This window comes from Pseudomonas sp. MWU318, assembly GCF_016756945.1.
GTDB classification, from domain to species: Bacteria; Pseudomonadota; Gammaproteobacteria; order Pseudomonadales; family Pseudomonadaceae; genus Aquipseudomonas; species Aquipseudomonas putida_A.
The window spans coordinates 170,737-228,407 of the sequence record NZ_JAESJL010000007.1; the positions used below are offsets into that span (position 1 = coordinate 170,737).

At 59.6% G+C, this 57,671-nt stretch carries 45 protein-coding genes and 1 pseudogene (2 of these 46 only partly in view); 22 read left to right on the forward strand and 24 right to left on the reverse strand.

Annotation, left to right across the window (positions count from 1 at the left end):
- Together JN524_RS17890 and kdgD are read right to left on the reverse strand one after the other, a co-directional pair.
- Positions 1 to 188: the beginning of an aldehyde dehydrogenase family protein gene (locus tag JN524_RS17890; RefSeq protein WP_202370185.1), read on the reverse strand. The gene continues 1,258 nt to the left of window position 1, outside the view; only the first 188 of its 1,446 coding nucleotides appear in the window; it begins with the start codon at positions 186 to 188; the stop codon falls past the left edge of the window.
- Positions 189 to 248: 60 nt separating this feature from the next.
- Complete coding sequence (gene kdgD / locus JN524_RS17895; RefSeq protein WP_202370186.1) at positions 249 to 1,160, reverse strand: 5-dehydro-4-deoxyglucarate dehydratase; 912 nt, start codon at positions 1,158 to 1,160, stop codon at positions 249 to 251.
- Positions 1,161 to 1,397: 237 nt separating this feature from the next.
- On the opposite strand from kdgD, the gene JN524_RS17900 reads away from it, so the two are divergent.
- Together JN524_RS17900 and JN524_RS17905 are read left to right on the forward strand one after the other, a co-directional pair.
- Positions 1,398 to 2,711, forward strand: a complete 1,314-nt coding sequence (locus tag JN524_RS17900; RefSeq protein ID WP_202370187.1) for a phospholipase — start codon at positions 1,398 to 1,400, stop codon at positions 2,709 to 2,711.
- Positions 2,712 to 2,713: 2 nt separating this feature from the next.
- The gene (locus JN524_RS17905) at positions 2,714 to 2,902 is read left to right on the forward strand and encodes a hypothetical protein (RefSeq protein ID WP_202370188.1); all 189 of its coding nucleotides are present in this window, start codon (positions 2,714 to 2,716) and stop codon (positions 2,900 to 2,902) included.
- A gap of 138 nt (positions 2,903 to 3,040) precedes the next feature.
- Here JN524_RS17905 and JN524_RS17910 read toward each other — a convergent pair whose 3' ends face one another.
- The 4 genes from JN524_RS17910 to JN524_RS17925 all read right to left on the reverse strand — a co-directional run bounded on the left by JN524_RS17910 (position 3,041) and on the right by JN524_RS17925 (position 7,608).
- Positions 3,041 to 3,790, reverse strand: coding sequence for a FadR/GntR family transcriptional regulator (locus JN524_RS17910; RefSeq protein WP_178085273.1), 750 nt, complete (start codon positions 3,788 to 3,790; stop codon positions 3,041 to 3,043).
- 178 nt (positions 3,791 to 3,968) lie between these two features.
- On the reverse strand, positions 3,969 to 5,696 hold the full coding sequence (locus JN524_RS17915; RefSeq protein ID WP_202370189.1) for an ABC transporter ATP-binding protein/permease: 1,728 nt from the start codon (positions 5,694 to 5,696) through the stop codon (positions 3,969 to 3,971).
- 96 nt (positions 5,697 to 5,792) lie between these two features.
- Positions 5,793 to 6,353: a response regulator transcription factor gene (locus JN524_RS17920; protein WP_003221630.1), complete on the reverse strand. Its 561-nt coding sequence runs from the start codon at positions 6,351 to 6,353 to the stop codon at positions 5,793 to 5,795.
- On the reverse strand, positions 6,346 to 7,608 hold the full coding sequence (locus JN524_RS17925) for an ATP-binding protein (RefSeq protein WP_202370190.1): 1,263 nt from the start codon (positions 7,606 to 7,608) through the stop codon (positions 6,346 to 6,348). The genes JN524_RS17920 and JN524_RS17925 overlap by 8 nt, the downstream gene beginning before the upstream one ends.
- Positions 7,609 to 7,921: 313 nt before the next feature.
- On the opposite strand from JN524_RS17925, the gene JN524_RS17930 reads away from it, so the two are divergent.
- A complete protein-coding gene (locus tag JN524_RS17930) occupies positions 7,922 to 8,641 on the forward strand; it encodes an SIMPL domain-containing protein (protein WP_202370191.1) in 720 nt (239 codons plus the stop codon).
- A gap of 170 nt (positions 8,642 to 8,811) precedes the next feature.
- On the opposite strand, the gene JN524_RS17935 is transcribed toward JN524_RS17930, so the two are convergent.
- The gene (locus JN524_RS17935; RefSeq protein ID WP_202370192.1) at positions 8,812 to 9,174 is read right to left on the reverse strand and encodes a DUF6124 family protein; all 363 of its coding nucleotides are present in this window, start codon (positions 9,172 to 9,174) and stop codon (positions 8,812 to 8,814) included.
- A 986-nt stretch (positions 9,175 to 10,160) separates the two neighbouring features.
- Here JN524_RS17935 and JN524_RS17940 point away from each other — a divergent pair.
- The 9 genes from JN524_RS17940 (at position 10,161) to JN524_RS17980 (ending at position 22,795) form a co-directional block, all read left to right on the forward strand.
- On the forward strand, positions 10,161 to 11,762 hold the full coding sequence (locus tag JN524_RS17940) for an ABC transporter substrate-binding protein (protein ID WP_202370193.1): 1,602 nt from the start codon (positions 10,161 to 10,163) through the stop codon (positions 11,760 to 11,762).
- Between the two features lie 260 nt (positions 11,763 to 12,022).
- Positions 12,023 to 13,648 (forward strand): ABC transporter substrate-binding protein, encoded by a 1,626-nt coding sequence (locus JN524_RS17945; RefSeq protein WP_027610816.1) that lies wholly within the window; start codon positions 12,023 to 12,025, stop codon positions 13,646 to 13,648.
- Positions 13,649 to 13,952: 304 nt separating this feature from the next.
- Positions 13,953 to 15,551, forward strand: coding sequence for an ABC transporter substrate-binding protein (locus tag JN524_RS17950; RefSeq protein WP_202370194.1), 1,599 nt, complete (start codon positions 13,953 to 13,955; stop codon positions 15,549 to 15,551).
- Between the two features lie 177 nt (positions 15,552 to 15,728).
- The gene (locus JN524_RS17955; protein WP_202370195.1) at positions 15,729 to 17,141 is read left to right on the forward strand and encodes an OprD family porin; all 1,413 of its coding nucleotides are present in this window, start codon (positions 15,729 to 15,731) and stop codon (positions 17,139 to 17,141) included.
- A 78-nt stretch (positions 17,142 to 17,219) separates the two neighbouring features.
- Positions 17,220 to 18,815 (forward strand): ABC transporter substrate-binding protein, encoded by a 1,596-nt coding sequence (locus tag JN524_RS17960; protein WP_202370196.1) that lies wholly within the window; start codon positions 17,220 to 17,222, stop codon positions 18,813 to 18,815.
- 73 nt (positions 18,816 to 18,888) lie between these two features.
- Complete coding sequence (locus tag JN524_RS17965) at positions 18,889 to 19,899, forward strand: ABC transporter permease subunit (RefSeq protein WP_007953665.1); 1,011 nt, start codon at positions 18,889 to 18,891, stop codon at positions 19,897 to 19,899.
- A gap of 10 nt (positions 19,900 to 19,909) precedes the next feature.
- The gene (locus JN524_RS17970) at positions 19,910 to 20,836 is read left to right on the forward strand and encodes an ABC transporter permease subunit (protein WP_007966702.1); all 927 of its coding nucleotides are present in this window, start codon (positions 19,910 to 19,912) and stop codon (positions 20,834 to 20,836) included.
- Between the two features lie 10 nt (positions 20,837 to 20,846).
- Positions 20,847 to 21,815 (forward strand): ABC transporter ATP-binding protein, encoded by a 969-nt coding sequence (locus JN524_RS17975; protein WP_007966704.1) that lies wholly within the window; start codon positions 20,847 to 20,849, stop codon positions 21,813 to 21,815.
- Positions 21,815 to 22,795, forward strand: coding sequence for a peptide ABC transporter ATP-binding protein (locus JN524_RS17980; protein ID WP_202370197.1), 981 nt, complete (start codon positions 21,815 to 21,817; stop codon positions 22,793 to 22,795). Before JN524_RS17975 ends, JN524_RS17980 begins: the two co-directional genes overlap by 1 nt.
- Before the next feature lie 210 nt (positions 22,796 to 23,005).
- Here the strand turns inward: JN524_RS17980 and JN524_RS17985 are convergent, their stop codons facing one another.
- The 3 genes from JN524_RS17985 to JN524_RS17995 all read right to left on the reverse strand — a co-directional run bounded on the left by JN524_RS17985 (position 23,006) and on the right by JN524_RS17995 (position 26,976).
- A complete protein-coding gene (locus JN524_RS17985) occupies positions 23,006 to 23,260 on the reverse strand; it encodes a hypothetical protein (protein WP_047291237.1) in 255 nt (84 codons plus the stop codon).
- A gap of 156 nt (positions 23,261 to 23,416) precedes the next feature.
- Entirely contained in the window at positions 23,417 to 24,646 is a 1,230-nt protein-coding gene (locus tag JN524_RS17990; RefSeq protein WP_202370198.1) for an MFS transporter, read from the reverse strand.
- A 746-nt stretch (positions 24,647 to 25,392) separates the two neighbouring features.
- On the reverse strand, positions 25,393 to 26,976 hold the full coding sequence (locus JN524_RS17995) for a peptide chain release factor 3 (protein ID WP_027610807.1): 1,584 nt from the start codon (positions 26,974 to 26,976) through the stop codon (positions 25,393 to 25,395).
- A 449-nt stretch (positions 26,977 to 27,425) separates the two neighbouring features.
- Here JN524_RS17995 and JN524_RS18000 point away from each other — a divergent pair, with 449 nt between their 5' ends.
- Genes JN524_RS18000 through JN524_RS18015 form a run of 4 tightly spaced genes read left to right on the forward strand, consistent with a single transcriptional unit; the run spans position 27,426 to position 30,850 of the window.
- Complete coding sequence (locus JN524_RS18000; RefSeq protein ID WP_177409065.1) at positions 27,426 to 28,115, forward strand: ABC transporter permease; 690 nt, start codon at positions 27,426 to 27,428, stop codon at positions 28,113 to 28,115.
- A 21-nt stretch (positions 28,116 to 28,136) separates the two neighbouring features.
- On the forward strand, positions 28,137 to 29,030 hold the full coding sequence (locus JN524_RS18005) for a glycine betaine ABC transporter substrate-binding protein (RefSeq protein WP_202370199.1): 894 nt from the start codon (positions 28,137 to 28,139) through the stop codon (positions 29,028 to 29,030).
- Between the two features lie 12 nt (positions 29,031 to 29,042).
- On the forward strand, positions 29,043 to 29,696 hold the full coding sequence (locus tag JN524_RS18010; protein WP_003221593.1) for an ABC transporter permease: 654 nt from the start codon (positions 29,043 to 29,045) through the stop codon (positions 29,694 to 29,696).
- Positions 29,693 to 30,850, forward strand: a complete 1,158-nt coding sequence (locus JN524_RS18015) for an osmoprotectant ABC transporter ATP-binding protein OsmV (RefSeq protein WP_008088750.1) — start codon at positions 29,693 to 29,695, stop codon at positions 30,848 to 30,850. The genes JN524_RS18010 and JN524_RS18015 overlap by 4 nt, the downstream gene beginning before the upstream one ends.
- A 51-nt stretch (positions 30,851 to 30,901) precedes the next feature.
- On the opposite strand, the gene JN524_RS18020 is transcribed toward JN524_RS18015, so the two are convergent.
- Positions 30,902 to 31,726 (reverse strand): hypothetical protein, encoded by an 825-nt coding sequence (locus JN524_RS18020; RefSeq protein WP_237403105.1) that lies wholly within the window; start codon positions 31,724 to 31,726, stop codon positions 30,902 to 30,904.
- 412 nt (positions 31,727 to 32,138) lie between these two features.
- A complete protein-coding gene (locus JN524_RS18025; protein ID WP_202370201.1) occupies positions 32,139 to 32,474 on the reverse strand; it encodes a hypothetical protein in 336 nt (111 codons plus the stop codon).
- 2 nt (positions 32,475 to 32,476) lie between these two features.
- On the opposite strand from JN524_RS18025, the gene JN524_RS18030 reads away from it, so the two are divergent.
- Entirely contained in the window at positions 32,477 to 33,640 is a 1,164-nt protein-coding gene (locus JN524_RS18030; protein ID WP_202370202.1) for a type III PLP-dependent enzyme, read from the forward strand.
- 42 nt (positions 33,641 to 33,682) lie between these two features.
- Here JN524_RS18030 and JN524_RS18035 read toward each other — a convergent pair whose 3' ends face one another.
- From JN524_RS18035 to JN524_RS18050, 4 genes are all read right to left on the reverse strand, one after another.
- Positions 33,683 to 34,552, reverse strand: a complete 870-nt coding sequence (locus JN524_RS18035) for a hypothetical protein (RefSeq protein ID WP_202370203.1) — start codon at positions 34,550 to 34,552, stop codon at positions 33,683 to 33,685.
- A gap of 60 nt (positions 34,553 to 34,612) precedes the next feature.
- On the reverse strand, positions 34,613 to 36,829 hold the full coding sequence (locus tag JN524_RS18040) for an alpha-xenorhabdolysin family binary toxin subunit A (protein WP_202370204.1): 2,217 nt from the start codon (positions 36,827 to 36,829) through the stop codon (positions 34,613 to 34,615).
- 285 nt (positions 36,830 to 37,114) lie between these two features.
- Positions 37,115 to 37,873, reverse strand: coding sequence for a tetratricopeptide repeat protein (locus JN524_RS18045; RefSeq protein WP_202370205.1), 759 nt, complete (start codon positions 37,871 to 37,873; stop codon positions 37,115 to 37,117).
- Complete coding sequence (locus tag JN524_RS18050; protein WP_202370206.1) at positions 37,874 to 38,554, reverse strand: Fe2+-dependent dioxygenase; 681 nt, start codon at positions 38,552 to 38,554, stop codon at positions 37,874 to 37,876.
- A gap of 207 nt (positions 38,555 to 38,761) precedes the next feature.
- Here JN524_RS18050 and JN524_RS18055 point away from each other — a divergent pair, with 207 nt between their 5' ends.
- The 3 genes from JN524_RS18055 (at position 38,762) to JN524_RS18065 (ending at position 44,463) form a co-directional block, all read left to right on the forward strand.
- Positions 38,762 to 41,083, forward strand: a complete 2,322-nt coding sequence (locus JN524_RS18055; protein WP_202370207.1) for a TonB-dependent receptor — start codon at positions 38,762 to 38,764, stop codon at positions 41,081 to 41,083.
- A 212-nt stretch (positions 41,084 to 41,295) separates the two neighbouring features.
- Complete coding sequence (locus JN524_RS18060) at positions 41,296 to 43,824, forward strand: PepSY domain-containing protein (protein ID WP_202370208.1); 2,529 nt, start codon at positions 41,296 to 41,298, stop codon at positions 43,822 to 43,824.
- A gap of 237 nt (positions 43,825 to 44,061) precedes the next feature.
- Positions 44,062 to 44,463 (forward strand): endonuclease domain-containing protein, encoded by a 402-nt coding sequence (locus tag JN524_RS18065; RefSeq protein WP_202370209.1) that lies wholly within the window; start codon positions 44,062 to 44,064, stop codon positions 44,461 to 44,463.
- A 16-nt stretch (positions 44,464 to 44,479) separates the two neighbouring features.
- Here JN524_RS18065 and JN524_RS18070 read toward each other — a convergent pair whose 3' ends face one another.
- From JN524_RS18070 to ptsP, 4 genes are all read right to left on the reverse strand, one after another.
- A complete protein-coding gene (locus tag JN524_RS18070) occupies positions 44,480 to 46,021 on the reverse strand; it encodes an alkaline phosphatase D family protein (RefSeq protein WP_202370210.1) in 1,542 nt (513 codons plus the stop codon).
- A gap of 184 nt (positions 46,022 to 46,205) precedes the next feature.
- Positions 46,206 to 47,939: a PTS fructose-like transporter subunit IIB gene (locus tag JN524_RS18075; RefSeq protein ID WP_202370211.1), complete on the reverse strand. Its 1,734-nt coding sequence runs from the start codon at positions 47,937 to 47,939 to the stop codon at positions 46,206 to 46,208.
- Positions 47,940 to 47,950: 11 nt separating this feature from the next.
- Positions 47,951 to 48,892: a 1-phosphofructokinase gene (pfkB, locus tag JN524_RS18080; protein ID WP_202370212.1), complete on the reverse strand. Its 942-nt coding sequence runs from the start codon at positions 48,890 to 48,892 to the stop codon at positions 47,951 to 47,953.
- A complete protein-coding gene (gene ptsP / locus JN524_RS18085) occupies positions 48,892 to 51,753 on the reverse strand; it encodes a phosphoenolpyruvate--protein phosphotransferase (protein WP_202370213.1) in 2,862 nt (953 codons plus the stop codon). The genes pfkB and ptsP overlap by 1 nt, the downstream gene beginning before the upstream one ends.
- Positions 51,754 to 52,059: 306 nt before the next feature.
- Between ptsP and cra the strand changes: the two genes are divergently transcribed.
- A complete protein-coding gene (gene cra / locus JN524_RS18090) occupies positions 52,060 to 53,055 on the forward strand; it encodes a catabolite repressor/activator (protein ID WP_202370214.1) in 996 nt (331 codons plus the stop codon).
- Positions 53,056 to 53,058: 3 nt separating this feature from the next.
- Entirely contained in the window at positions 53,059 to 53,835 is a 777-nt protein-coding gene (locus JN524_RS18095) for a TatD family hydrolase (RefSeq protein ID WP_202370215.1), read from the forward strand.
- A 102-nt stretch (positions 53,836 to 53,937) separates the two neighbouring features.
- Here the strand turns inward: JN524_RS18095 and JN524_RS18100 are convergent, their stop codons facing one another.
- From JN524_RS18100 to ampE, 4 genes and pseudogenes are all read right to left on the reverse strand, one after another.
- Positions 53,938 to 54,327: a hypothetical protein gene (locus JN524_RS18100; protein ID WP_202370216.1), complete on the reverse strand. Its 390-nt coding sequence runs from the start codon at positions 54,325 to 54,327 to the stop codon at positions 53,938 to 53,940.
- A gap of 274 nt (positions 54,328 to 54,601) precedes the next feature.
- Positions 54,602 to 55,531: a methyl-accepting chemotaxis protein gene (locus JN524_RS27555; protein WP_442962675.1), complete on the reverse strand. Its 930-nt coding sequence runs from the start codon at positions 55,529 to 55,531 to the stop codon at positions 54,602 to 54,604.
- Positions 55,508 to 56,599: pseudogene (locus JN524_RS27560) on the reverse strand (methyl-accepting chemotaxis protein); the annotation flags it as partial. The gene JN524_RS27555 and the pseudogene JN524_RS27560, both read right to left, overlap by 24 nt.
- Before the next feature lie 254 nt (positions 56,600 to 56,853).
- Positions 56,854 to 57,671, reverse strand: the 3' portion of a protein-coding gene (gene ampE, locus JN524_RS18110; protein ID WP_202370218.1) for a regulatory signaling modulator protein AmpE. Its footprint extends 22 nt past the window's final position; the window shows 818 of its 840 coding nt (coding positions 23-840); its start codon lies beyond the right edge, outside the window; its stop codon occupies positions 56,854 to 56,856.

The window sequence follows — 57,671 nt, forward strand, 5'->3', positions numbered from 1 at the left end:
CCCGAAGTCGACCACGCCGGAAACGCGGCGCGGGCCGCATCGATGGCGGCGTTAACCTGAGTCAGGTCAGCCTTGGCGTAATCGCCGATGGTATCGCTCAACTCGGACGGGTTGATGTTCGCCGAGTAGTCGGCACCGGCGACCCATTCACCGTTGATGTAGTTGTCGTAACGCTTGGAATCAGCCACAGAAAATTCTCCTCTCTACGCAAAAGCCGCTGATTGCTCAGCGGCCTTGTGGGTCGGTGTTTATTGCGCGCCTTGCTTGTCGATCAGCGCAGCGAGCATTTCGTACTCTTCGCGGGTCAGGTCGGTCAGCGGTGCGCGCACCGGGCCTGCGTCATAGCCGGCAATTTTTGCCCCGGCCTTGACGATGCTCACGGCATAACCGGCCTTGCGGTTGCGGATGTCGAGGTACGGCAGGAAGAAGTCGTCGATGATCTTGCCGACGGTGGCGTGATCTTCTCGGGCAATCGCGTGGTAGAAGTCCATCGCGGTTTTCGGGATGAAGTTGAACACCGCCGACGAGTAGACCGGCACGCCCAGCGCCTTGTAGGCAGCGGCGTAGACTTCGGCGGTCGGCAGGCCGCCGAGGTAGCTGAAGCGATCACCGAGGCGGCGACGGATCGACACCATCAACTCGATATCGCCCAGACCATCCTTGTAGCCGATCAGGTTCGGGCAGCGCTCGGCCAGACGTTCCAGCAGTGGCGCGTTCAGGCGACAGACGTTGCGGTTGTAGACCACCACGCCGATATTTACCGATTTGCACACCGCTTCAACGTGGGCGGCGACGCCGTCCTGGCTGGCTTCAGTCAGGTAATGCGGCAGCAGCAACAGGCCCTTGGCGCCCAGACGCTCGGCTTCCTGTGCGTATTCGATGGCTTGACGGGTCGAACCGCCGACACCGGCCAGAATCGGCACGCTGGTGGCGCAGGTATCGACTGCAGTCTTGATGATTTCCGAGTATTCGCTGGCTGCCAGGGAGAAGAACTCACCGGTGCCGCCGGCGGCGAACAGTGCCGACGCGCCGTACGGGGCCAGCCATTCCAGACGTTTGATGTAGCCAGCGCGGTTGAAATCGCCCTGGGCATTGAAATCGGTGACCGGGAACGACAGCAGACCGGCGGAGAGGATGGACTTCAGTTCTTGTGGATTCATTTTTCGAACACCCTGGGTAGCAACATTTTTTTGTGAGTTTTATAGTTCAGCCAGCGCTGAAGTTGTAGGTCATCGTACAACTTAAAAGATAACCGTCAACTGCATTTCATCGTCGCCTCACACTTTTTGTCGGACAAGATTCGTTCTTGACGTAGGAAAAATCTGGGCTAGGCTCGTCTTGACTGTATATCCATACAGCTAAAAATAAATCACCGACGACATATCAAGGAGCCAGAAATGTCCGGACTGCACCCGAAACCACAGGAAAGGCCTCAACCGGTCGTCGCCCGTTTCGATGATCTTTTCACCGTAAATGGCATCCACTTCAACGCTGACAATCCGCACCTGCTGCTGCATATTGCCGACGCCCAAAGCGATGTCGAACCGGCCACCGCCCTCCCCGGCAACGCCTTGAGCATTCGACCGCCACTGCGCTTCGAAGGCGCTGAACACACGGCCATCGGCGACAACACCTTGCTGCGCTTAAGCGAAAACGCCGAACCGGTTCGCGCACAAAACCTGTCCTTGCACCTGCCCAACGGCCTTGCGCTGACCTACGGCCAGGTGGTGGCGCTGGCTGGAGATTTCTACGGCGTGGTCGACCGACCGATCAACGAAGGCGCGACCCCGGCCGATCGCCTGAACCGTTTCAATGCCGCCTTCGACTCTCTCGCCGTGCTGCCGGCCTCCCGCGCTGAGGCCACACAGATTCTCGCGGTCATGCAAAAAGAGATCGACGCGGTTAAACAGGCGATCAAGGACGGCAAATCACCGCACGAAGCCTACGACGCGCTCGGAGATACGTTGTCCGAAGAGTGGAACAAGATCACCGGTGGCGGCAGTTTTGTCTCCGCGCTGTTCCCGCTTGGGCGTTATCTGAAACTGGCGGCAAACAACGCCGACCACTTCGGCGAATGGGCCAGACTCGCCTACATCGCCGGCCACACCGCCGCCCTGCAAACCGCCGTCGCGGCCCGCGCCACTCACGATCAACAACAATTGGAACGGGCCTACGCGATGAACGCGTTTGCCGACCACTTCCTCACTGACCTGTTCTCTGCCGGCCACCTGCGGGTACCGCGTAAAGAGATGGCGGCGGTGGTCACGCCGAGCGATCTCGGCTCGCTGGTGACCCGTTTCATGCACGACGAGGACAGCAAATTCGGCCTCAAAGTGCGCAACGCCCATGGCGATCAATGGCGCGCCTACGGCGACAAACGCTACTTCGACGCCAGCGATGCGGACAACCGCACCCAGGTCAATCTGGCGGTGCAGGCCTCGGCGGATGAAGTCTTCGCCGCTTACCTCAGCGGCAACGTGCTCGCCCCTTCGACGTTTGCCGCGCTGCAACGCCTGCCGGATCTGGCGGCGGTGCTGAATCTTGCCAGCAACTTCTCGCCGCTGTTCCGCGTCGAGGGCGGCAAGGTGCTGCGGCGAAAGGACGTAAACAACCTCAACGACACCGCCACCGTCGACGACTGGTGGGGCTGGAGCACGTACCTGCTGCTCAAGGACTACCACCCGACGGGCAACGTCAATCAAGGAGAATGAGCATGACGATCAGATTGAAACTGGAATTGGCGTCGGGGCAGTCGCTGCAAGGTGCGCCTTTAGAGTTGCTGGCGGACGGCAAACCGATTGCGCGGGGGGTTGTGGATCAATCAGGTGAGGTGGCATTTGCTGCCAAGCCGGGGAAAGCGCAATTGGCGGTGCGGGTGGATCGCTCGATATTGCCGCGCTGAACTCTCAGGCCCCATCGCGAGCAGGCTCACTCCTACACAAAGATGTGATGAACACTGAGTGTGTGAACGACATCAATCATTGTAGGAGTGAGCCTGCTCGCGATAGCGCTATATCAGCCCTGGCTCAGGCCTGCTGATTCACCCGCGCTGCGCCTGCGCCTCTTCATGCGCCTGACGCAACCGCTCACGGCTGTTGGTCAGGTGCAGGCGCATGGCCGCGCGCGCCGCATCGGAATCCTGGCGGGCAATTGCGTCATAAATCTCTTCGTGCTCACGGCTCAGGCGGTTCATGTAGTGCTGCTGATCATCGTGGGCCAGGCGCGCCGAATTCAGCCGCGTACGCGGAATGATGCTGGTGCCCAGGTGGGTCATGATGTCGGTGAAATAGCGGTTGCCGGTGGACAGCGCGATTTCCAGATGGAAAGCGAAGTCCGAGGCCACCGCATCGCTGGCGTGGGCCACGCTGTCGTTCAGCGCATCGAGGGCGGCGCGCATGGTTGCCAGTTGTTCGGGGCTGCGGCGTTGCGCGGCGAGGCCGGCGGACTCCACTTCCAGGCTGATGCGCAATTCGAGAATCGCCAGCACGTCACGCAAAGTGACGACGGTCGCCGGGTCGATGCGAAAACCGCTGGGGCTCGGCGTGTCGAGCACGAAGGTGCCGATGCCGTGGCGGGTTTCCACCTGGCCGGCGGCTTGCAAGCGGGAAATAGCCTCGCGCACCACGGTGCGGCTGACGCCATGCTCCTGCATGATCGCCGACTCGGTGGGCAATTTGTCGCCGCGCTTGAGCAGACCGTCGCGGATCTGTTCGGTCAGCACCGTCACCAGCTCCTGGGCCAGGCTGCGGCGCTTGCGCGGGAGGCGTGGGGTGTCGATCGGGTTTTCCATGGTTAACGTCTGGTCTCGAAAATTCGGCTTGGTGAGCATCATAGCTCAGGCGGGTTGTACGATCACTCGTCACAGACTTCCCCTGTAGGAGCTGCCGCAGGCTGCGATCTTTTGATGTTGTTTTTCAAGATCAAAAGATCGCAGCCTGCGGCAGCTCCTACAGGGGGATTTCTGTGGGTCAGGCGGTCACGGCCTGTTCCACCAGATGCCCGCTGTCGATCCGCACGTGCCGTGGATGGAAACGCTTGAGGCTGCTGCGATGGCCGACGCTGACGATACTCAGGCCCGGCAACTGATCGATCAGCGCCTGATACAACGTTGCCTCATCCTCTTCATCCATCGCCGACGTCGCTTCGTCCATGTACAGCCATTGCGGTGCATACAGCATGGCACGAGCGAAGGCCAGGCGTTGCTGCTCACCCGGCGACAGCATGCGCTGCCAGTGATTGGCTTCATCCAGACGCGCGACCAGATGCGGCAACCGGCAGATTTCCAGCACCTCGGCATAACGCTCAGGCGCGTAGGTCTCACTCGGTTGTGGATAACTCAAGGCCTCGCGCAGGGTGCCGATCGGCAGATATGGCTTCTGCGGCAGGAACAGATAACGCGCCGCCGGCAGGCGAATATTACCGTGGCCCGCTGGCCACAAATGTCCCATCGCTCGCAGCAACGTGGACTTGCCGCTGCCGGAACGACCGCTGAGCATCACCCGCTCGCCCGGCTCTACCGTCATGTCGGCATTGGTCAGCAGGTGACGACCATCGGCCAGATCCAGGCCAAGGTTGTGCACTTGCAATTCACTGCCCTGATTCTGCACGTCGATGGCCGGAACGCGCTGCTCGTTATCGGTCATGGCCTGACGGAAGCTCAGCAGACGATCACAGGTAGCACGCCAGGACGCGAGGCTCTGATACGCACTGATAAACCAGCTGAAACTCTCCTGGACGTTGCCGAATGCCGAGCTGATCTGCATCAGCTCACCGAGCTCGATCTTGCCGGCGAGGTAACGCGGCGACGCCACGATAAACGGGAAAATGATCGCAGCCTGGCTGTAACCGGCGGTGAAGAATGTCAGACGCTTGGACACTTTCATGATGTCCCAGAAGTTGTGCCAGACATTGCCGAAGCGGCCGCTCAAGCGGCGATTTTCGTTCGGCTCGCCGTTATACAGCGCGATGCTCTCGGCATTCTCGCGAATCCGCACCATGGAAAAACGCAGGTCGGCTTCGAAGCGTTGTTGTTGGTTGTTCAGGCCGATCAGGCGACGACCGATCAAATGCGTCAGCCAGCTGCCCACCACGGCGTAGACCAGCACGCACCAGAACATGTAGCCGGGAATGGTGATGCCGTAGAACTCGATGCTGCCCGACACGCCCCACAAAATGATCGAGAACGACACCAGGCTGACGATATTGCGCAGCAGCCCGATCCCCAGCTCAAGGGTATTGGAGGTGAAGTTGTTGAGGTCTTCGGAAATCCGCTGGTCCGGGTTATCGGTATAACCGCCCTGCTCCAGCTGGTAGTAATTCTTGTCGGCGAGCCAACGGGAGAAATGCTTTTCGGTGAGCCAGGCCCGCCAGCGAATCGTCAGCATCTGGGTCAGATACAGCCGGTAAACGGCACCGATAATCGCCACGGCCGCAATGCCGCAAAAATACAGAATCAAGCGCCAGAACGCCGCTTCATCCTTCTTTTGCAGGGCGTTGTAAAAATCCTTGTACCAGGTGTTGAACCACACCGAGATGCCCACGCTGAGCAGCGAGAGTGCGATTACCGCAATCAGCAGCGTCCAGGCCTTGCCCTTCTCTTCACTGCGCCAGTAAGGCGTGATGATCGCCCACACCTTGCGAAAAAACTGCCCGCGCACAGCATCGTTGACCGCGGAATATTCAGCGTTCTGATTCATGGAAAAGGCTCGATAAAGAAAAGAACAGACACGCACCGATCATAGTTGATCGGTGCGCGTTATCGCGAGAGCTGGCGATGGCCGTTCAGCGCAGGTTCAGCGACGAACCGGGCGCTTCTGCAGTTTGCGCTGCAGGGTGCGGCGGTGCATGCCCAGGGCGCGGGCAGTGGCGGAGATGTTGCCTTCGTGCTCGGTCAGCACGCGCTGGATGTGCTCCCACTGCAAGCGGTCAACCGACATCGGGTTTTCCGGCACCAGGCTGTCGAGGTCGGCGTGCTCGGAGAGCAGCGCGGCCAGTACGTCGTCGGCGTCGGCCGGTTTGCACAGGTAGTTGCAGGCGCCGCGCTTGATCGCTTCGACCGCGGTGGCAATGCTCGAATAACCGGTGAGGATCACCACGCGCATTTCCGGATCCAGCTCCAGCAGCTTGGGCAGCAGCACCAGGCCGGAGTCGCCGTCCATTTTCAGGTCCAGCGCGGCATAGTCCGGCAGGTCAGCCTGGGCGATGGTCAGGCCTTCTTCGGCGGAACCTGCGGTGCTGACGCGAAAGCCACGGCGGGCCATGGCACGGGCCATCACTCGGGTGAAGGTCGCGTCGTCGTCAACCAGCAGCAAATGCGGCAGTTCTTCGCCTTCGACTTGGATTTCGTCACTCATGTTGGTCTCCTCGGGCGCCGTGGGGCAGGCGCAGCTCGGTGAGCGTGCCGCCTTCCTCATGACTATAGAGTTTCACTGAGCCGCCGGCGCGTGTCACGCTGGCCTTGCTCAAAAACAGGCCCAGGCCGAAACCTTTGCCCTTGGTGGTAAAAAACGGTTTGCCGATCTGCTCGGCAATGGCCAGCGGCACACCGGCGCCGTGGTCACGAATACTGATGGTCACGGTTTCCGCGTCCCAGTCCAGCGTCACCTGGAGATTTTCCGGGCAGGCGTCGGCGGCGTTGTTCAGCAGGTTGAGCAGCGCCTGAGTCAGATCCGGCGGCGGTGCCATGCGCGGGACTGCGCCCTGGCCGAGACGCTGGAAGCGATAACTGGCTTCCGGACGCATCAGGTGCCAGCGGTTCAGCGCTTCGTCGAGCCATTGGGTGACGTCCTGCATCTCCACGGCCATACGACGGTTGGCTTCGGCGGCGCGCACCAGTTGCTGCAGGGTTTCTTTGCACAGTTTGACCTGATCCTGCAGCACCTTCAGATCATCCTGCAACATCGCGTCGGGGTGGTCCTGCTGCATCTCCTTGAGCAACACGCTCATGGTCGCCAGCGGTGTGCCGAGTTCATGCGCGGCGCCGGCCGCCTGGGTGGCGACGGCCAGCAATTGCTGATCGCGCAGGCCTTCTTCGCGACGAATCGCGCGCAATTCTTCCTGACGACGCAGCTCTTCCGCCATGCGCGCAGCGAAAAACGTGATCACCGCAGCGGCCAGCGCGAAGCTCAGCCACATGCCGTAGATCTGCAGGTTCTCGCGGGCCACCGGCAGAGTTTCCAACGGATAGAAACGCGTGAGCATCACGGTGTACAGCGCCAGCGCGATACCCGACAGAATCACCGAATAACGCCACGGCAGCGTCACCGCCGCGATGGTCAGCGGCACCAGATAATAGGAAACGAACGGGTTGGTCGAACCGCCGGAGAAATACAGCAACGCACTGTGGATCACCAGATCGCAGGCCAGCTGCAGGGCGTATTCGAGTTCAGTCACCGGCCATGAAGTACGCAGGCGCACGGCAGTGAACACACACAGCAGAATCGAGCAGCCAAGGGTCATCGCCAGTTGCACCCACGGCAACGGCAGCAGTTGCAGCCAGTAGGCCAGGCCGACGGAACCGGCCTGCGCGGCGAGCACCAGGGTGCGAATGAAGGTCAGCCGCCAGAGGTTCTGGCGAGTGGCGGAAGTCAGTTGTACGGGGGCGAGCATGAGCTCTCCTGATGAGCGCTCCAGGCGGATCGCACGGAGTATAACCAAGCCGCGGCTTTGAGAGGCGAAAGTGCGGCAAATGACCACATGGCGAAAACATTTTCGGCGGCTATAAGGGCGCCTTCGCGAGCAGGCTCGCTCCCACAGAGGAATGCATTTCAAAAGTGGGAGCGAGCCTGCTCGCGAATGGCCGCGCAGCGGCCCGCTGCATCTGTATAGAAGTTGTAACTGGGCGAACCGGATCGCAGAAGCTAGAGTCTGATGGTTTCACGCAGGGACGAACCAACACCTGCGCATTATTCAAGGAGCCTTCATGCACAACTTTCGCCGCAGCGCCGCCCTTATCGCCCTGACCGTCGGCAGCATCGCCAGCCTTCCGGCGCTGGCCGCCGATGAGCTGCACTACAACCAGATCTCCCTGCGCGCCGAAGTCAGCCAGGAAGTGGCCCGCGACCTGATGATCGTGACGCTCTATACCGAAGCGCAAAACACCGACCCGGCCAAACTCGCCGCCGACGTCAGCACCACCATGAACAAGGCACTGGCCCAGGCCAAGCAAGTCAAGGACATCACCCTGCGCCAGGGCAGCCGCAACAGCTACCCGATCTACGACACCAAGGGCCAGAAAATCACCGGCTGGCGTGAACGCGCCGAACTGCGCCTGGAAAGCGCCGACTTCGCCGCCCTGTCCAAACTCACCGGCGAACTGCTGACCGACCTGAAAATGGGCGGCATGGACTTCGCCATCGCCGAGCCGACCCGCAAGGCCAGCGAAGACAAACTGCTCAAGGAAGCCGTCAGCGCCTTCAAGGCCCGCGCGCAACTGGCCACCGATGCCTTGGGCGGCAAGGGCTACAAAATCGTCAACCTGAACCTCAACAGCAACGGCTACCCACAACCGTACATGCGCGCCCCGATGATGATGAAAGCTGCCGGCATGGCGGATTCGGCACCGGTCACGCCGGAAGTAGAAGCCGGCACCAGCCAGGTCAGCCTGACCGCCGATGGCTCGATTGAAGTGCTGATGCAGTGAGTTGATGTGGGCTGAATGCGAAACCGGCGATCAGTGAATGATCGCCGGTTTTTTTGTGCCTGGATTTTGTGGTGAATGTTCCGCCGCCATCGCGAGCAGGCTCACTCCTACAATTTGGAATGCGTTCCCCTGTAGGAGTGAGCCTGCTCGCGATGAACGATAACGCGGTCTCAGGTCTGCGGATCCACCCGATCCAGCGCCCGGTTCACCGCAGGCTCAGCCAGCATGATGATCTGCTGAATCGCCAGCGCCGTATTGCGCTGCGGGCGACTGAGCTGATCGGCGAAATCGCTGGCCATGGTGTTGGCCGAGGCCAGGGACTCACAGGCATGCGCCAGCAGACTTTCCGTATCGATGCCCGGATGGACGAGGAACATCGAACTGGGTGGACGCGGTTTTGTGGCTTCGGGGCTGAGGTAGAAATCGAGGGCACGTTTGATCGCTTCGCGGTTTTTTGCGAGGTCTTCGGCGTGGAGGGCTTCGGTGAGTGGGGTTGTGGGTTCGAGCGGTGGATCTGGGACTGGCTTAGTCATTGGATAACCCTATTTTGCAAATGAATGCCAGCACTTGCCGTTTCTCACGCGGCGAAGTGGGTGGCAGCTATGTGCGAGGTGAGAAACCGGAAAAATAGGAAACCGGCCAGACCGAAGTCTGCCCGCACACAGCCGCCATGAAGCATTTGCAGGCAACAGATAAGCCGCCGGCAATTATGCGGACACATGGACTGAATCACTAATTTTTCCAGGCTCTCACACCCGATCGCTGAGTTTTCAGCGACAGCTCAAGGCTAGAGAGCTGGCGTCCGAGGGACAACCTGAAAACCTTGTGGGAAGGTTCTGGTTATCCCACACACCCTTAAACACAACCCCACTCACTGTAGGAGCTGCCGAAGGCTCGGGCCGCGTTCGGACGATCTTTTGACTTTGACTCTCACAATTAAAAGCAAGATCAAAAGATCGCAGCCTTCGGCAGCTCCTACAGGGGGATCGGGTTTATTCAGTTAGAGACCGGTCGGCTGTCAGGCCGCCATCGCTGGCAAGCCAGCTCCCACAGAAGAGCCAGAGCCGAACGCATGCTTTTCACCACTCAATGGCCGAGTGTCAGCTCGCCGAAAGCTTTTGATCTTGATCCACGGGCGACGTCGGAAGGCTGAGTGGAGGGATTGATCCGGGGGTGGGAGCGCAGCGACCGTTTGGCGCAGCCAAACACAGCGAGAGGAGGTGCAGCGAAGCAAACCGTAGGCGCTGCCCCCGGATCGATCCCGGAGCGAAGGGACCCCGAGCCCCAGCGAGCGGGCCGAACGCAGGAGCAAGCGTTTTTGGTTACTTTTTAGGCGTTTGTAAAAAGTGACCCGCCGTAAGGGCGGAACCATAAGCCGCAGCACCCGAAGAAACGGATATGCCCAAACAGCGCTGGATATACCGAGATAGACGCATCCCCTCAAAAAACGATATTTCCGAACACCCCCGAATCCCCGCTAACCTCAAGGAACAACCACCTCCAGACCCACGGGCCAGACATGCAAAGATCCACCCTCAAACCACTCCTGATCACTTTGGCCCTGACCGCCATAACCCCAATCGCCAACGCAGCAACAACCCTGGTCTACTGCTCCGAAGCCAGCCCCGCCGGCTTCGACCCCAGTCAATACACCAGCGGCACCGACTTCGACGCCTCCGCCGAAACCGTCTTCAACCGCCTCACCCAATTCCAGCGCGGCGGCACCGACATCGAACCCGGCCTGGCGACAAAATGGGACGTCTCCAGCGACGGCCTGCAATACACCTTCCACCTACGGCAAGGCGTGAAATTCCACACAACGGAATACTTCACCCCAACCCGCGATTTCAACGCCGACGACGTACTGTTCACCTTCCAGCGCCTGCTCGACCCGGACAACGCCTTCCGCAAGGCCTACCCCGCCGAGTCCCCGTACTTCACCGACATGGGCCTGAACACCACGATCAAATCGGTCGAAAAGCTCGACGACAACACCGTGCGCTTCAACCTCAACAACGTCGACGCCGCGTTCGTGCAAAACCTCGCCATGAGCTTCGCCTCGGTGCAATCGGCCGAATACGCTGCCCAGCTATTAAAGGAAGGCAAAGCCGCCGACCTCAACCAGAAACCGGTGGGCACCGGCCCGTTCGTGTTCAAGCGCTACCAGAAAGACTCACAAATCCGCTACGCCGCGAACAAGGCCTACTGGAAACCCGAAGACGTAAAAATCGACAACCTGATCTTCTCGATCACCCCCGACGCCGCCGTACGCCTGCAAAAACTCAAGACCGGCGAATGCCAGGTCAGCGGCTATCCACGCCCGGCCGACATCGAAGTGATGGAACAAGACCCGAATCTGCGCGTATTGAAGCAGGCCGGTTTCAACCTCGGCTTCCTCGCCTACAACACCACTCACCCGCCATTGGACCAGCTCAAGGTACGTCAGGCGCTGGACATGGCCATCGACAAACCGGCGATCATCAAAGCCGTCTACCAGAGTGCCGGCCAGTTGGCGCAAAACGCCCTCCCTCCCGCGCAATGGTCATATGACCCGAACATCAAGGACGCGCCCTACGACCCGGTAAAAGCCAAGGCGCTACTCAAGGAAGCCGGGGTTGCACCGGGTACCACCATCAACTTGTGGGCGATGACCGTGCAGCGCGCCTCCAACCCGAACGCGCGGATGTCGGCGCAGATGATCCAGCAGGATTGGGACAAGATCGGGATCAAGGCCAACATCGTCAGCTACGAATGGGGCGAGTACATCAAGCGCGCGAAAAATGGCGAACACGACGCGATGATCTATGGTTGGACAGGTGACAACGGCGACCCGGACAACTGGCTCGGCGTGCTCTACAGCTGCGCGGCGGTCAAGGGCAGCAACTACGCCAAGTGGTGCGACCCGGCGTACGACAAACTGGTGCAGCAGGCCAAGGTGACTACTGACAAGGCGCAACGGGTAAAACTGTATCAACAGGCGCAACTGATCCTTAAACAGCAGGTGCCGATCACCCCGATCGCCAACTCCACCGTGTTCCAGCCGCTGCGCAAGGAAGTCACCGGCTTCAAGATCAGTCCGTTTGGCCTTACGCCCTTCTACGGCGTGGGTATAAATAAGTAACACCAAGCCCCAAGGCGGCGCGCACAACGTGACCGACGCACCGTTTTGGGGCCCGTTTTGCACCGTAAAAAACGGCCGCAAACGGTCAAATGCGTCAACTCTTATACAAATGCGACATTAAGGTACGTTCGTGCCACGCTTTGAGGCCGGCAGTCGCTCTGGATCTTGCATTGGGTATGGCCCCTGCATAAGTATCCGCAGGCACGACTCACGAGGTCGTACCTCAATATTAAAAAATGACAACAAATCATGAGGCCAACATGCTTAAACACGCGGTCATTCCGTTTTTAGTCGGCGCAGGCTTGTTAGCCTCCGCACCTTTCGCATCCGCTGCGACTAACCTGGTGTTCTGCTCCGAAGGGAGCCCGGCCGGTTTTGATCCAGGCCAGTACACCACCGGAACCGACTTCGACGCCTCAGCCGAAACCATGTTCAACCGTCTGAGCCAGTTCGAGCGTGGCGGCACCGCCGTTATCCCGGGCCTGGCCACCAGCTGGGACATTTCCCCGGACGGCCTGACGTACACCTTCCACCTGCGTGAAGGCGTCAAGTTCCACACCACCCCGTATTTCAAGCCGACTCGTGAGTTCAACGCCGACGACGTGCTGTTCACCTTTAATCGCATGATTAACAAGGATGACCCGTTCCGTAAGGCGTACCCGACCGAATTCCCGTACTTCACCGATATGGGGATGGACACCAACATCACCAAGATCGATAAAGTCGACGACCACACCGTCAAGTTCACCCTGAAAGAAGTCGACGCCGCGTTTATCCAGAACATGGCCATGAGCTTCGCCTCGATCCAGTCCGCCGAATACGCAGCCCAACTGCTCAAGGAAGGCAAGGCTGCCGACATCAACCAGAAGCCGATCGGCACTGGCCCGTTCGTGTTCAAGAGCTACCAGAAAGACTCGAACATCCGCTACACCGGCAACAAGGATTACTGGAAGCCTGAGGACGTGAAGATCGACAACCTGATCTTCGCCATCACCACCGACCCGTCGGTGCGTATCCAGAAGCTGAAAAAGAACGAGTGCCAGGTCACCCTGTTCCCGCGTCCGGCGGATCTCGCGGCGCTCAAGGCCGACAAGACCCTGAAGATGCCTGACCAGGCCGGTTTCAACCTGGGCTACATCGCCTACAACGTGATGGACAAGGTCAAGGGCAGCAACGAGGCTAACCCGCTGGCTGACCTGCGCGTACGTCAGGCGCTGGACATGGCGGTGAACAAGCCGCAGATCATCGATTCGGTTTACCAGGGCGCCGGCCAGCTGGCCGTCAACGCCATGCCACCGACACAGTGGTCCTACGACACCACCATCAAGGACGCCAAGTACGATCCTGAGAAGGCCAAGCAGCTGCTCAAGGAAGCGGGCGTCAAGGAAGGTACCGAGATCGTTCTGTGGGCGATGCCGGTGCAGCGTCCGTACAACCCGAACGCCAAGCTGATGGCTGAAATGCTCCAGTCCGACTGGAAGAAGATCGGCCTGAACGTGAAGATCACCAGCTACGAGTGGGGCGAGTACATCAAGCGTTCCAAAGGTGGCGAGAACCAGGCCATGATCATTGGCTGGAGCGGTGACAATGGTGACCCGGACAACTGGCTGAACGTGCTGTTCGGCTGCGACTCGCTCAGCGGCAACAACTTCTCCAAGTGGTGCGACAAGAAGTTCGACGGTCTCGTCAAGGAAGCCAAGCGCACGACCGACCAGGCCAAGCGCACCGAACTGTACAAACAGGCGCAACACGTCCTCAAAGATGCAGTCCCAATGACACCTATCGCTCACTCGACGGTGTATCAACCCATGCGCGCCAACGTGCAGGACTTCAAAATCAGCCCATTCGGCTTGAACTCCTTCTACGGCGTCAGCGTCAGCAATTAAAAACAGACAGCGGCGACGTTTCAGGCGGCGCCGCTGTTTTTTTTCTGCCGACTAGCCAGGAATTTGCCTACGGCCATTTCCACCCTGCTCTAACAGGGAGGTACATGACGTGTTGCCTTTTCCTACGAGTCTTTAGGACTCAGCGCATTTACTGCCAGACCCACGGACCATACCGTCGGGTTCTGACCAGTTTCTGCGTGGGCCATCGGCTTGCTGTACGTACTGGATTGAGCTCAATGCGACCTCAACGTCCCTGGACGGGATCGCGGTGCATTGGACAACACTACAAAAAAGAGGGAGCGTCATGCGCCATACCTTGATTTTTTCCGCATTGCTGGGCGCCGGCCTGTTGGCCGCCACGTCCGCCAGTTACGCCGCCAGCGACAGCCTGGTGTTCTGCTCCGAAGGCAGCCCGGCGGGTTTCGATACCGCGCAGTACACAACCGCGACCGATAACGACGCCGCCGAACCGCTGTACAACCGTCTGGTCGAGTTCGAAAAAGGCGCAACCAACGTCGTACCGGGACTGGCAACCAAGTGGGATATTTCCGAGGATGGTCTCAAGTACACCTTTCACCTGCGTGAAGGTGTGAAATTTCATACAACGCCGTACTTCAAACCGACGCGCGATTTCAATGCCGACGACGTGCTGTTCACGTTTAACCGCATGCTCGATCCGCAACAGCCATTCCGTAAGGCTTATCCGACCGAGTTCCCGTATTTCAACGGGATGAGCCTGAACAAGAACATCGCCAAGGTTGAAAAGACCGGGCCGCTGACCGTGGAGTTCACACTCAACAGCGTCGATGCCGCGTTCATCCAGAACATCGCCATGAGCTTCGCTGCCATCCTGTCCGCCGAATACGCCGACAAGCTGCTGGCCGAAGGCAAGCCGAGCGACATCAACCAGAAGCCGGTCGGTACCGGGCCGTTCGTATTCAAGAGCTATCAGAAAGACTCGAACATCCGTTACACCGGCAACCCGCATTACTGGGATCCGAGCCGGGTCAAGCTGAAGAACCTGATCTTCGCGATCAACACCGACGCTTCGGTGCGCGTGCAGAAGCTCAAGGCCGGCGAATGCCAGATCACCCTGCATCCGCGCCCTGCCGACGTCGAAGCGCTGAAGGCCGATTCGAAACTGCAGCTGATTTCCAAGCCCGGCTTCAACCTCGGCTACATCGCCTACAACGTGCGCCACAAGCCCTTCGATCAGCTCGAAGTGCGTCAGGCGCTGGACATGGCGGTGAATAAACAAGGGATTCTCAACGCCGTTTATCAAGGCGCCGGGCAACTGGCCGTCAACGCCATGCCACCGACCCAGTGGTCTTACGACGACACCATCAAAGACGCCGCCTATAACCCGGAAAAAGCCCGCGAGCTGCTCAAGGCTGCCGGCGTGAAAGAGGGTACCGAGATCACCCTGTGGGCGATGCCGGTACAGCGTCCATACAACCCGAACGCCAAATTGATGGCCGAAATGCTCCAGGCTGACTGGGCCAAGATCGGTCTGAAAGTGAAGATCGTCAGCTACGAATGGGGCGAGTACATCAAGCGCACCAAGAATGGCGAGCACGACATCAGCCTGATCGGCTGGACCGGCGACAACGGTGACCCGGACAACTGGCTGGGCACCCTGTACAGCTGCGACGCGATTGGCGGCAACAACTATTCCATGTGGTGCGACCCGGCTTACGACAAGCTGATCAAAGAGGCCAAGGTCGTCACCGACCGCGACCAGCGCACCACGCTCTACAAACAGGCGCAGCAGTTGCTCAAGCAGCAAGTGCCGATCACGCCTGTGGCCCACTCGACGGTCAACCAGCCGTTAAGCGCCAGGGTTGAAGGCTTCAAGGTCAGCCCCTTCGGTCGCAATGTGTTCTCGGGCGTCAGTATCGATTAACCCAACCGATTAGCCGCAACGCTGAGGGGGACCGTCTACCCCCCTCACGCAAGCGCTTTGCCGAAATTCGCCGATCCGGCCTTTTGCAAACGTTTGCGATGTGTGAAATGAGTTCTAAACCAATAACCGGCCAACCTAAAAAAGCCGGCATAAAAAGAAAGTAAAGGAGCTTCACCCATGAAACTGAGCAGCACCGCGATCCTGGCCCTGGCCATAAGCAGCGTCACCGCCACCGCGTATGCGGAAGAGCAGAGCCAGGCGTTCACCCCGGTGACCGTCAACGAGAAGAGCGCCCAGGCTGACGCCAAAGGTTTCCTCGAAGGTTCGACAATCAGCGGCACGACCCGCAACTGGTACGCCAACGAGCAACTCAAGCGCGGCGGCAAGTTCACCTACCGCAAAGATGGCGTCGCCACCCCGACCGATCGTCGTATCAACTGGGTACAGGGCACCATTGTCAACTTCAGCTCCGGCTTCACTGAGGGCACCGTCGGTGTCAGCACTGAAATTGCCGCTTACAACGCTGTAGCACTGGAGCGTAATCGCAAGGATCTGGCCTCCAACAACGGTGGTGCACCGGGTTCTCGTCCAGGCGCGGGCAACAACCGTACGCTGACCAAAGAAGGCGGCGACGCTGAAGGCCAGTGGAGCAAACTGGGTCTGGCCAACGTCAAGTTCCGCGTATCGAACACCACGCTGACCGCCGGTCGTCAGAACTTCAGCACTCCAATCGTCGATAACATCGGCAACCGTGCGCTGCCTTCAAGCTTTGAAGGTGTAAGCCTGCACAGCGAAGAACTGAACAACCTGTCGTTCGACGCCGGCAGCTTCGACCGCGTATCGCCGCGTACCGAAGAGAGCCTGTCCAAGTTCCGCTCCGAGTACACCAACAACAACGCTGAAACCGATCGCGTCAGCATCGTCGGCCTGAACTATCAGCCGCTGAAAAGCCTGAAGACCAGCCTGTACGCCTCCAAGGTGGAAGACTTCTGGAACCAGTACTACTTCGGCGCCACCCACGAACTGGGTGACAGCAATGTCGTGAGCCTGACTACCGGCCTGAACTACTACAAAACCGTCGATACCGGCAAAAAAGAGATGGGTGAAATCGACAACGACACTTACTCGCTGTCGTTCGGCCTGACTCACCAGGCCCACAGCCTGACCTTCTCGTACCAGGCCATCAACGGTGACGAGTACTTCGACTACCTGCACGAAACCAACGGCATCTACCTGGCCAACTCCCTGCTGTCGGACTTCAACGGCCCGAACGAGAAATCCTTCCAGGTTGCCTACGGTCTGAACATGGCCGAATACGGCGTGCCAGGTCTGAAGTTCAACATCTACCAGGCTCGCGGCTGGGGCATCGACGGCACTCATTACACTGGCACTGCGTATGACGTACGCAACATGGACGGCGAGCACCACTACGAATACGGCATTGGTGCAACCTACGCCGTACAGAGCGGCCCACTCAAGGCGACCACCATCCGTGGCACCTACACCGCTCACCGCGCCAGCGAAAACCAGTCCGATGGCAGCATCAACGAGTTCCGTCTCGTGACCACGATTCCATTCAACATCCTGTAAAAACCGCCAACCGACGGCTGACTCATGACGAGTCGGCCGTTCGGTTTTTTGTCTTCAACCGATTGCAGAGGGTTATCGATGAAAATGCTTCCCCTACGTGCGGCCGTCGCGGCCGCGTTGTTGAGCGCCGCCATCGGCGTCTCGGCCAAACCCTTGGTGGTCTGCACCGAAGCCAGCCCGGAAGGCTTCGATATGGTCCAGTACACAACTGCAGTCACTGCCGATGCGGTGGCCGAAACGATCTTCAACCGCCTGGCCGACTTCAAACCCGGCACCACCGAAGTGATTCCGGCACTGGCCGAGTCCTGGGACATCAGTGAAGACGGCCTGACCTATACGTTCCACCTGCGCAAAGGCGTCAAGTTTCACACCACCGAATACTTCAAGCCGACCCGCGAAATGAACGCCGACGACGTGGTCTGGAGCTTCCAGCGTCAGCTGGACCCGAATCACCCATGGCACAAACTGTCGAGCGTCGGCTTCCCGTACTTTGAAAGCATGGGCTTCAAGGAACTGCTCAAAAGCGTAGAGAAAGTCGACGACAACACGGTCAAGTTCACCCTGACCCGCCGCGAAGCGCCGTTCCTGGCCGACATCGCCATGGCGTTCTCCTCGATCTACCCGGCCGAATACGCCGACCAGTTGCTCAAGTCTGGCAAAACTGCCGACCTGAACAGCAAGCCGATCGGTACCGGACCGTTCATCTTCCAGCGCTACGCCAAGGATGCGCAGGTGCGCTTCAAGGCCAACCCGGACTACTTCCGTGGCAAGGCACCGGCCGACGCGCTGATCCTGGCGATCGCCACCGACAACAACGTGCGCCTGCAGAAGCTCAAGGCCAACGAGTGCCAGATCGCGCTGTATCCGAAACCGGACGACATCCCGAGTATCAAGAAAGACAGCAACCTGAAAGTCGACGAGATGGACGCGATGACCGTCTCGTACATCGCCATGAACACCCAGCACAAGTACATCAGCGACGTGCGCGTGCGCAAAGCGATCGACATCGCCTTCGACAAGGAAGCCTACGTCAACGCGCTGTTCGGCAAAGGCAACGCCAGCGTGGCGGTCAACCCGTACCCGCCGACGCTGCTGGGCTATAACCACGACCTGAAGAACCCGCCACGCGATCTGGACAAGGCGCGTGCCCTGCTCAAGGAAGCCGGGGTACCGGAAGGCACCGTGTTTACTCTGTTTACCCGTAACGGTGGCGGCCCGACCAACCCGAACCCGATGCTCGGCGCGCAGATGATGCAGGCTGACCTGGCGAAAGTCGGGATCAAGATCGACATCCGCGTCATGGAATGGGGCGAAATGCTCAAACGCGCCAAGGCCGGCGAGCACGACATGGTCTCGGCCGGATGGGCGGGCGACAACGGCGACCCGGATAACTTCCTGACGCCTATGCTCAGTTGCGAAGCGGCCAAGAACGGCGAAAACTACGCGCGCTGGTGCAACGAGAAATTCCAGGCACTGCTCGACGAAGCACGGGCTAAAGTAGATCCGGCCGAACGCGCGAAGCTCTACGAACAGGCCCAGGTGTTGTTTAATCAGGACCAACCGTGGATCAGCATGGCCCACACCCGGATGTTTACCGCAATGCGCAACAACGTAGAGGGTTATCACATCAGCCCTCTCACAACCAATAACTTCGCCACCACCCAGGTGAAGTAGATAAGAAACTCCCGGCCTCCCTGACCCCAGGGTCGCCGGGCACGCCTAACCGGCTGATGAGGTACCACACAAGATGTTTAGTTTTATTGCCCGCCGACTGGGGTTGTTGATCCCCACGTTTTTCGGCATCACCTTGCTGACTTTCGCGTTGATTCGCATGATTCCGGGCGACCCCGTGGAAGTGATGATGGGCGAACGTCGGGTCGACCCCGAAATGCACGCTCAGGCAATGGAACGCCTAGGTCTGAACAAACCGCTGTATGCCCAGTACCTGGACTACATCGGCAAACTGGCCCACGGCGATCTCGGCGAATCCCTGCGTACCCGTGAAAGCGTATGGACCGAGTTCACCTCCCTCTTCCCGGCGACCCTGGAACTGTCCATGGCCGCCCTGCTGTTCGCCGGCATCCTCGGTCTTCTGGCCGGGGTGATCGCGGCACTCAAGCGAGGATCCCTGTTCGACCACGGGGTGATGGGCATCTCCCTGGCGGGGTATTCGATGCCGATCTTCTGGTGGGGCCTGATCCTGATCATGTTCTTCTCGGTGAGCCTGGGCTGGACCCCGGTGTCCGGGCGGATCGACCTGCTCTACGACATCGAGCCGCGCACCGGTTTCATGCTGATCGACACGCTGCTGGCCGATGACATGGGCGCGTTCCTCGATGCGCTGCATCACCTGATCCTGCCGGCCATCGTGCTCGGCACCATTCCGCTGGCGGTGATCGCGCGGATGACCCGTTCGTCGATGCTCGAAGTGCTGCGTGAAGACTACATCCGCACCGCCAAGGCCAAAGGCCTGTCGCCGTCGCGCGTGGTGTTCGTGCACGGTCTGCGCAACGCACTGATTCCGGTGCTGACCGTGGTCGGCCTGCAAGTCGGCACCCTGCTGGCCGGTGCAGTCCTGACCGAAACCATCTTCTCCTGGCCCGGCATCGGTAAATGGCTGATCGAAGCCATCGGCGCCCGGGACTACCCGGTTGTGCAAAACGGCATCCTGTTAATCGCCTGCCTGGTGATTCTGGTCAACTTCGTAGTGGACATCCTCTACGGCTTTGCCAACCCACGCATCCGTCATCAGCGCTGAGGTCCATACCATGAGCACTCCAACATCCTCAGTAGCCACTTCCGCCCCAAACGCGGATCAAAGCCTGCTGTACCCGTCACCGTACAAAGAATTCTGGCAAGCCTTCTCCAAGAACAAGGGCGCGGTTGCCGGCCTGCTGTTCATGCTGCTGGTGATTTTCTGCGCGATCTTCGCGCCGTGGGTCGCCCCGCATAACCCGAGCGAGCAATACCGGGACTTCCTGCTGACGCCACCGGCGTGGCTCGAAGGCGGGCAGATGCAGTTCCTGCTCGGCACCGATGAACTGGGTCGTGACCTGCTGTCGCGGCTGATCCAGGGTTCGCGCCTGTCGCTGCTGATCGGTCTGTCGTCGGTGGTGATGTCGCTGATCCCGGGGATCCTGCTGGGTCTGTTCGCCGGTTTCTTCCCGAAAATGATCGGCCCGACCATCATGCGTCTGATGGACATCATGCTGGCCCTGCCGTCCCTGCTGCTGGCTGTGGCGATTGTCGCCATCCTCGGCCCTGGCCTGATCAACACCGTGATCGCCATTGCTGTGGTATCGCTGCCGTCCTACGTGCGTCTGACCCGTGCTGCGGTGATGGGCGAACTGAACCGCGACTACGTGACCGCCGCACGCCTGGCCGGTGCCGGTCTGCCGCGCCTGATGTTCATCACCGTGCTGCCCAACTGCATGGCACCGCTGATCGTACAAGCGACACTGAGCTTTTCCTCGGCGATTCTCGATGCCGCCGCCCTGGGCTTCCTCGGCCTTGGCGTACAACCGCCAACCCCTGAGTGGGGCACCATGCTGGCCTCGGCCCGCGACTACATCGAACGCGCCTGGTGGGTCGTGAGTCTGCCTGGTTTGACCATTTTGCTCAGCGTGCTGGCAATCAACTTGATGGGCGACGGCCTGCGCGATGCGCTGGACCCGAAACTCAAGAACGCCGCCTGAGGAGATTCCCATGTCACTGCTAGAAATCAAGAATCTCAACGTTCGCTTCGGCGACAAGAACGCCGTTCCGGTGGTCGATGGCCTCGACCTGAAAGTCGACAAGGGCGAAGTCCTGGCGATCGTCGGCGAGTCCGGTTCGGGCAAGTCTGTGACCATGATGGCGCTGATGGGCCTGATCGAGCACCCGGGGATCGTCACTGCCGACGCCCTGAGCTTCGACGGCAAGAACATGCTCAAGCTGAGCAACCGTCAGCGCCGGCAGATCGTCGGCAAAGACCTGGCGATGGTGTTCCAGGACCCGATGACTGCGCTCAACCCGAGCTACACCGTCGGTTTCCAGATCGAAGAAGTGCTGCGCCTGCACCTGAAAATGTCCGGCAAGCAAGCGCGCAAACGCGCCATCGAACTGCTGGAAAAAGTTGAAATCCCGGGCGCCGCCAGCCGTATGGACGCCTACCCGCATCAACTGTCCGGCGGTATGAGCCAGCGTGTCGCGATCGCCATGGCGATTGCCGGCGAGCCGAAACTGCTGATCGCCGACGAGCCGACCACGGCACTGGACGTAACGATTCAGGCACAGATCATGGATCTGCTGCTGGCGTTGCAGAAAGAACAGAACATGGGCCTGGTGCTGATTACCCACGACCTCGCCGTCGTCGCCGAAACCGCCCAGCGCGTGTGCGTGATGTACGCCGGCCAGGCGGTGGAAGTCGGTCAGGTGCCGCAACTGTTCGACATCCCGGCGCACCCGTACAGCGAAGCGCTGCTCAAGGCGATTCCCGAGCACAGCCTGGGCGCCGCGCGCCTGTCGACCCTGCCAGGCATCGTCCCGGGCCGCTACGACCGTCCGCAGGGTTGCCTGCTGTCGCCGCGCTGCCCGTACGTGCAGGACACCTGCCGCGCGCAGCGTCCGGCCCTTGATCCGAAAAGCAACAGCCTCGCGCGCTGCTTCTTCCCGCTGAACCAGGAGGTGGCGTAATGGCCGTCGTACTTACCGCCCGCGACCTGACCCGTCACTACGAAGTCTCCCGTGGCCTGTTCAAGGGCCACGCAACCGTGCGCGCCCTCAACGGTGTGTCGTTCGAACTGGAAGCCGGCAAGACCCTCGCTGTTGTAGGCGAATCGGGTTGCGGCAAATCCACCCTCGCCCGTGCCCTGACCCTGATTGAGGAGCCGTCGTCCGGCTCGCTGAAAATCGCCGGGCAGGAAGTTGCCGGCGCCGACAAGGCCCAGCGCAAGCAACTGCGCAAAGACGTACAGATGGTGTTCCAGAGCCCGTACGCCTCGTTGAACCCTCGGCAGAAAATCGGTGATCAACTGGCCGAGCCGCTCCTGATCAACACCAACCTGAGTGCCGCGGAGCGTCGCGAGAAAGTCCAGGCGATGATGAAGCAGGTCGGCTTGCGTCCTGAGCACTACCAGCGTTATCCGCACATGTTCTCCGGCGGTCAGCGCCAGCGTATCGCCCTCGCCCGGGCGATGATGCTGCAACCGAAAGTGCTGGTGGCGGACGAACCGACCTCGGCGCTGGACGTGTCGATTCAGGCACAGGTGCTGAACCTGTTCATGGACCTGCAGCAGGAATTCAACACCGCCTACGTGTTCATCTCGCACAACCTGGCGGTGGTGCGTCACGTCGCCGATTCGGTGTTGGTGATGTACCTCGGCCGGCCAGTGGAAATGGGCCCGAAAGAGGATATCTACACCCGTCCCCTGCACCCGTACACCCAGGCCTTGTTGTCGGCAACGCCTACGATCCACCCGGATCCGGACAAGCCGAAAATCAAGATCGTCGGCGAATTGCCCAACCCGCTGAACCCGCCACCGGGCTGCGCGTTCCACAAACGTTGCCCGTACGCGACCGAGCGTTGCAGCACTGAAGAGCCGGCCCTGCGCCAGCTCGACAACCGGCAGGTGGCTTGCCACTACGCCGAGCAGTTCCTCGACGGCGCCGCGTAAGCAAAACCGGAGACCGGCACAAAACCTGTAGGAGCTGTCGAGTGAAACGAGGCTGCGATCTGTTGGTTTTCAGCATCAGGATCAAAAGATCGCAGCGTGCCGCAGCTCCTGCAGGGATCGTGTTTATCCGGAAATAATGTGTTAACCCAAACCCCTTCTCTCTCGATTGCGCATCAGTCGGGGAAGAAGGGGTTTTCTTTTACCGGCGCTTTACGACTGGCTGTCGCCTTCGTCATCGTCGGTGTCCGGCTCATCAGTGGTCGAGTCGTCATCATCCTTGCTGCCGCCCTGATCCTGATCGCCAGGTTCGGATTCGGACTTGGCCAGCATGACCACACCGGCTTGTCCGTGGGCGGCATTAAAACCCTGCGATGGCGTGGCGGAACTTGCCCACGCCGCCGTGGTGCCAAGCGTCAACATCACCAAAACCTTAAGCAACAGCACAATGCGTTGAAAAATGCTCATAGCCATTTCCATCCTTTCGTGGTTGAAGCCTGGGTGCCGATCCGGCGCTGAATGAAATCTAGTTCCGATCAGCCGGGTTCACCAGATAGGACGCTAACGAGCCTGCTGAAATGCCCCGGCAGGGAAGATCACTTGTGAATAACCTCTATAACCGAATCAGCTAAGTGAGGTAGCGCGTGGACTGGCGACTTGCGCCTTGGCTTGGGTCGAAGAGCGTGTTGCGAGGTAGATCAGAGGCAAGGTCAACAAGGCCAGTGTCGCGCTCGCAAGCCATACGCTGTGCCCTCCGAAGTGCCCATACAGCTGACCACTCAGCACCGGCGACAACAAAGCACTGGCACTCCAGCTCATGAAAAACAAGCCGAAATACTGGCCGCTTTTGCCGCCCTGCGCATGCCGCATGACCAGCACATTCATCGGCGGCATGAAAAAAGCTTCACCCAACGTCCAGATCACCGTCGACAAACACACGTAAAACAGCCCCGAACCAAACGGCAGCATTCCCAACCCGACCGCCAGCAACACACAACCCGCCAGCAATTGCCGACGCAAGCCCCAGCGCTCGCCCCAATGCGTCAGTGGTATCTGCAGCGCCACCACCAGCATCGCATTAAGCCCGAACTGCCAGCCGATGGCTTCGGTGCTCAAGTGGTAGTAGTCACGCAGATAGTTGCCCAGCGTGCTGTAGACCGTGTCGAAGGCCATCCCCAGCAACACGGCCGCACCGAGCAGCCAGAGGAACGCCGCGTCGCGCAACGGTGTGCCAGTGCCAGCCTCGGTCACCTCATCGGGCTCGAGCACCTCACGGTGCCAGGTAGTGCGCACAAACCACAGCAACGCCAGCAACGTCATCGCCGCACTGACAAAAAACACCCAACGGAAATCCGTCTGCGCCAACACCCCGCCGGCAATACCGGCAGCCGCCATGCCAAGGTTTCTTGCAACCCGGCTCAAGGCTTGGGCGCGCGAACGCTGCGCAGGCTCGCAATACTCCATGATCAGCCGCTGATGCAGCGTTCGAATCGCCCCGTCGAGGGTGCCGCTGAGCAACAGCAAACCGGCCAGCAGCGGCACCTGCGTCACCAGCCCCAGCAGAATCAACACAAACGCAGAAACAAAGAACAACGCCGCCGTCAGCCGCGCCGTCCGCACATGGTCACTGAGCAAACCACCCAGCATCGAACCGACCAACAACCCGGCGCCGTAAGCCGACAACAGCCAGCCCACCGTCTCGATCGCCAGCCCCAGTTCCTGACGCAGATACAGCGCCATGAACAACTTGACCATGCTGCTCAGACGATTGATGAACAGCAACGCCGCAAGCACCCAGGCCATCAGGCTGAAATAGCCGTTGGGGCGCAGCAGATGGATGAGGTTGCGCGTCATTCCATTGACCTCTAAAAGCGACTGGCGTGAACCTGGAACACTAACCGGCAGCAATCCAGAAGTCGCGCTCAAGTACATCGAAGCCACAAAATACAGAGTCGTCCTACAACCCCTGTAGGAGCTGCCGTAGGCTGCGATCTTTTGACTTTGGCTCTCACGACTCAAAAGCAAGATCAAAAGATCGCAGCCTTCGGCAGCTCCTACAGGAGAACTCAGATTATTCAATTAAATTCAGGTCGGCTGTCAGGCCGCCATCGCTGGCAAGCCAGCTCCCACAGTTTTGATTTGTGTATGCCCCATGCGGCGCAGCCGCCCCACTCAAAACAATGAGCGCAAGCTCGAGTACCGCTTTTGATCTTGATCCACGGGCGACATCGGAAGGCTGAGTGGAGGGATTGATCCGGGGTGGGAGCGCAGCGACCGTTTGGCGAAGCCAAACACAGCGAGAGGAGGTGCAGCGAAGCAAACCGGAGGCGCTGCGCCCGGATCAATCCCGGAGCGAAGGGACCCCGAGCCCCAGCGAGCGGGCCGAACGTAGGAGCAAGCCTTTTGGGTTACCTTTTCGGCGTTTGGAAAAGGTGACTCGCCGTAAGGGCGAAACCCCTAAGTAGCCGTTACCGAAAAAACGGATATACACCTAAAACCACCCAAAGCCTGGTCGGCCCAAAGGCCGCCAAGACCAAAGCCCCAAAAAAAAGCCCCCAAGGCCTACACCTCAGGGGCTTTCGAACAAACCAGCTCAGCGCTTAGTGATGCTCACGCGTCGCACGGAATTTCACATCCGGCCAACGCTCTTCCATCAACGCCAGGTTAACCCGCGTCGGCGCGAGGTAGGTCAGGTGCCCACCGCCATCCAGTGCCAGGTTCTCCACCGCCTTGTTGGAAAACTCCTCAAGCTTCTTCTTGTCGCTGCATTCGATCCAGCGCGCGGAGTAAACAGTGATCGGTTCATACGAGCACTCAACCTTGTATTCCTCCTTCAAACGGCTGGCGACCACATCAAACTGCAGCACACCGACGGCGCCAAGAATGATGTCGTTGCTGCGCTCCGGGAAGAACACCTGAGTCGCGCCCTCTTCAGCCAACTGCTGCAGGCCCTGACGCAATTGCTTGGACTTCAGCGGATCACGCAGACGCACACGACGGAACAGCTCCGGGGCGAAGTGCGGAATACCGGTGAAACCGAGGACTTCGCCTTCGCTGAAGGTGTCGCCGATCTGGATGGTGCCGTGGTTGTGCAGACCGATGATGTCACCGGCGTACGCCTCTTCCAGCTGTTCACGCTCGGAAGAGAAGAACGTCAGGGCGTCGCCAATGCGCACGTCCTTGCCGGTGCGCACGTGGCGCATCTTCATGCCTTTCTCGTACTTGCCGGAGCAGATACGCATGAAAGCAATGCGGTCGCGGTGCTTCGGATCCATGTTCGCCTGGATCTTGAAAATGAAGCCCGAGAACTTCTCTTCCACCGGCTCCACAGTACGCTCGTTGGCGACACGGGCCAGCGGACGCGGGGCCCAGTCAACGACGGCGTCGAGCACGTGATCGACCCCGAAGTTGCCCAATGCAGTACCGAAGAACACCGGGGTCAGTTGACCGTCGAGGAACTCCTGCTGGTTGAACTCGTGGCAGGCGCCCTGCACCAGTTCCAGTTGTTCGAGAAAGCGATCGTACTCATCGCCCAGATGCGCGCGCGCCTCGTCGGAGTCGAGTTTCTCGATGATCTTGGTTTCGGTGCGTTCGTGACCGTGACCGGCGGTGTAGACAATGATGTAGTCGTCGGCCAGGTGATAAACGCCCTTGAAGTCGCGGTAGCAACCGATCGGCCAGGTGATCGGCGCAGCCTTGATCTTGAGGACGGCTTCGATCTCGTCGAGCAGTTCGATCGGGTCGCGGATGTCACGGTCGAGTTTGTTGATGAAGCTGACGATCGGCGTGTCACGCAGACGGCAGACGTCCATCAGCGCGATGGTGCGTGGCTCAACGCCCTTACCGCCGTCGAGCACCATCAGCGCCGAGTCGACCGCCGTCAGGGTGCGATAGGTGTCTTCGGAGAAGTCTTCGTGGCCCGGGGTGTCGAGCAGGTTGATCATGTGTTCGCGATACGGGAACTGCATGACCGACGTGGTAATGGAAATACCCCGTTGCTTCTCCATCTCCATCCAGTCGGATGTCGCATGGCGATCGGATTTACGGGATTTCACCGTGCCGGCCACTGCAATCGCCTTGCCCATCAACAGGAGCTTTTCGGTGATCGTGGTTTTACCGGCATCGGGGTGGGAAATAATGGCGAAAGTGCGGCGTTTCGCGACTTCGGCGGCCTGGTTGGTCATGGGAAATCGCCTGGCGGTGATTCAAAAAAGGGCGGCGAGTATAGCTTAAAAAGTGATCGCCAGACCACCGTCCCTCGGACCCGCAAAACCCTGTAGGAGCTGCCGCAGGCTGCGATCTTTTGATCTTGCTCTTAACAACAAAATCAAAAGATCGCAGCCTGCGGCAGCTCCTACCGATGGCCAGATGGCATCCGATGTGGGAACCTTTTGAAGCACGGAGACGTCCATCCCCTGTTACGACATTTCGTCAGGGGCTGAAAAATCAGCAAGTTAGCCTGACGAGGCTGCGCTCATGGCTCGCTTTCAGACCGCTTGTTGCCGGTGCTGAGGGAGCTGCTTCTCGCGAACGTTTATTTCCCGGCAGTCAGGCATGGCATGCCACACGGGACGGCGTTCGCCGACTATAAAAAAGGAGTCCGCCTGTGGCTATCCGCTATGGCAAAGGGCTGATGGGAGGTGCGGTGGTTATCGCGCTCCTGGCCCTGCTGATCCACTGGATCGGCATCAACACGATCGAACACTACCGCGACGATTTGTTGTTTTACCTGCAAGCTCATCTGATTCTCGTCCTCGCTTCAATGCTGGCCGCCCTTGTCGTGGGCATCCCCGCCGGTATCTTCCTCAGTCGCCCGACCATGGTCGGCCGCGCTGAACGCTTCATGCAGATCTTCAATATCGGCAACACCGTGCCACCGCTGGCCGTACTGGCAATTGCCCTGGGGATTCTCGGCATCGGCAGTGGTCCGGCGATCTTCGCTTTGTTCCTCGCGTCCCTGTTGCCGATCGTGCGCAACACCTACGAAGGCCTGAAAAACGTTCAGGGTTCACTCAAAGAAGCCGCCGTCGGCATCGGCATGACCCCGCGCCAGGTGCTGTGGAAAGTTGAATTGCCCAACGCCGTGCCGATCATCATCGGTGGCGTGCGCGTGGCACTGGCGATCAACGTCGGCACCGCGCCGCTGGCCTTCCTGATCGGCGCCAACAGCCTCGGCAGCCTGATCTTCCCTGGCATCGCCCTGAACAATCAGCCGCAACTGCTGCTCGGCGCCGCGTGCACTGCGCTGCTGGCCCTGCTGCTCGATGGCGTGGTCACCCTCGCCAGCCGCCTCTGGCTGGAACGCGGTTTGCGCCCGTCTTAAGGCTTTTGCGAAGGAATATTTATGAAACGATTTAGCTTGATCTTAGGCTGCATCATGCTGTTCGCAGGATTTGCCCAGGCGGCGGAAAAACCGCTCATTCGCCTCGGCGCCCGGGTATTCACCGAGCAGACCCTGCTCGCGGAAATCACCGCGCAATACCTGCGCAGCAAAGACTACGACGCGCAGATCACCGGCGGTCTGGGCAGCAACCTCGCCCGCAGCGCTCACGAAAGCGGACAACTGGACATGCTCTGGGAATACACCGGCGTGTCGCTGGTGGCCTACAACCATGTCACCGAGAAACTCGACAGCGAACAGTCCTACGCCCGAGTGAAAGAACTCGACGCGAAAAAAGGCCTGGTCTGGCTGACCCCGTCGAAATTCAGCAACACCTACGCCCTCGCCCTGCCGCAGAAAGTCGCCGAGCAATATCCGCAGATCAACACCATCAGCGAGCTGAACAAGGTGCTGCGCGATGAGGCCAAGACCAATCACCTGGTGGCGCTGGACACCGAGTTCGCCAACCGCTCCGACGGTCTGGACGGCATGGTCAAGCTCTACGACATGAACCTGACCCGCAAGAACATCCGCCAGATGGACGCGGGACTGGTCTACACCGCGCTGCGCAACGGCCAGGTGTTTGCCGGTCTGGTCTACACCACCGACGGTCGCCTCAACGCCTTCGGCTTGAAGCTGCTGGAAGACGACAAGCACTACTTCCCCGACTACACCGCCGCGCCGGTGGTGCGTCAGGCGTATCTGGACAAGCACCCGCAACTGGCCGAGCAACTCAAGCCGCTGGCGCAACTGTTCGACGACGAAACCATGCGCCAGCTCAACGCGCGGGTCGACGTCGATCACGAAAGCCCATCGAAAGTGGCAGCGGATTTCCTGCGCCAGCATCCACTCAATTAAGGAGGAAAAGTCATGGAATTTCTGAACGCCTTTTCCCACCTCGACTGGCAGCAGGTGATGCACCTGACCTGGCAGCACATCACCCTGGTTGGCATCGCGGTAACGCTGGCGATTTTCATCGGTGTGCCGCTGGGCATCCTGATGACGCGCTTCCCGAGCCTCGCCGGTCCCTTGCAGGCCAGCGCCACAGTGCTGCTGACCGTGCCGTCGATTGCGCTGTTCGGCCTGCTGCTGCCGTTCTACTCCAAGTTCGGCCAGGGCCTGGGGCCAATGCCGGCAATCACCGCTGTGTTCCTTTATTCACTGCTGCCGATCATGCGCAACACCTACCTCGCCCTGACCGGCGTCGAACCGGGCATTCGTGAAGCCGCGCGCGGCATCGGCATGACCTTCGGCCAGCGCCTGCGCATGGTTGAGTTGCCAATTGCAGTGCCGGTGATCCTCGCCGGGGTGCGCACCGCCGTGGTGATGAACATCGGCGTGATGACCATCGCCGCGACCATCGGCGCCGGTGGCCTTGGCGTGCTGATCCTCGCCTCCATCAGCCGCAGCGACATGTCGATGCTGATCGTCGGCGCGCTGCTGGTCAGTCTTCTGGCGATCTTCGCCGACCTTCTCCTGCAGTGGCTGCAACGTACGCTGACTCCAAAAGGACTCCTCAAATGATCGAACTTCAAAACCTCAGCAAGACCTTCCAGAGCAACGGCAAAGATGTCAAAGCCGTGGACTCGGTGAGCCTGACCGTCAATGAAGGCGAAATCTGTGTGTTCCTCGGGCCATCGGGTTGCGGCAAAAGCACCACGCTGAAAATGATCAACCGCCTGATCAAGCCGACCTCGGGCAAGATCCTGATCAACGGCGAAGACACCACCGACCTCGACGAAGTCACCCTGCGCCGCAACATCGGCTACGTGATCCAGCAGATCGGCCTGTTCCCCAACATGACCATCGAAGAGAACATTGTCGTGGTGCCGAAACTGCTCGGCTGGGACAAACAGAAATGCCACGACCGCGCTCGCGAACTGATGAGCATGATCAAGCTTGAACCCAAGCAGTATCTGCATCGCTATCCGCGTGAACTGTCCGGCGGCCAGCAACAGCGCATCGGTGTGATCCGCGCACTGGCGGCGGATGCGCCGCTGTTGCTGATGGACGAGCCGTTTGGTGCGGTCGACCCGATCAACCGCGAGATGATCCAGAACGAGTTCTTCGAGATGCAGCGCGCGCTGAACAAGACCGTGATCATGGTCAGCCACGACATCGACGAAGCGATCAAACTCGGTGACAAGATCGCGATCTTCCGCGCCGGCAAACTGCTGCAGATCGATCACCCGGACACCCTGCTCGCACACCCGGCGGACGACTTTGTCAGCAATTTCGTCGGCCAGGACAGCACCCTCAAGCGTCTGCTGCTGGTGAAGGCTGAAGACGCAGCGGACAACGCGCCATCGGTCAGTCCAGAGACCCCGGTGGCCGATGCGCTGGAATTGATGGACGAGCATGACCGCCGCTACGTGGTGGTCACCTGTGCCGAGAACAAGGCGCTGGGTTACGTGCGTCGTCGCGACCTGCACCGCCAGACCGGCACCTGCGCGCAGTATCTGCGCGAGTTCAATGCCACCGCGGCATACGACGAACATCTGCGCATCCTGTTGTCGCGCATGTACGAGTTCAACCGTTCGTGGCTGCCGGTGATGGATGCCGAGCGGGTGTTCCTCGGCGAGGTCACTCAGGAGTCGATTGCCGAGTACCTGAGCTCCGGCAAATCCCGCGGTGGCAAGACCAGCATCGTCTCCCCCGCCGAGACCGCGCTGGCCTGATAGAGCGCTGATGGGCCGTGCCCTGCAAGGGGCACGGTACAATTGAATGGATCAGGAAGAGATGGCCTGGTCACCGGCGATGAACTCGAACCGCACATCAGCCGATGACGTCCGGGGTAGCGTGATCCTGATTGCCGGAATCCAGATACCTGTCTGGTTCTTAAAATCCCGCTGGTCATACTGCGCATGGGCCTTGCCGGTGTCATCGATGTAAAACACCGCCTCGATCGGCAACGTGGTGCCCAGATTCTGCCCCCACTTGGCCATCCGGAATTCGTTCTGCGTACCGAAGGCGAAGTCGCCGCCCCGCCCCTGAGCCTTGATCGCCTCATTGAAAGCGGTAGTGGCGGCCTGGTTCAAATCGTCACGCACATCAAAGCCGCACAGATTCCCGTATTTGCCCGGTTGCTGATGGTAATGCGTGATGTATTGCTCGGCCGTATTGATACCTTGTGACTGGCAAGGTCGACTGGCAACTAATCCCGGACTTTGACCGCAGCCCTGACCTTCACGCTTGCTCGTTGCACCGTCCACCGGAAAGAAACAAAGTATCTCCGGCTCTATCTTACCCACGGGTTTGAAAAAGTACGGATACAAGATAAAACCATTGTTATATCCGTAGGCCAACTTGCTGAACTTCGCATCCGCCCGCAAGTAGGAAAAGGACACGCCAGTTGACGCTGGATTAGGGTTCCAGAAGTGAAACTGAGTAGAGTATTCAGTGGCTCTCAAAATGACCCCCGAACACAGGAATGCCGGGGCTGACAGGTTGTTGCGGCACATGCTCTCTTTGTTGTGGTAGGCCTCTGTAAGATAAGCGGCAATCTGTGGCCCGGTGCCGGCGCCCCTCACGCCAATCGAAGCGGTCCCGGGCATTTCCTCCCGCGGTAAGGGAGCGGACGGTTGAACTGCTTCGTGAGTGGCACAACCTGACAGTGTCAATACAACCAGCCACAGTAATATTCTGTTCATCCTTGTTACCCTGCATCCGCTTGAATTGATAGACAGGCGCACTCTCCCCATCATGCAAACGGGTCGACGGAGCCATTTCCAATAACAAAAAGAAACTGTGCTCGCCGATCACCAGACTTTATTTCAGAACTAATCGGCGCCCTCATCCTAGAAAGAAAACCGCAACTAAACACCTGTCAGAAATACTAGTCCTGACGGTTATCTCAAGGCTTTTTCGAGATTAAACGTCTGCGGCTTATTTCCATTTTTTCCAGGCATACCGACTGCGAAAATCCATGCTCGGGGGAACATCAGCCTGTCATGTCGGTCGGTTACATCAGTAAAGGAGGAAGACCGCACGACGGAAGCGTGCAAAAACGCGACATTTTTTGTTGATCTCAGGCCCCTCACGCCCTAAAGTTCGCGCCGAACGTCCATGCTGGAAACGATCCATCCGGCTCAAGTACTGACGACGAGACAGCAAGGCCAAGGGCAGCATCAGCGCCCGTGGCCTTTTTGCTTTCGGCGACATGCCTTGGGAAGTAGGCGAACCAAAGTGGGGATACGGAGGACGTTCAGGAAGGTGTGTCATCAATGCATTCACGAGTGCGAATTCATTGATGACACACCCTCGCACCCATTGATTAACGACGTTTGCCACCAGGAGTTCCAAGCATGTCGATCCAGGTCGAAGACTATTTCGCGCGCGAAACCTTTCAGAAAATGAAGGCGTTCGCCGACAAACAGGAAACCCCGTTCGTGGTGATCGACACCGCGATGATCGCCCAGGCCTATGACGACCTGCGCGCCGGTTTCGAATTCGCCAAGGTCTACTACGCGGTCAAGGCCAACCCGGCTGTCGAGATCATCGACCTGCTCAAAGAGAAAGGTTCGAGCTTCGACATCGCCTCCATCTATGAGCTGGACAAAGTCATGGGCCGTGGCGTCAGCCCGGACCAGATCAGCTACGGCAACACCATCAAGAAGTCCAAGGACATCCGCTACTTCTACGAGAAGGGTGTGCGCCTGTTCGCCACCGACTCCGAAGCCGACCTGCGCAACATCGCCAAAGCCGCGCCGGGTTCGAAAGTCTATGTGCGCATTCTGACCGAAGGCTCGACTACCGCTGACTGGCCGCTGTCGCGCAAATTCGGCTGCCAGACCGACATGGCCATGGACCTGCTGATCCTCGCCCGCGACTTGGGCCTGGTGCCTTACGGCATCTCGTTCCACGTTGGCTCGCAGCAGCGTGATATCAGTGTCTGGGACGCGGCGATCGCCAAGGTCAAAGTGATCTTCGAGCGCCTGAAAGAAGAAGACGGCATACACCTGAAACTGATCAACATGGGTGGCGGCTTCCCGGCCAACTACATCACCCGTACCAACAGCCTGGAAACCTACGCCGAAGAAATCATCCGCTTCCTGAAAGAAGACTTCGGCGATGACCTGCCGGAAATCATTCTGGAGCCGGGCCGTTCGTTGATCGCCAACGCCGGCATTCTGGTCAGCGAAGTCGTGCTGGTCGCGCGTAAATCCCGCACCGCCGTCGAGCGTTGGGTGTATACCGATGTGGGCAAGTTCTCCGGTCTGATCGAAACCATGGACGAGGCGATCAAGTTCCCGATCTGGACCGAGAAGAAAGGCGAGATGGAAGAAGTGGTCATCGCCGGTCCAACTTGCGACAGCGCCGACATCATGTATGAGAACTACAAGTATGGTCTGCCACTGAACCTGGCCATCGGTGATCGCCTGTACTGGCTGTCGACCGGTGCGTACACCACCAGTTACAGCGCCGTCGAATTCAATGGCTTCCCGCCGCTGAAATCGTTCTACGTGTAATCGACACCTCAGAGTAAAAAAGGCCCACTGAATGGGCCTTTTTTATTTTTTCAGCCAGTTTTCGAAGTGCGTCAACATCTGCAAAATCCCATCAGCGCCCGCCAGAGCCGATTCGATCTTGAAATTCAGCAGCCCCATGTTGGTCATATTTTCCGTTTGTGTGAGGGCAGTGCCCAAGCCTCTTGCACGCTCGGATACGTTTCTGAGGAATACGCCCATCTGAATATTCAGCGGTACAAACTCATTGAAGAGTTTTGCAATATCGGCCTGATACTCGGCAGCCCTGATCGTGGGGTCTGAAGAAGAGTAAGCAATGTCCCAGGGAGGCGTTGTGGCAGGATTTCTGAACAACTCTTGCGCGACAGTCGGTTGTGGATGGCAGGCACACGACTGCCAACCCATTATCTTGACAAATGCCGCGTTCAATCCAAATGATGCCTCGCCCAGCATGTCAATCTGGCCCTCAATCGGATTGATTACGCCGCTCAAGCTCCAGAAACAATTACCCAACTGGTGAACCAATCCCCTGGGGCTGGTAGGTGGAGACCGTCCCCAGTCAGTCGAGCGATACAGACTGTAACTAGTTACGTCAACCTGACTGACAGGTTCGCGTTTCGATGTTCTCTGCGTTATTTCCAAAGATTCGCGTCCAAACGTATCCAGGTCACTCAAATATCGACTGGACAAAATCCGCAAGTCCCGAATTCGCTCCCAGCTCCCTTGCAGATATTGTTCATAAAAGTTAACGCGGCTCAGGCGCGTATCCCAGGACAGTTCTGCGCGTTGATGGCCACTTTTTCGTCGTGCCTCAAAGACAACTTGTGTGTTGTCGTAGGTCGGTATCAACAGACCAAGCCAACGGATATAGCGATTCAGCACCTCGCGCTGCTGCGCCGAAAACTCATCATTCACTGAATTCATATTCCTTGTGCAGGAAGTGGACGAGCGATCACCCACTTCCTCACCTCCTTGTTATTGAGAAATGGATTTCAGAACGTTAACGGCTTCGGCAATTCGGGCAATTGCAGAGTCCGCCCGACCTTCCACCGGCACCGAAGTGTCCTGGGTAAACTCATTAGAGAGCAGATCAAAGTAGTTGATCAGGCTGGAAAACTCATTGGCGTACTTCGAACGTTCGTCATCCTGCTCGTCCAGCGTAGTGACCAGTTCGATACGCCCAACAATCCGAGTGCCATCGTTGAAGTGCTTTTGCAACTGAGCGCGCATTTCAGCTGCTTTGTCGCTGAGTCGACGGTACGCAGCCAGCATGTTGAGATAAGAAATCGCCTCACCAATACCGGAAATCAATTTTTTCAGGGTATCAATAGCCAACATGGCGATTTGAACTTGCGGAGGCGCCAGACCCAACGCCTTCAGATTTTCAAGCGATAACTGGGCTTCCTGGCCAATTTTTTCGATACCCGCCTTGGTGATCAGATCAATCGCATCGGAAATAGACTTTATTTCAGCAGTGAACGCTGCAATTTTCTCTTCTGATTGGGTCTTGAGTTCCTCGTTACTGACACGCTCTTCTTCCAGCTTGACGATCCACTCCGCCGACGCCTTGCGGTCATAGACTGCGCCAATGCTCTTGTGAATACTTTTCAAGTCTCGTGTTTGCGCAGAGACTTTGGCGAAAACATCTTTCAGTTCCACCTCCATATCCTCGCGCACCTCTTCCGCATCCTCGGGTGAACTCAATTCTTCCTGATAGGATTTTAAATGCCCCTGGGACAGCACCAGACTGATACTTAGTCTCTGCGCCTTGTCGCGCAAATCAAAAGTTGCCTTGTTCAACGCCAGCGCCACACCGTTCATGGCCCCGACAGTGCCAGGCATGTAATCGAATTGCTCAAAGAGCATTTGCGCAGTAGTGTTCAGCTGCTGCACGGACGCATTGTGTTCGCGCAGTTTTTGCATATTGAACGCTGGCTCGGCAGCGCTGATCGAAAAATTTTGCATTGCAGCCCTACTCCGAATCGCGACATTATTGTTTTGGTATTCTTTATCGGCTTCTGCAAACACCGCCAGCAACTGATCGGCCTTGGATTGTATTTGCTCCCACGGAGCGATGATGTGAATTATCTGATTCTTGAAATTGCGCAACGATACGGCCTCGTCGATGTTATTGACTTTATCAATAGAGGCTCTGACATAATCACTGAGCGCGTTCCAAACCAGCATGAGGTTTTGGGTTGCTACATCGGCCTCGAGCGCAACATAACTAAGGTTTTGCAGATCATCACGAACTTTATTCAGCGAATTCAACGTCTGATTCTTGCTGGCCATTTTTTGATTATCTGCCTGCTGCAGTTGCTTCAATACATTCCGCTCACGGCGTATTTTTTCAGCTTTGACACCTTGATAGATAGCCATGACCAGTCCACCAATGTTAAGACCCGCCGCATCTCTGATCGCATCTTGAACCAACTTTTCATATTGTTTGTTCAGCTCATCAATTTCAGCCGAACGCTGATCCATTTGACCTTGCAACTCTTTGATATCAGATGCGTATGTATTCCTGGAAACGAACTCCAGTCGCAGCTTGATTTCCGGCAGAACGGACGCTCGCATATCGGTGCCGAAACGATCCAGTTCCCCGCGTACCTGTTCGGCTTTTTGATGACAAAGCCTGATTGTCGATAGCAAGTCATTCAGATAACTTCGAATATCGGCGATATCGCCAGGCGAAAGATCAAGTTCTGGTAGTCCTGGCATTTGCCGTTGAAGTTCAAGAAATTGTTCAACAGTAGTAATATCGTGCTCTTCCAGATATTTAGAAGCCTTCAGATCTTCATACACTTCGACAATAGATGAACCCGTTCCGATGATGCTGCCAGCAAATATCTTCAGATCATTTCCCGTCAGCATTATTTTCTCGCGCAGAGGCGACCAGCGTCGAGCATGCTGATAGGTCGTGGTAAAAGTCCGCAAAAAATCCCGAGCTGTGCGTCCCACACCACCGTCATCACCGGAGCCATAGTTAAGATAAGCAATGACGTCGTCCATTTGAATTGGCAGAGACAAGCCCAGCGCCTCATATTTCCTCAGATTATTTATTTGCTCTTTGGTCACCTGGAGACCAGTTTCCCGATTGTAGTCCTCGCCCTCACCCAACGAAGCGTTCACAAAAAGCAATGGGGCTTTTATGGCGATTTCAATCACCTTGTCACTCATCTTGATGTCCATTCAGACTCCCTGTCTTTTTCGGAATTCAATATTGATTATTTGAGATCAGATAGTTCTGAATCGCTACAAGTCGCAGCAAACCAAAACCATCTAACGCAAACTTAGTGCTATAAGTTATGCACGTACAAGCCATCAAATATTAAATTTCAAGACAATCAAGCCCTGCACTTGAGCACTTCACAGCAACTTCAAGATCGGCCACTAGCAAACATGGAACTTCGACTAACAAAAACTCGAAACAACTGGACACTTCAAACCCGTATAACAGACAGTCACGTCAAAACTCTAGCGGGTAAGTAACTGGCTCAGCCGCAGCCGATACACTTCTGCCATTTCGCGGATTCGAGGATGATGGGCACTGAGTAATGATTCAATGCTCACCCGCAAGAAGTTCACGTTGCCGTGGGCGAGCGCCTTGTGCAACCAATCCAACGCCTCATCGGTCAGCCCTTCCTCGGCCAATACCGCCGCATAGCTGAACTGTCCACGAAAGTCACCACCCTGCGCCGAGCGTCGATACCATTCTCGGGCCGCCACTCGGTCCTGAGGGCAGAAAAGCCCCTCTTCCAGATAACGGCCAAACAGGTTCATGGATTTGGCATGCCCCTGTTCCGCAGCGCGACGATATAACGCCAGGGCTTGCGACGGGTCCTCTATTGTCCCGCGCCCGGTGGCAAGCAAATTGGCCAGGTTGTACATCGACCAATCCAGCCCTGCTTGCGCCGCGATACGGTAATGACGCGCGGCTAACGCAGCATTTGCCGTGCAACCCCAGCCGTGCTCAAGACAACGGCCCAGCATATTGCGCGACATCAAGTGACCCTGGCCGGCGGCAATCGCGAACCAGCGCAACGCCAGTGGCTGATCCTGAGCGATTCCTCGGCCGTCGAGCAGGATCTGCCCGAGCAAAGCCTGCGCTTCGACAATGCCTTCCCCCGCTCCCAGCACTATTGCCTGCGCTGCACGGCCCGGGCTTTCGGCGAGCATGGCACGGAGTTGTACGCCATCGAGAATCTCCTCGCGGCGCAATCGGAAGTCCGCCATTTACACCTCGACCCAGCGCCGCAAGAGATTGTGATAGGTGCCGGTGAGACGGACCAGCGACGGATGATCGGGCATGTCTTGCGTCAGTTGCTGGATCGCCCCATCCATCTCGAACAGCAGGGCGCGCTGGCTGTCTTCGCGCACCAGACTTTGCGTCCAGAAGAACGACGCATAACGCGCGCCGCGGGTGACGGCATTGACCTTGTGCAGGCTGGTGCCGGGGTACAGCACCATGTCGCCGGCGGGCAGTTTCACCCGTTGCGTGCCGAAAGTGTCCTGGATCTCCAGCTCGCCGCCGTCGTAATCCTCGGGTTCGCTGAAAAACAGTGTGGCCGACAGATCGGTGCGCACCCGCTCGATGCTGCCTTTGGGCTGACGCACGGCGTTGTCGATGTGAAAGTCGAAACTGCCGCCCGCCGTGTAGCAGTTGAGTAACGGCGGGAATACTTTGTGCGGCAGCGCGGCGGACATGAACAGCGGGTTTTTCCACAAGCGTTCGAGCATCGCTGCGCCGATTTCTTTGGCCAGTGGGTGGCCTTCCGGCAGTTGCAGATTGTGCTTGGCCTTGGCCGACTGATAGCCGGCGGTGATCTTGCCATCGGCCCAATCCGCCTGCTCCAGCGCCTCGCGAATGCGCTGCACTTCGTCTTTCGCGAACAAGCCGGGAATGTGCAGCAGCATGGCAAACGTACCTGATGGTAAAGGAGTGCCAATGGTATTGATTCTTATTGTCCGTGTAAAACCCGCACGACGGATGAATCGGCAAAAACCGTAAGGTTAAATTGTAAAGAATGTAAATTCGTCGCGAATAACAATGTTTCGCAATTGATACGAATACCCGTTTACCCTATATTCCGCGACCTCAAATCCTTGGGGAGGGGAATAAAAATGTCACGTCAACACCCACAATTGCCGGTCAGTTCACCACGTTTGCTCGCTTCGGCCATTGGTGTCGCCATCACCGCCGGTTCCGCTGGCCACATGGTCTTCGCCGCAGAAAAGACCGACAGCAAAGCCTCCGGCAATGCCATCGCCCTGGACGCTACCGCCATCACCGGCGAAGCGCAGGACTCGACGTCCTACCAAGTCGAAAAAGCCTCCTCGCCCAAGTACACCGCGCCGCTGGTCGATACCCCGCGCTCGGTCACCGTCATCCCGCAACAAGTCCTCAAAGACACCGGCGCCCTGAACATGCAGGACGCGCTGCGCACCGTGCCGGGCATCACTTTCGGTGCCGGTGAAGGCGGTAACCCGCAGGGTGATCGTCCGTTCATTCGTGGTTTCGACGCCCAGGGCGACACCTACCTCGACGGCGTGCGCGACACCGGTTCGCAGAGCCGCGAAATCTTCGCCGTGGAAAACATTGAAGTCAGCAAGGGCCCGAACTCGGCCATCGGCGGTCGTGGCGCAGCTGGCGGCAGCATCAACCTGGTGAGCAAGAAAGCGCACCTGGGCAACTCGTTCGACGGCGGCTTCACCTGGGGCTCCGACCAGACCCAGCGTTACACCCTGGACGGCAACTACCAGTTCAGCGACACCGCTGCCGGCCGCCTGAACCTGATGAGCCACGAGAGCAACGTCGCCGGTCGCGACAAGGTCGACTACGATCGCTGGGGTATCGCGCCGTCGCTGGCGTTTGGCCTGGGCACCGACACCCGCGTCAACCTCGACTACTACCATCTGGAAAGCAACGACACTCCGGACTCCGGCATTCCCTACACCATCCCGGCCGGTGGTTCGGCTGCACGCACCAAGTCCAACCCGGACAAGCCGTACGCCGGTGGCGATCACAGCAACTTCTACGGTCTGGATCGCGACTTCCGCAAGGGCCGCACCGACACCGCGACCTTCGCCATCGAGCATGACCTGAGCGACTCGCTGACCATCAAGAACACCCTGCGCCACGGCACCAGCATGCAGGATTACATCCTGACTCAGCCGGACGACAGCAAGGGCAACGTCAACAATGGCAGCGTCTGGCGCCGTGCCAACACGCGGGTCAGCAATACCGAAACCACCACCAACCAGACTGACCTGTTCGGCAATTTCTACGTCGCCGGTTTCAAGAACAGCTTCTCCACCGGTGTCGAATACACCCGCGAGGAAGGCCAGAAGTCCTCGTACAACGTCAACACTGACACCACGCCGCGCACCAGCGCCGCGACCACCAACTGCACCCCGTCGATGATCGGCGCATCGAGTGGCTACAACTGCACCTCGCTGTCGAATCCGAACCCGAACGATCCGTGGAACGGCGCGATCTCGCGCAACTACGCCGGCACCGACACCAAGGCCAACACTTACGCGCTGTATGCGTTCGACACCCTGGAGTTGTCCGAGCAGTGGCTGGTGAACATGGGGCTGCGTTACGACCACTTCGACACCGACTACAAGACCTACAACAACGCCGGCACCACCACCTCCAAAGGTGATGACACCAGCGAATTCGTCACCGGTCAGTTCGGCGTGGTCTACAAACCGGCACCGAACGGCAGCATCTACGCCTCCTACGCGACCTCCGCGACGCCACCGGGCAACACCCTCGGTGAAGGCCAGGAAGGCAACCCGCTGGGCGGCACCCCGGATCGCAACGGCAACCTGCTCAAGAGCGACATGGAGCCGGAAACCACCAAGAACTACGAAATCGGCACCAAGTGGGATCTGTTGAACGATCGCCTGTCGCTGACCGCTGACATCTTCCGCACCGAGAAAGAAAACGCTCGCGTACAAGTCGACACCACCTCCTACGAGAACGCCGGCAAGACCCGCGTGCAAGGTATCGAGCTGTCCGCCAGCGGCAAGATTACCGACAAGTGGCAAGTGTTCGCCGGCTACGCCTACATGGACAGCGAACAGGTGGACGGCGGTGACCTGCCGGCCAACAAAGCCAACAACGGTAACGAACTGCCGAACACGCCGAAAAACAGCGCCAGCCTGTGGACCACTTTTCAGGTCACGCCGAAGCTGACCATCGGTGGCGGTGCGTTCTACGTCGACGACGTGTACGGCAGCGTGGCCAACACTACGATGGTCGATTCCTATGTACGTTACGACGCGATGGCCGCCTACAAGCTAAGCAAAAACGTCGACCTGCAACTCAACGTGCAGAACCTGACCAACGAAACCTACTACGACAAAGCCTTCTCGACCCACTTCGCCAACCAGGCGGCGGGCCGTACGGCGCTGTTGAGCACCAACTTCCACTTCTAAGGAACCTGTAGGAGCTGCGGCACGCTGCGATCTTTTGATCTTGATTGTTAAAAACCAACATCAAAAGATCGCAGCGTGCCGCAGCTCCTACAAAGAACAAAGCCCCGTTCATCCTTTGAACGGGGCTTTTGTGCGTAATCAAAGAAGCTCTCGATAACCCACGGCATAATGCGCGCCGTGATGACAATTTTCGAACGGACAAGGCGAGCGACGTGTTGAAGAAAACCCTGTTCCAGTTGCACTGGTTTTTCGGCATCACTGCCGGGCTGGTGCTGGCCATGATGGGCATTACCGGTGCCGCCTATTCGTTCCAGGACGAAATCCTGCGGGCGCTGAACCCGTCGGTGTTGCAAGTGGAAAAACAGGTCGCTGGCGTCCTGCCTCCGGTCGAGTTGGTGGAGCACATCGAAGCGAACTCCGGCAAGAAAGTCGCGATGCTCTGGGTCGAGACCGACAGCGGCAACGCCGCTCGCGTCTACTTCACCCCGCCCAAAGGCGAACGCCGTGGCGAGATGCGCTACTTCGATCCGTACACCGGCGAGTTCTTGGGCGACGCTGTGGGTCAGGACTTCTTCGGCCTGATGCTGCAACTGCACCGCTTTCTCGCCATGGGCGACACCGGGCGCAACATCACCGGCGCCTGCACCCTGATCCTGCTGTTCTTCTGCCTCTCCGGGCTGTACCTGCGCTGGCCACGCCAGTGGAACAGCTGGCGCGTGTGGCTGACCCTCGACTGGAAGAAAAAGGGCCGCAGCTTCAACTGGGATCTGCACTCGGTGGCCGGCACCTGGTGCCTGCTGGTGTACCTGCTGCTGGCGTTGACCGGGTTATCCTGGTCGTACGAGTGGTACAACAAAGGCCTGACCAAACTGCTTTCCGACGCGCCGCAAAACGAGCGCGTGCGCGGTGGTCGCGGCCCGGCGCCGGAAGGTCCGGCACCGACCGCCGACTATGCAGCGATGTGGAGCAGCATCTACAGCGCTGCCGGCCCGGGCCTGTCGGCCTACAACATCCGCATGCCGCCAGTGGCCGGGCAACCGGCGATCGTATTCTATCTGCTCGACAGCTCACCGCATGATCGCGCGCTGAACCAGATCACCCTCGACCCGGCCACCGGTGTGGTCAAACGCGTTGATCGCTACGCTGACAAGAGCTTCAAGGCGCAGCTGTTGACCAGCATTTACGCGCTGCACGTCGGCAGCTATTTCGGTCTGGTCGGACGGATCATCGTCACCCTCGCCGCCGTGTGCATGCCGCTGTTTTTCATCACCGGGTGGCTGCTGTATCTGGATCGCCGACGCAAGAAAAAGCAGATACAGGACGCGCGCAAAGGTCTTCAGGCACCGAACGCAGATACACCGGCATGGCTGGTGGGTTTCGCCAGCCAGAGCGGTTTTGCCGAACAACTGGCGTGGCAGACCGCCGGGCAATTGCAGGCCGCCGGGTTGTCGGTGAAGGTGCAGCCGCTGGCGAATGTCAGCGCACAGGATCTGCGTGAGTCGAATAACGCGCTGTTCGTGGTCAGCACCTTCGGCGACGGCGAAGCACCGGACAGCGCCCGCGGTTTCGAGCGCAAAGTGCTGAGCAACGCTGCAAGCTTCGACGGCCTGAACTATGCGGTGTTGGGCCTCGGCGACCGCCAGTACCAGAATTTCTGCGGCTTCGCCCGACGCCTGCATCAGTGGTTGGGCGAGCACGGCGGCAAGACCCTGTTCGCCCCGGTCGAAGTCGACAGCGGCGACCCCTACGCCCTGCGTCATTGGCAAACCCAGCTCGGACAGCTGACCGGACAAGCGCCGGTCGACAACTGGCAAGCGCCGAGCTACGACAACTGGACGCTGGTCAGCCGCGAACTGATGAACCCCGACAGCAGCGGCGCGCCGGTGTACCTGCTGGGCCTGAAGGCGCCGAGCACCAGCAGTTGGCTGGCCGGCGATCTGGTGGAAGTGTTGCCGCGTAACTGTGCGTGGGCGATCGAACACTTCCTCGACGGCCTGGGCATTCGTGGCGAAACAACGGTGAAGATCAACGGCCTCGAAGAGCCACTGGAAGTCGCCCTCGCCAGCCGCCAGTTGCCCGAGCATCGCGCGCATCTGGTCGGCCTGCATGCACAAGCGCTGGTGGATGCGATGGTGCCGCTGGCCATGCGCGAATACTCGATCGCCTCGATTGCCGCCGACGGTGTGCTGGAGCTGATCGTGCGTCAGGAACAACACGGCGACGGCAGCCTCGGCATCGGCTCCGGCTGGCTGACCGAGCATGCGCCCGTGGGCGGCAGCATCAGCCTGCGCGTACGACGCAACAGTGGCTTTCACTTGCCGAACCAACCAGTGCCGATGATTCTGCTGGGCAACGGCACCGGCCTCGCCGGGTTGCGCAGTCTGCTCAAGGCACGCATCGCCGACGGTCAGCAACGTCAATGGCTGCTGTTCGGCGAACGCAATCGCGAGCACGATTTCCTCTGCGGGGCGGAGCTGGAAGAGTGGCTGATCAATGGCGATCTGGCACGACTGGATCTGGCGTTTTCGCGGGATCAGACGCAAAAGATCTACGTTCAGGATCGCCTGCGCGAATCTGCTGACGAACTGAAGAAATGGCTGGCTGACGGTGCGGTGATCTACATCTGCGGCAGTCTGCAGGGCATGGCATCCGGCGTCGATCAGGCACTCAACGACATCCTCGGTGCCACCGAAGTCGAACGCCTGATCGAACAGGGCCGCTACCGCCGCGACGTGTACTGACTCAGCAAAAATCCCCTCTCCCTAACCCTCTCCCGGAGGGAGAGGGGACTGATTGGGGGATGCCGGATAAATACGCCGACCTGAAGGTGATGTACCGAATCCGTAATCGACTCGGTCTTTCAGGTCGATGTACAACTCGATACAACTCCGTAGGCTCCCTCTCCCTCCGGGAGAGGGCTGGGGTGAGGGGCCTCGTCTACAGTGAGATTTCCAGCCACTTCACAAGGATCGTGAAGCATGCAAAATCGCCTCACTCTCGCTCAGTTCGCCCGCCAGTTACGCGCCAGCCAAACCGATTGCGAACAATTACTCTGGCGAAAACTTCGATCACGCCAAATCGCCAATCTGAAATTCCGCAGGCAGTTTCCATGTCCGCCCTATGTCCTGGATTTTTTCTGCGTAGAGCTGAAACTGGCGATTGAGCTGGATGGGGGTCAACACTATGAAATAGCGGGCTTGATCCACGATCAACGTCGGACGCTTTTCCTGGAACGTCAGGGCATTGAAGTTGTGCGATTCAGTAAGCTCGAAGTGATGCAGCAGATGGATGATGTACTGGAGCAAATCACAAGAATTGCCGCGAATCGAAAAATGCCCTCACCCTCCAAGCGGTCCGACGTTTCGGGAGGGCCGGGGTGAGGGTTGTTTTTGATCTTCAAACTGGCTGCAATTTCTGCTCGAAAACCGCTACCCCATTCAAATCCCGCAACACCACGCTCATCTCCCCGCTCTGCCCTTCGATGTTCACCTCACCAAAGAACTGAAACCCGGCAAACGGCGAAGCGTTCTGGGTCGGCGGGGCCTTCTGGAACACCACTTCCGGGCCGAAGGTCTTGTCCAGCGGATTAGGCCCGAAACTCCCGGCATTCAATGGCCCGGCGACAAACTCCCAGAACGGTTCGAAGTCCTGAAACGCCGCACGGTCCGGATGGTAGTGATGCGCCGCGCAGTAATGCACGTCCGCCGTGAGAAACACGAAATTGCGCACCTGCTGCGCCCGCAGAAAACCGAGCAACTCGGCGACTTCCAGCTCACGTCCCTGCGCCGGGCCCGGATCACCGTTGGCCACGGCTTCCCAGCGCGCCACACCCGGGCGGACTTCACCGTCGGGCACACCGAGGCCGATCGGCATGTCGGCGGCGATCACCTTCCACTGCGCCTTGGAATGCTTCAAGCCACGCTTGAGCCAGTCCAGTTGCTCACGCCCGAGGAACGGTTTGGCCGCGCCGAGGTTGTCGTCGTTGGCCCCGCGATAGCTGCGCATGTCGAGCACGAACACATCGAGCATCGGCCCGTAGCTGAGCTTGCGATAAATCCGCCCGCCGCCGTCGGCCGCCTGCAAACGCATCGGCGAATATTCCAGCCAGGCCTTGCGCGCGCGGCCGACCAGGGTGTGGATATCTTTTTCCTGATAACGCTCGTCGAGCTGCTTGCCCGGCGACCAGTTGTTGACCACTTCGTGGTCGTCCCACTGCCAGATCTGCGGTACTTCGGCGTTGAAGCGGCGGATGTTTTCGTCCATCAGGTTGTAGCGATAATTGCCGCGATAATCGTCAAGGGTCTGGGCGACTTTGCTCTTGGCCTCGGTGGTGAGGTTGCGCCAGATACGTCCACCTTCGGTGGTCAGTTGTGCCGGCACCGGGCCGTCGGCGTAGATGGTGTCGCCGCTGTGGATAAAGAAGTCCGGCAGGCGCAGGCGCATGGATTCGTAGATGCGCATGCCGCCGATGTCCGGGTTGATGCCGAAACCCTGGCCGACGGTGTCGCCACTCCAGACGAAACGGATATTGCGCCGTGCCTTCGGAGCGCTGCGCAAATGGCCGAGCCACGGTTCGCTGGCAACGCCGGTTTGCGCATCCTTGAAATACACCCGGTAGAAAATCGCCTGATCAGCGGGCAGCCCGGTGAGCTCAACGCGGGCGGTGAAGTCGGTGCGCGCATCGGCCAGTGGTGAGACTACACGGCGCGGGTGACGAAACTGACTGCGGGTGTCCCACTCGACCACCATCCGCGCCGGACGGTCGCTGCGGCTCCAGATCATCGCGCGGTCGCCTTGCAGGTCGCCGGACTGCACGCCGTCGGTGAGTTGCGGCCGATCCTTGACCGACGCGATCACCGCCGGCGCCAGCCCCGGCATCAGCAGCCCGGCACCGACCACTTGCATGACCCGCCGACGACCCGGATTGAAATCGCTCATGCTGTTCTCCCTGGAAAAAGGAAAACTTAAGCACGCTCACATGACCCGGAAATGACACCAGACACACCACACAACCCATGTGGGAGCGAGCTTGCTCGCGAATGCGTCCTATCAGTCGAAATCTTATTCGCTGACACACCGCTTTCGCGAGCAAGCTCGCTCCCACAGGGTTTTGTGGAGCCAGTTAAGCCTTCGCCGGTTCCAGCGCCAACTCAACGGCTTCCGGACGTTTGACCGTCGCATAGACAACGGCAGTCAACAGACTCCCCGCAACAATCGCCAGCAAATACAACAACGCATGATTGATCGCATTCGGGATCGCCAGCACAAACAAGCCACCGTGCGGCGCCATCAGTTTGCAGCCGAAGTACATCGACAGCGCGCCGGTCAACGCACCGCCGGCGATGCTCGCCGGAATCACCCGCAGCGGATCTTTCGCGGCAAACGGAATCGCCCCTTCGGAGATGAAACACAGCCCCAGCACCAGCGCCGCTTTACCGGCCTCGCGCTCGGTCTGGGCGAACTTGCGTCGGGCGATGAACGTGGCGATGCCCAGCCCGATTGGCGGGACCATGCCGGCAGCCATGGTCGCGGCCATCGGTGCATAACTCTGCGAAGCCAGCAGCCCCACCGAGAATGCATACGCGGCTTTGTTGATCGGCCCGCCGAGGTCGACGCACATCATGCCGCCGAGCAACACGCCGAGCAGAATCGCGTTGGTGGTGCCCATGCTGTCGAGAAAATGCGTCAGCGCCGCGAGCATCCCGGCGACCGGTTTACCGACCACGTAAATCATCACCAGACCGGTGATCAGGCTGGCGAACAACGGGATGATCAGAATCGGTTTCAGCGCTTCGAGGCTCTGCGGCAATGCCACATAACGACTGATCAACTTGGCCGCATAACCGGCGATAAACCCGGCGACGATCCCGCCGATGAACCCGGCCCCCAGCGTACTGGCGAGCAAGCCACCAATCATCCCCGGCGCCAGGCCCGGACGGTCGGCGATCGAGTAGGCGATGTAACCGGCGAGCAGCGGCACCATCAGCTTGAACGCGGTTTCGCCGCCGATCTGCATCAGCGCTGCCGCCAGCGTGCCCTCTTCCTTGAACGCAGTGATGCCGAAGACGAACGACAGCGCGATCATCAGACCACCGGCCACCACCATCGGCAGCATGAACGAGACACCGGTGAGCAGGTGTTTGTAGACCCCGGTCTTCTCTTGCTTGGCCGGCGCCTTGCCGTCGCTCGCAGCGCTCTCCACCTGAGCTTCGGCGAGGGCTTTTTTCAGTGTGGCTTCGGATTGCTTGAGGGCAATGCCGGTGCCGCAGCGATAGATTTTCTTGCCGGCGAAACGCTCGGTGGCGACTTCGATGTCGGCCGCCAGCAACACCACGTCAGCCTCGGCAATCGCCGTTGCGCTGAGCGGGGTTTTCGCGCCGACCGAGCCTTGGGTTTCGACGTGCAGTTCATAGCCCAGACGCTTGGCCGTCTGCTGCAACGCCTCGGCCGCCATGAAGGTGTGGGCAACGCCGGTCGGGCACGCGGTGATGGCGACGATGCGCGGCGCACGTGGCGCAGCGGCAACCGGGACGGCTTCGCTGGCGAGGTAAACTTCAGCCTCTTCAGCACCCCGCCGCAGCACCGCTTCGACATCTTGCAGAGCTTGCGCCGGGGCGATGCGGAACACGCGCTTGCCGACGAAACGGCGCATGTCGACGTCACCGGTGGCAACCAGCAACACCCACTCCGCCGCCTCAATGGTGGCGGCCGACAATTCACGTTCCGGGTGCGCCGCATCGACCACTTCAACGCTGGTGCTCCAGCCCTGACGCTGGGCCGCCGCGTCCAGCAGACGGGCGCACAGCACACTGGTGACCATGCCGTTCGGGCAGGCCGTGACGATGGCTAATTTCATGACAAACCCTCTTATTGTTCTGTCAGGGGACGCACGCGTACGCCCTGTTCGAGCTGCGCCAGTTGCGCCGCATCGTTGATGCCGAAACCGATCTGCGTCACCGCCATCGCGGCAATCGCCGTGGCCGTGCGCAGGGTCTGCTCGGGAGTCTCCGCACTGAGCAGACCGTGGAGCATGCCGGCCAGCAGCGAATCGCCGGCACCCACCGTACTGGCGACCGTGACCTTCGGCGGCGCGGCATGCAGCGCCGAGCCGACGCTGAACCAGTTCACACCGTCGGCGCCATGGGAGATCACCACGTGCTCGATACCCTTGGCGTGCAGGCACGCCGCAGCCTGCGCTTCGGCGGCGTGCGAGACCACATCGCAATCGAGCGCATCGGCGAGTTCTTCGGTGTTCGGTTTGATCAGCCACGGACGCCCTTCAATGGCGGCGCGCAAGGCTTCACCGCTGCTGTCGAGGGCGACTTTCAGACCGAGGCCGTTCAGCCGTTCGATCAACTCGCGCAACCACTGCGCGCTGACGCCTCGCGGCAGACTGCCGGCGACCACCACCGCGTCATGCCCCGGAGCGATCTGCAGCAGACGCTCAAGCAACGCCTGCTGCGCCGTCGCGTCGACCACCGGCCCCGGGCCGTTGATGTCGGTGATGCGCCCGTCGTGCTCGGCGACCTTGATGTTGCTGCGCGTCTCCCCCGGCACGCGAATGAACGCATCGACAAAGCCGCGCTTGGCGAACAGGGTTTCGAAGGCTTGCAGATTGTCTTCGCCGAGAAAGCCGCTGACCGTCAGTTGATGCCCGAGGTCTGCGAGTACCTGGGCGACGTTCACGCCTTTGCCGGCGGCGTGGGTGTGCATCTCGTCGCTGCGGTTGACCTGACCGGCCTCCAGGCGTGGCAGCTCGACTGTGAGGTCCAGCGCCGGGTTGAGGGTCAGGGTGAGAATCTTGGCCATTACAGGGCCTCCACTAATGCACGCACTTCGTTCGCGCTGCCCACGGTGAGGGCTTGTTGAGCAAGGGTTTGCGCCTGGGTCAGGCTGAGTTCGCGGATGCGCGCCTTGACCTCGGCAATGCTGCGCCCGGACACGCTCAGCTCATCGACACCGAGGCCGACCAGCACCGGCACCGCCAGCGGATCCGCCGCCAGTTCGCCGCACACACCGACCCACTTGCCATGGGCATGGGCGGCACGCACGGTGATGTCGATCAGTTGCAGCACCGCCGGGTGCAGGCCGTCAGCCTGGGCCGAAAGCGTCGGATGACCACGGTCGATGGCCAGGGTGTATTGCGTCAGGTCGTTGGTGCCGACGCTGAAGAAGTCGACTTCCTTGGCCAGCACCGGTGCCAGCAAAGCGGCGGACGGCACCTCGATCATGATCCCCAGTTGCAGATCAGCAACCGGGATTTCCAGGCGCAGACGCTCGGTCATGTCGCGGGCCTGACGCCACTCTTCGACGCTGCCGACCATCGGGAACATGATCCGCAGCGGACGGTTGTCCGCCGAACGCAGCAAAGCGCGCAGTTGCGCTTCCATGATCTGCGGACGCTGCAACGTCAGGCGAATGCCACGCACGCCGAGGAACGGGTTTTCTTCCTTGGCGATCGGCCAATACGACAGCGGTTTGTCGCCGCCGACATCAAGGGTGCGCACCACCAGCGGGCGACCGGCGAGGCCATCGAGAACGCGGCGGTATTCGGCTTCCTGAGTGGCTTCGTCCGGCGCCTGCGGGTGGGCCATGAAAATCAGCTCGGTGCGCAGCAGACCGATGCCTTCGGCGCCCTGCTCGACCGCAGCGCTGACACCGGCGCTTTCACCGATGTTGGCGAACACTTCCACGGCGTGACCGTCAGTGGTGTGCGCAGGTTGATGGCGTTGCTCGGCGGCAGCCTTGAGGCGCTGCTCGCGGGTGTCGCGCTCTTCGGCGGCGCGTTGCAGGGTTGCGGCATCGGCGTCGACGTGCAGGCGACCGCGCTGGCCGTCGAGCAGCAACGGCGTGCCCGGTTCCAGCAGCAACACCGCTGCACCCGCACCAACTAGCGCAGGAATTCCGAGAGCACGGGCGACGATTGCACTGTGCGCCGTGGCGCCGCCGCGCGCGGTGAGAATCCCCGCTACCCGCGCCGGATCGAGCCGCGCCACATCGGACGGGCCGACTTCATCCATCACCAGAATGTACGGCTGCTCGGGCTCGTTCGGCGTTTGTACGCCGCAAAGTTGCGCCAGCACCCGGCGACCGATGTCACGGAGGTCCGCCGCCCGCTCAGCGAGCAACGCGTCCTGCAGCGATTCCTGTTGTTTGGCCGCTGCTTCGATCACCGCCATCCACGCCGCTTCGGCGCTTTCGCCCTGCTTGAGACGGGTGTCGACTTCATCGGTCAGTTCCGGGTCGTCGAGCATTTCCTGGTGGGTGATAAAGATCTCGCGGATGGCCTTGGCCTTGCTGCGTTCGATCAGGCCCTGAATGTCACTGCGCACATCGCTCAGCGCTTGCTTGAGACGTTCGCGCTCGACGGCCGCGGACTCGCCGCGCAACGGGTAATCGATAGCCTGCTGCACCTGAATGTGCGCCGGGCCGATGGCGATGCCCGGTGCCGCCGGGATCGCCTGCAACTGCGCGCCAGACGCCGGGGCGATCAGCACTTCGGCGATATCAGCGATGGCTTCGCGTTGCTGGCTCACGGCCGGCAGCGGTTCGACTTCTTCGCCAAGGCCTTCTTCGATAGCGGCCAGCAATGCAGGCAAGGCGTCGGCAGCGATGCTCGGTTCAGCGATCAACTCCAGCACCTGACCACGACGCGCGCCGAGACTCAGCAGCTTGCTCAGACTTTTTACCGACACGGCACTGTCCGCGCTGTCGACGATGCGCACGCGGATTTCACCGTCAAAACTCTTCGCCAGTTGCGCAAGGATCTTCGCCGGACGTGCATGCAGACCGTGGGCGTTAGCCAGGGCAATACGCGCGCTCGGCCAATCGGCGGGCAGTTCGCCGCCGAGCACTTCGAGGACTTTGCGGCTGCTGGTGGCCCGGCCCAATTCATGGCCGCGCCCTTCGATGAGCAGCGCACACAGACGTTCGAGCAGCGCCTGATGCGCCTCGCCGAGACTGGCCAGACAGAACAGACCACTGAGCGGCTGACCGAGGTAACGCATCGGCTTGTCCGGGGTGACGAACGCCAGGCCCGGACGTTTCACGGTTTGCTCGCTGTGCAGCCACCACAGGCCATCGCCCAGCGGCAGCGCCTCGACTTGCTGCAACACACCGGCAAAACCGTTGCTCACACAATCGGCCTGACGCAGCAGACGCGCACCACGCCAGACCAGTTCTTCGAAATCGTCAGCCGACACGCCGAGGCCGATCATCTGCGCATCCAGCGCCAGTTCCTGTGGCGCGCCTTGCAGCAATTTCAGCAGCGCCTCGGGAGAACTGGCGCGACGCAGGGCCTGACCCAGATCGGTCTCGCCCAGGGCGCGGGTCAGCAACTGCAGCAGACGCAGGTGTTCGTCGGATTTGGCGGCGATGCCGATCGCCAGATACACGACCTGGCCGTCGCCCCAGTCCACGCCCTCGGGAAACTGCATCAGCCGCACGCCGGTGGCGAACACCTGATCGCGGGTTTCCGGGGTGCCGTGGGGGATGGCAATACCCTGGCCGAGAAAGGTCGAGCCCTGGGCTTCCCGGGCCTGCAAACCGGCGAGATAGCCATCGGCAACCAGACCGTCGGCCACCAGATGATTGGCGAGTAGTTGCAGGGCGGCGGGTTTATCCACAGCCGATTGGCCCATGGATATCTGCTCTATAGTGAGCTCGAGCATGCGATCTCCTTTTTGGCACATGGATGCGCCAGGATATTGTTTTGAATGGTCACAGCTTAGGCGCTGGTCAGCCTGCTTTTCAGCGGCAGTTTTGGCGGTTTCACGGCAGAACCGGCCAAAGGCGTCTAAAACGTAGAAAATACGCTTGCTGAAACGTTTAATCTAGATGGATCGGCACGTTACTCGATAATGTCTCATCCTTGAAGTCCAACTTGTCGGATGCGCTGCGACAATAGTCGGCTGCCCGAATCGGGTAGGATTGGCGAAAATGTGGCGGCAAGCTCGAAAAAACAAGGAAATACCGGGTTGAAACTCAGTGATATCGCGCGGTTGGCCGGAGTGTCCGTGACCACCGCCAGCTACGTCATCAACGGCAAGGCCGAACAGCAACGCATCAGCAACGCCACGGTCGAGCGGGTGCGTGCGGTCGTCGAACAGCACGGCTTCACCCCCAACCCGCAAGCGGCCGGGTTGCGCAGTCGGCACACCCGCACGTTGGGTTTTATTCTGCCGGATCTGGAAAACCCCAGTTACGCGCGGATCGCCAAACTGCTGGAGCAAGGCGCGCGCGCGCGGGGCTATCAGTTGCTGATCGCCAGCTCCGACGATGCGCCGGATAGCGAGCGCAAGTTGCTGCAACTGTTCAAGGCGCGCCGCTGCGATGCGCTGATCGTCGCCAGTTGCCTGCCGGCCAGTGACGACAGCTATCGCCAGTTGCAGGCCAAGGGTCTGCCGATCATCGCCATCGACCGGGTCATGGAACCCGAGCATTTCTGCTCGGTGATCAGTGACGACCGCGAGGCCAGCCTGCACCTGACCCAAAGCCTGCTCGACCCGCAGCCGAAACAGATCGTGCTGCTCGGCGCGCGTCCGGAGCTTAGCATCAGCCAGGAACGTGCGGCCGGCTTCAAGCAGGCACTGCTCGACTTCAAAGGCGAAGTGCTGATCGAGCACGCCGAGTCCTTCAGCCGTGAATGCGGCAAGCAATTGATGGAAGAACTCCTGCAACGTCTGGGGCATTTGCCGGATGCGCTGGTGACCACGTCCTACGTGCTGTTGCAGGGCGTGTTCGATGCGCTGCATGACTTCCCGCTCAAATCCCGCCCGCTGCGTCTGGGTACCTTCGGTGATACGCAGTTGCTGGACTTCCTGCCGCTGCCGGTCAACGCCATGGCCCAGCAGCACCAGTTGATTGCCGACAAGGCGCTGGAACTGGCGCTGGCCGCCGTCGAGCAATCGCAATACAAGCCTGGCGTGCAGGCCATCGCGCGGACCTTCAAGCAGCGCATTCACCGGGACTGAGCCGTGGAGCTGATCGACAGCCACACCCATCTCGACTTCCCCGACTTCGACGCCGATCGCTCGGCGTTGCTCGCCGAAAGCCGTGCCCTCGGGGTGCGGCGGATGGTGGTGCTGGGGGTTTATCAGGGCAATTGGCAACGGGTGTGGGAGCTGGTGCAGAGCGATGCCGACCTGTACGCGGCATTCGGTCTGCATCCGGTGTACCTCGATCAGCATCAACCCGAAGATTTAAGCGCACTCGGCGACTGGCTGACCCGGCTGCACGGCCATCGACAGTTGTGCGCGGTGGGCGAGATCGGCCTGGATTACTTCATCGAAACCCTCGACCGCGAACGCCAGCAGGCGCTGTTCGAGGCGCAGCTGCAACTGGCAGCGGACTTCGAACTGCCGGCGCTGATCCACGTGCGCCGCAGCCACGCCGCGGTGATCGCCACGCTCAAGCGCTTCAAGCTCAAACGCGCGGGGATCATCCACGCCTTTGCCGGCAGCCGCGAAGAAGCACGCGAATACATCAAGCTCGGTTTCAAACTGGGTCTGGGCGGCGCGCCGACCTGGCCGCAGGCGTTGCGCATGCATCGGGTGCTGACAGATCTGCCGCTGGATTCGATCGTGCTGGAAACCGACTCCCCGGACATGGCGCCGGCGATGTTTCCCGGAGTACGCAATACCCCGGCCCACTTGCCGGCGATCTGCACAGCACTGGCTCAATTGATGAAAATCAGTCCCGAGCAACTCGCCGCCTCAAGCACCGCCAACACTTGCGAAGTGTTCGGCTGGTAACACAACCTCTGTAGGAGCTGCGGCACGCTGCGATCTTTTGCTCCTGGCCCTTAAAACAAGATCAAAAGATCGCAGCCTCGTTTCACTCGGCAGCTCCTACAGTCAGTTCGCGTGGGCCTTGGCCGCCTCGAGGATCAGGGTCATGTGCTGGCGATGATGAACAAAACGCAGCAGCGCGAAGTACACGAAAAGCACGATCAGTGATGCATTCAATTGTTCCGTCACGCTGAGCAGCCCGATCCATTCCATGACCAACGCCACCAGCAGCGCGGTGCACACCGTGACTGACGCGCTGAAGCGCAGCAATCCTAGAGAGTCGAGAGATTTGAAGCGTTTGATCTGCACCGGACAGCGCAACTCCAGGGTTTTCTGGCAGTGAGTGCAGGTAAACGGTTCATTGATTGCGATGGCATTGAGTTGCCAGGGTTTGAGCACCTGCGTGGTCTGGCAATGAGCACAACGGCCCTGAACTCCCAAGGTTACAACGGACATTCGCGGCCTCCTCAGCGCAACTAACTGATCAGGGATACTGGCTCAATAATGACGAAAAGCCAGCCGCCGGAAGAAAACAGGAATTGGCTTACAAGCGTAAGCATCAATGCATTACAAAATGTTCTGACATCTGCCCTGCTCCAGCCCTGTGGTGAGGGGATTCATCCCCGATGGACTGCGCAGCGGTCCCTGATCCCTTACAGGCTTGGGAGGAAGCTATGCGTCCCATCGGGGATGAATCCCCTCGCTACAGGATCTTCCGCTGCGTCAGGACTTAGACGCGGAACGCGCTGATCAGTTGTTTCAGCTCCACTACCTGCGCCGACAGTGCCCGGCTGGCGTCCTCCGTCTGGTGCGCCCCTTGGGCCGTTCGCTCGCCAGCGCGGTTGATCTCGACGATATTCTGGTCGATGTCATGGGCCACGGCGGTTTGCTGCTCCACGGCGGCAGCGATCTGCTGGTTCTGGTCGACGATCATGCCTACCGCGCCGAGGATGTTTTCCAGCGCCTGCTGGACCTTTTCCGACTGCCCGACCGTGCCGTTGGCCATCTGATGGCTAACGCCCATGGCCTTCACCGCAGCGCCCACGCCGCCATGCAGCTTGGCGATCATCTGCTCGATTTCTTCGGTCGATTGCTGGGTGCGCTTGGCCAACGTACGCACTTCGTCCGCCACCACCGCAAATCCCCGGCCCTGCTCGCCGGCCCGGGCGGCTTCGATGGCGGCGTTGAGCGCCAGCAAGTTGGTCTGCTCGGCAATGCTCTTGATCACTTCCAGCACGCGGCTGATCGACTGGCTGTCGCTGGCCAACTGGTTGATCACCAGCACCGATTGATCGATCTCGCTGGCCAGCGCAGCAATGCTGCCCTGCTGCGACTCCACCAGTGTGCGACCGCTGACGGTTTCATCGTTGACGCTGTGCGCGCTGCTCACCGCTGCCGCTGCGCTGCGTGCAACTTCCAGCGAGGTGGCCGACATCTGATTCATCGCGGTCGCCACTTGCTCGATCTGCGTGCGCTGCCCGGCCACCGCCTGATTGCTTTGCGCCGAGACAGTTTCCACCTGCCCTGCCTGGCGCTCGACCTCAGCCACGGTCTGCCCGACTCGCTCGATCAGGTCATGGATTTTCCTCACGGTGCCGTTGAACACCTCACCCAGCTCGCCGAGTTCATCGCGGCTGTTGGCCTTGAAATTGACCGTCATGTCACCGGCCGCGACCTTGTCCATCATCGCGCCCAGGCGCTTGAGCGTGGTGCGGGTCGAGGCGTAGAACCCGCCGTAGAGATAGAAAATCAGCACGAACACCACCGCCAGCGCCACCGCCTGTAACACCATGTGCGTGCGGTTTTGCGCCAGGCGCTGCTGCAGTTGGATATCGAGGAATTTCAGGGTCGCGTCATTGAGCTGGTAGGTCTGCGCCATCAGCCCGGTGACCTGATCGTAGAACGCCTGCCACGGGGTATCGAGGGTCTCGGCCACCACGACTTTCGCCTCAAACAGTTCACTGGCCTGTTTGAGCGAAGCCTTGCTGCTGTCGGCCGGCGCGCTGAGACTGGCGCGCGCGGCCTGGCTGGAATCGAGGGCGTCTGCCAGTTTCAGCGCGTATTCGGCCTGGAGCTTTTCGATCTGCGCCAGCAACTCGTCGAAACGGCTGCTCGACGAACTGTTGAGAAAGCCCTGCCCCAACGAATACGAACCGATGGCCCGACCTTCGCCGAGAGTCTGGGTCACGGCCGGAGTGATATTGGTGAGCAGCTCGCTGAGCTGGCGGATATCACCCTGGTTGTCGCGGCTCAGACCGGCCTGACTGGCGATGATCTGGCTGAAAATCTGCGCGTTGCCGAGCAGCTTGCCGATCATTGCGCTTTTGCTTTGCAGGGAGCTTTCCGCCTGTTGGGCCTTGAACGCGCTGATCATTTCATCGCGTTTGCCGTCGAACAGTTTGATCTGCTCGGGATCGTCGGTCATCGCCTGCAAACCTTGCAGGCGCGCCAGCACGGATTGCTCCAGGCTGCTGATCTGCGCTTCGAGGTTGTCGGCTTTGCCGGACTGGCCGAGGGTGACGTTGATCTGCACCAGATTGTTCAGCGTTTCCAGATCCCGGCGCAGGCTCAGGCTGCTGCCCAGTAGATCGAGGCTCTGCAATTCGACCCGGGTACCCTGAAACTCGCGATAGGAATCGCGCACCAGATAGAAATTGGTCACCAGCATCGGTACCAGGAACAGCACGCTGATCAGGCTGAACTTCATGCCGAAGCTCAGACGGTTCATCAGCGAGACGGCGGGATAGAGCAAGCTCTTCACTGGAAGTCTCCCTTGGCTTTTCTTGTTTTTATTGGCGGGCGCGGGGCGACAGCAGAAAGCCACTATCGGGCGCTGTCTCTGTATAGCTCAAATCGGGGAGAGGTTTTGTAACTTAAGGTTAACGACAAAAAAGATCGCAGCCTGCGGCAGCTCCTACAGGAAAACCATGATCCTCGTGTAGGAGCTGCCGCAGGCTGCGATCTTTTGATCTTGCTTCGAAGTCAGTGGATCAACACTGTCCACAACGCAAACCCGGTATACCACAACACCGCCGCGCGCAGCAGCAGTTCCCACAGGCAGTCGAGGGTGTTGATGCCTTCAGGACCAACTACCGGCGGCGGGATCTCCCCCGCAGCCAACCCGACCTTGTTGATCAGCTGCGCGGCGCTGATGTTCCAGTTCAGCAGCTCATGCAACATCACCCGGCTGACCGCGACGAAATTGCCGACCAGAGCCAGACTGGCGGCGAGCAAGCGCACTGGCAACCAGTCAAAGGCGTGACGTAACTGGCCGGCACGTTCGGCGAGCGCCGGGTTCTGGCTGTGTTCTTCCGCCAATGCGAGCAAGCGATAAGCCAGCGCTGCCACCGGACCGAGCACGAAGTACCAGAAGATCACCGCGAAGAAACTCTGATAGGCCTGCCACAACAGGTGCCCTTGGACCCGATCCAGCAATTGCTCACCACTGTCGGCGCAGATATCCAGATCCCGCTTGGCCACATGCGCCGCCGCTTGCAGGTCCTCGCGCCGCCAGGCGTCACGAAACGGCCCGAGGCCGCCGAGCAGATCACCGCGCCCCAAGGCGTAAATCACCACCAGCAAGTGCACCGGCAAGGCCAGCAAGCCGTACGCGACGGGTTCCAGTACCACCAGCAACAAGCCGAGCAGCGCCACCGGCAGCAACACCAGAATCGTCAGCACCAGCCATGGTCGCAGGGCCAGGCGCGCGCTGGTTTCGAGTTTGTGCAGTTCGCGGATCCATCCGCCATCGCGTTGAACCCGATGGCGCAGGGCCGAGAATTTCTCGATCCAGACCGCCA

Coding starts and splice junctions, on each gene's coding strand:
- JN524_RS18040 (WP_202370204.1), bottom strand. CDS start 36,829: ATGGACATCAAGATGAGTGACAAGGTGATTGAAATCGCCATAAAAGCC.
- JN524_RS18030 (WP_202370202.1), top strand. CDS start 32,477: ATGTCGATCCAGGTCGAAGACTATTTCGCGCGCGAAACCTTTCAGAAA.
- kdgD (WP_202370186.1), bottom strand. CDS start 1,160: ATGAATCCACAAGAACTGAAGTCCATCCTCTCCGCCGGTCTGCTGTCG.
- JN524_RS18055 (WP_202370207.1), top strand. CDS start 38,762: ATGTCACGTCAACACCCACAATTGCCGGTCAGTTCACCACGTTTGCTC.
- JN524_RS17975 (WP_007966704.1), top strand. CDS start 20,847: ATGTCACTGCTAGAAATCAAGAATCTCAACGTTCGCTTCGGCGACAAG.
- JN524_RS18010 (WP_003221593.1), top strand. CDS start 29,043: ATGGAATTTCTGAACGCCTTTTCCCACCTCGACTGGCAGCAGGTGATG.
- JN524_RS17960 (WP_202370196.1), top strand. CDS start 17,220: ATGAAAATGCTTCCCCTACGTGCGGCCGTCGCGGCCGCGTTGTTGAGC.
- JN524_RS17990 (WP_202370198.1), bottom strand. CDS start 24,646: ATGACGCGCAACCTCATCCATCTGCTGCGCCCCAACGGCTATTTCAGC.
- JN524_RS17950 (WP_202370194.1), top strand. CDS start 13,953: ATGCGCCATACCTTGATTTTTTCCGCATTGCTGGGCGCCGGCCTGTTG.
- JN524_RS18045 (WP_202370205.1), bottom strand. CDS start 37,873: ATGGCGGACTTCCGATTGCGCCGCGAGGAGATTCTCGATGGCGTACAA.
- JN524_RS18015 (WP_008088750.1), top strand. CDS start 29,693: ATGATCGAACTTCAAAACCTCAGCAAGACCTTCCAGAGCAACGGCAAA.
- JN524_RS18050 (WP_202370206.1), bottom strand. CDS start 38,554: ATGCTGCTGCACATTCCCGGCTTGTTCGCGAAAGACGAAGTGCAGCGC.
- JN524_RS17995 (WP_027610807.1), bottom strand. CDS start 26,976: ATGACCAACCAGGCCGCCGAAGTCGCGAAACGCCGCACTTTCGCCATT.
- JN524_RS17955 (WP_202370195.1), top strand. CDS start 15,729: ATGAAACTGAGCAGCACCGCGATCCTGGCCCTGGCCATAAGCAGCGTC.
- JN524_RS17930 (WP_202370191.1), top strand. CDS start 7,922: ATGCACAACTTTCGCCGCAGCGCCGCCCTTATCGCCCTGACCGTCGGC.
- JN524_RS17920 (WP_003221630.1), bottom strand. CDS start 6,353: ATGAGTGACGAAATCCAAGTCGAAGGCGAAGAACTGCCGCATTTGCTG.
- JN524_RS18000 (WP_177409065.1), top strand. CDS start 27,426: ATGGGAGGTGCGGTGGTTATCGCGCTCCTGGCCCTGCTGATCCACTGG.
- pfkB (WP_202370212.1), bottom strand. CDS start 48,892: ATGGCCAAGATTCTCACCCTGACCCTCAACCCGGCGCTGGACCTCACA.
- JN524_RS17935 (WP_202370192.1), bottom strand. CDS start 9,174: ATGACTAAGCCAGTCCCAGATCCACCGCTCGAACCCACAACCCCACTC.
- JN524_RS18020 (WP_237403105.1), bottom strand. CDS start 31,726: ATGCCCGGGACCGCTTCGATTGGCGTGAGGGGCGCCGGCACCGGGCCA.
- JN524_RS17970 (WP_007966702.1), top strand. CDS start 19,910: ATGAGCACTCCAACATCCTCAGTAGCCACTTCCGCCCCAAACGCGGAT.
- JN524_RS17985 (WP_047291237.1), bottom strand. CDS start 23,260: ATGAGCATTTTTCAACGCATTGTGCTGTTGCTTAAGGTTTTGGTGATG.
- JN524_RS18005 (WP_202370199.1), top strand. CDS start 28,137: ATGAAACGATTTAGCTTGATCTTAGGCTGCATCATGCTGTTCGCAGGA.
- JN524_RS17900 (WP_202370187.1), top strand. CDS start 1,398: ATGTCCGGACTGCACCCGAAACCACAGGAAAGGCCTCAACCGGTCGTC.
- JN524_RS18065 (WP_202370209.1), top strand. CDS start 44,062: ATGCAAAATCGCCTCACTCTCGCTCAGTTCGCCCGCCAGTTACGCGCC.
- JN524_RS17965 (WP_007953665.1), top strand. CDS start 18,889: ATGTTTAGTTTTATTGCCCGCCGACTGGGGTTGTTGATCCCCACGTTT.
- JN524_RS18100 (WP_202370216.1), bottom strand. CDS start 54,327: ATGTCCGTTGTAACCTTGGGAGTTCAGGGCCGTTGTGCTCATTGCCAG.
- JN524_RS17905 (WP_202370188.1), top strand. CDS start 2,714: ATGACGATCAGATTGAAACTGGAATTGGCGTCGGGGCAGTCGCTGCAA.
- ptsP (WP_202370213.1), bottom strand. CDS start 51,753: ATGCTCGAGCTCACTATAGAGCAGATATCCATGGGCCAATCGGCTGTG.
- JN524_RS17980 (WP_202370197.1), top strand. CDS start 21,815: ATGGCCGTCGTACTTACCGCCCGCGACCTGACCCGTCACTACGAAGTC.
- JN524_RS18075 (WP_202370211.1), bottom strand. CDS start 47,939: ATGAAATTAGCCATCGTCACGGCCTGCCCGAACGGCATGGTCACCAGT.
- JN524_RS18070 (WP_202370210.1), bottom strand. CDS start 46,021: ATGAGCGATTTCAATCCGGGTCGTCGGCGGGTCATGCAAGTGGTCGGT.
- JN524_RS17915 (WP_202370189.1), bottom strand. CDS start 5,696: ATGAATCAGAACGCTGAATATTCCGCGGTCAACGATGCTGTGCGCGGG.
- JN524_RS17910 (WP_178085273.1), bottom strand. CDS start 3,790: ATGGAAAACCCGATCGACACCCCACGCCTCCCGCGCAAGCGCCGCAGC.
- JN524_RS17945 (WP_027610816.1), top strand. CDS start 12,023: ATGCTTAAACACGCGGTCATTCCGTTTTTAGTCGGCGCAGGCTTGTTA.
- JN524_RS17940 (WP_202370193.1), top strand. CDS start 10,161: ATGCAAAGATCCACCCTCAAACCACTCCTGATCACTTTGGCCCTGACC.
- JN524_RS27555 (WP_442962675.1), bottom strand. CDS start 55,531: ATGACGGTCAATTTCAAGGCCAACAGCCGCGATGAACTCGGCGAGCTG.
- JN524_RS17925 (WP_202370190.1), bottom strand. CDS start 7,608: ATGCTCGCCCCCGTACAACTGACTTCCGCCACTCGCCAGAACCTCTGG.